Origin of the sequence: Mucilaginibacter kameinonensis (assembly GCF_003675385.1) — a bacterium.
GTDB classification, from domain to species: Bacteria; Bacteroidota; Bacteroidia; order Sphingobacteriales; family Sphingobacteriaceae; genus Mucilaginibacter; species Mucilaginibacter kameinonensis.
In genome coordinates this window covers 461,373-519,043 of the sequence record NZ_RCWZ01000005.1, presented here as the reverse complement: position 1 = coordinate 519,043, position 57,671 = coordinate 461,373, and the positions used below count along the sequence as shown (strand labels likewise).

42 protein-coding genes and 1 tRNA gene (2 of these 43 cut by a window edge) are annotated in these 57,671 nt (G+C 42.2%); 26 read left to right on the top strand and 17 right to left on the bottom strand.

Going from position 1 to position 57,671, the window contains the following annotated elements:
* Together EAH55_RS25255 and EAH55_RS25250 are read right to left on the bottom strand one after the other, a co-directional pair.
* Nucleotides 1-1,588 carry the 5' portion of an SLBB domain-containing protein gene (locus tag EAH55_RS25255; protein ID WP_121812096.1) on the bottom strand. The gene continues 893 nt to the left of window position 1, outside the view, so only the first 1,588 of its 2,481 coding nucleotides appear in the window; it begins with the start codon at nt 1,586-1,588; the stop codon falls past the left edge of the window.
* Nucleotides 1,589-1,749: 161 nt separating this feature from the next.
* Complete coding sequence (locus EAH55_RS25250) at nt 1,750-3,237, bottom strand: capsule assembly Wzi family protein (protein ID WP_162997034.1); 1,488 nt, start codon at nt 3,235-3,237, stop codon at nt 1,750-1,752.
* A 687-nt stretch (nt 3,238-3,924) separates the two neighbouring features.
* Between EAH55_RS25250 and EAH55_RS31315 the strand changes: the two genes are divergently transcribed.
* From EAH55_RS31315 to EAH55_RS25215, 8 genes are all read left to right on the top strand, one after another.
* Complete coding sequence (locus EAH55_RS31315; protein ID WP_244228353.1) at nt 3,925-4,659, top strand: DUF4964 domain-containing protein; 735 nt, start codon at nt 3,925-3,927, stop codon at nt 4,657-4,659.
* Nucleotides 4,605-6,389 (top strand): glutaminase domain-containing protein, encoded by a 1,785-nt coding sequence (locus tag EAH55_RS25245; RefSeq protein WP_317127612.1) that lies wholly within the window; start codon nt 4,605-4,607, stop codon nt 6,387-6,389. Before EAH55_RS31315 ends, EAH55_RS25245 begins: the two co-directional genes overlap by 55 nt.
* Before the next feature lie 1,028 nt (nt 6,390-7,417).
* The gene (locus EAH55_RS25240; RefSeq protein ID WP_121812094.1) at nt 7,418-8,269 is read left to right on the top strand and encodes a DNA methyltransferase; all 852 of its coding nucleotides are present in this window, start codon (nt 7,418-7,420) and stop codon (nt 8,267-8,269) included.
* A 67-nt stretch (nt 8,270-8,336) separates the two neighbouring features.
* On the top strand, nt 8,337-9,377 hold the full coding sequence (locus tag EAH55_RS25235) for a hypothetical protein (RefSeq protein ID WP_121812093.1): 1,041 nt from the start codon (nt 8,337-8,339) through the stop codon (nt 9,375-9,377).
* Nucleotides 9,378-9,474: 97 nt separating this feature from the next.
* On the top strand, nt 9,475-9,822 hold the full coding sequence (locus EAH55_RS25230) for a helix-turn-helix domain-containing protein (RefSeq protein ID WP_121812092.1): 348 nt from the start codon (nt 9,475-9,477) through the stop codon (nt 9,820-9,822).
* Between the two features lie 223 nt (nt 9,823-10,045).
* Entirely contained in the window at nt 10,046-10,423 is a 378-nt protein-coding gene (locus EAH55_RS25225; RefSeq protein ID WP_162997033.1) for a plasmid mobilization protein, read from the top strand.
* Entirely contained in the window at nt 10,413-11,384 is a 972-nt protein-coding gene (locus EAH55_RS25220; protein WP_121812090.1) for a relaxase/mobilization nuclease domain-containing protein, read from the top strand. Before EAH55_RS25225 ends, EAH55_RS25220 begins: the two co-directional genes overlap by 11 nt.
* Before the next feature lie 49 nt (nt 11,385-11,433).
* The gene (locus EAH55_RS25215) at nt 11,434-12,036 is read left to right on the top strand and encodes a hypothetical protein (protein ID WP_121812089.1); all 603 of its coding nucleotides are present in this window, start codon (nt 11,434-11,436) and stop codon (nt 12,034-12,036) included.
* 34 nt (nt 12,037-12,070) lie between these two features.
* Here the strand turns inward: EAH55_RS25215 and EAH55_RS25210 are convergent, their stop codons facing one another.
* Nucleotides 12,071-12,445, bottom strand: a complete 375-nt coding sequence (locus tag EAH55_RS25210) for a winged helix-turn-helix transcriptional regulator (RefSeq protein ID WP_121812088.1) — start codon at nt 12,443-12,445, stop codon at nt 12,071-12,073.
* Nucleotides 12,446-12,563: 118 nt separating this feature from the next.
* Between EAH55_RS25210 and EAH55_RS25205 the strand changes: the two genes are divergently transcribed.
* From EAH55_RS25205 to EAH55_RS25195, 3 genes are all read left to right on the top strand, one after another.
* Entirely contained in the window at nt 12,564-13,517 is a 954-nt protein-coding gene (locus tag EAH55_RS25205; RefSeq protein WP_121812087.1) for an NADP-dependent oxidoreductase, read from the top strand.
* Nucleotides 13,518-13,535: 18 nt separating this feature from the next.
* Nucleotides 13,536-13,931, top strand: a complete 396-nt coding sequence (locus EAH55_RS25200) for a RidA family protein (RefSeq protein WP_208644930.1) — start codon at nt 13,536-13,538, stop codon at nt 13,929-13,931.
* Nucleotides 13,932-14,048: 117 nt separating this feature from the next.
* The gene (locus EAH55_RS25195) at nt 14,049-14,930 is read left to right on the top strand and encodes a helix-turn-helix domain-containing protein (protein WP_121812086.1); all 882 of its coding nucleotides are present in this window, start codon (nt 14,049-14,051) and stop codon (nt 14,928-14,930) included.
* Between the two features lie 74 nt (nt 14,931-15,004).
* Here EAH55_RS25195 and EAH55_RS25190 read toward each other — a convergent pair whose 3' ends face one another.
* Both EAH55_RS25190 and EAH55_RS25185 read right to left on the bottom strand, forming a co-directional pair.
* Nucleotides 15,005-16,375 carry an aldehyde dehydrogenase family protein gene (locus EAH55_RS25190; protein ID WP_121812085.1) on the bottom strand — a complete coding sequence of 457 codons (1,371 nt, stop codon included), beginning with the start codon at nt 16,373-16,375 and terminating at the stop codon, nt 15,005-15,007.
* Nucleotides 16,376-16,421: 46 nt separating this feature from the next.
* Nucleotides 16,422-17,243, bottom strand: a complete 822-nt coding sequence (locus EAH55_RS25185) for an SDR family NAD(P)-dependent oxidoreductase (RefSeq protein ID WP_121812084.1) — start codon at nt 17,241-17,243, stop codon at nt 16,422-16,424.
* Between the two features lie 404 nt (nt 17,244-17,647).
* Between EAH55_RS25185 and EAH55_RS31055 the strand changes: the two genes are divergently transcribed.
* From EAH55_RS31055 to EAH55_RS25140, 9 genes are all read left to right on the top strand, one after another.
* Nucleotides 17,648-17,785, top strand: coding sequence for a hypothetical protein (locus EAH55_RS31055; RefSeq protein ID WP_162997032.1), 138 nt, complete (start codon nt 17,648-17,650; stop codon nt 17,783-17,785).
* A 210-nt stretch (nt 17,786-17,995) separates the two neighbouring features.
* On the top strand, nt 17,996-18,730 hold the full coding sequence (locus EAH55_RS25175; protein WP_121812082.1) for an HsdM family class I SAM-dependent methyltransferase: 735 nt from the start codon (nt 17,996-17,998) through the stop codon (nt 18,728-18,730).
* Between the two features lie 243 nt (nt 18,731-18,973).
* Entirely contained in the window at nt 18,974-19,921 is a 948-nt protein-coding gene (locus EAH55_RS25170) for a DUF1566 domain-containing protein (protein WP_162997031.1), read from the top strand.
* Nucleotides 19,922-20,417: 496 nt separating this feature from the next.
* A complete protein-coding gene (locus tag EAH55_RS25165; RefSeq protein WP_121812080.1) occupies nt 20,418-23,645 on the top strand; it encodes an RHS repeat domain-containing protein in 3,228 nt (1,075 codons plus the stop codon).
* A gap of 20 nt (nt 23,646-23,665) precedes the next feature.
* Nucleotides 23,666-24,370 carry a hypothetical protein gene (locus EAH55_RS25160; RefSeq protein WP_121812079.1) on the top strand — a complete coding sequence of 235 codons (705 nt, stop codon included), beginning with the start codon at nt 23,666-23,668 and terminating at the stop codon, nt 24,368-24,370.
* Between the two features lie 4 nt (nt 24,371-24,374).
* Nucleotides 24,375-25,424, top strand: a complete 1,050-nt coding sequence (locus tag EAH55_RS25155) for a hypothetical protein (RefSeq protein WP_121812078.1) — start codon at nt 24,375-24,377, stop codon at nt 25,422-25,424.
* Nucleotides 25,421-26,305: an AAA family ATPase gene (locus tag EAH55_RS25150; RefSeq protein WP_121811968.1), complete on the top strand. Its 885-nt coding sequence runs from the start codon at nt 25,421-25,423 to the stop codon at nt 26,303-26,305. The genes EAH55_RS25155 and EAH55_RS25150 overlap by 4 nt, the downstream gene beginning before the upstream one ends.
* A 31-nt stretch (nt 26,306-26,336) precedes the next feature.
* Nucleotides 26,337-30,140: a DUF6443 domain-containing protein gene (locus EAH55_RS25145; RefSeq protein WP_121812077.1), complete on the top strand. Its 3,804-nt coding sequence runs from the start codon at nt 26,337-26,339 to the stop codon at nt 30,138-30,140.
* A gap of 28 nt (nt 30,141-30,168) precedes the next feature.
* On the top strand, nt 30,169-30,594 hold the full coding sequence (locus EAH55_RS25140) for a DUF4265 domain-containing protein (RefSeq protein WP_121812076.1): 426 nt from the start codon (nt 30,169-30,171) through the stop codon (nt 30,592-30,594).
* A gap of 67 nt (nt 30,595-30,661) precedes the next feature.
* Here EAH55_RS25140 and EAH55_RS25135 read toward each other — a convergent pair whose 3' ends face one another.
* The 3 genes from EAH55_RS25135 to EAH55_RS25125 form a co-directional block, all read right to left on the bottom strand.
* Complete coding sequence (locus tag EAH55_RS25135) at nt 30,662-30,982, bottom strand: helix-turn-helix domain-containing protein (protein ID WP_262707315.1); 321 nt, start codon at nt 30,980-30,982, stop codon at nt 30,662-30,664.
* A gap of 197 nt (nt 30,983-31,179) precedes the next feature.
* A tRNA-Ser gene (locus EAH55_RS25130) sits at nt 31,180-31,266 on the bottom strand.
* Nucleotides 31,267-31,440: 174 nt separating this feature from the next.
* Nucleotides 31,441-31,776, bottom strand: coding sequence for a hypothetical protein (locus EAH55_RS25125; protein WP_121812074.1), 336 nt, complete (start codon nt 31,774-31,776; stop codon nt 31,441-31,443).
* Nucleotides 31,777-32,444: 668 nt separating this feature from the next.
* On the opposite strand from EAH55_RS25125, the gene EAH55_RS25120 reads away from it, so the two are divergent.
* On the top strand, nt 32,445-33,611 hold the full coding sequence (locus tag EAH55_RS25120; protein ID WP_121812073.1) for a hypothetical protein: 1,167 nt from the start codon (nt 32,445-32,447) through the stop codon (nt 33,609-33,611).
* A 15-nt stretch (nt 33,612-33,626) separates the two neighbouring features.
* On the opposite strand, the gene EAH55_RS25115 is transcribed toward EAH55_RS25120, so the two are convergent.
* Nucleotides 33,627-33,959: an ArsR/SmtB family transcription factor gene (locus EAH55_RS25115; protein WP_112566484.1), complete on the bottom strand. Its 333-nt coding sequence runs from the start codon at nt 33,957-33,959 to the stop codon at nt 33,627-33,629.
* 200 nt (nt 33,960-34,159) lie between these two features.
* Between EAH55_RS25115 and EAH55_RS25110 the strand changes: the two genes are divergently transcribed.
* The 4 genes from EAH55_RS25110 to EAH55_RS25095 all read left to right on the top strand — a co-directional run bounded on the left by EAH55_RS25110 (nt 34,160) and on the right by EAH55_RS25095 (nt 39,838).
* Nucleotides 34,160-36,949: a TonB-dependent receptor gene (locus EAH55_RS25110; protein WP_121812072.1), complete on the top strand. Its 2,790-nt coding sequence runs from the start codon at nt 34,160-34,162 to the stop codon at nt 36,947-36,949.
* A 45-nt stretch (nt 36,950-36,994) separates the two neighbouring features.
* A complete protein-coding gene (locus EAH55_RS25105; protein WP_121812071.1) occupies nt 36,995-38,437 on the top strand; it encodes a hypothetical protein in 1,443 nt (480 codons plus the stop codon).
* Between the two features lie 91 nt (nt 38,438-38,528).
* Entirely contained in the window at nt 38,529-39,209 is a 681-nt protein-coding gene (locus EAH55_RS25100; RefSeq protein WP_121812070.1) for a helix-turn-helix domain-containing protein, read from the top strand.
* 89 nt (nt 39,210-39,298) lie between these two features.
* The gene (locus EAH55_RS25095) at nt 39,299-39,838 is read left to right on the top strand and encodes a hypothetical protein (RefSeq protein ID WP_121812069.1); all 540 of its coding nucleotides are present in this window, start codon (nt 39,299-39,301) and stop codon (nt 39,836-39,838) included.
* Between the two features lie 75 nt (nt 39,839-39,913).
* Here EAH55_RS25095 and EAH55_RS25090 read toward each other — a convergent pair whose 3' ends face one another.
* The 6 genes from EAH55_RS25090 to proB all read right to left on the bottom strand — a co-directional run bounded on the left by EAH55_RS25090 (nt 39,914) and on the right by proB (nt 52,923).
* Entirely contained in the window at nt 39,914-45,523 is a 5,610-nt protein-coding gene (locus tag EAH55_RS25090) for an alpha-2-macroglobulin family protein (RefSeq protein WP_121812068.1), read from the bottom strand.
* A gap of 66 nt (nt 45,524-45,589) precedes the next feature.
* Nucleotides 45,590-45,994 (bottom strand): hypothetical protein, encoded by a 405-nt coding sequence (locus EAH55_RS25085; RefSeq protein ID WP_112566969.1) that lies wholly within the window; start codon nt 45,992-45,994, stop codon nt 45,590-45,592.
* Nucleotides 45,995-46,087: 93 nt separating this feature from the next.
* Complete coding sequence (topA, locus tag EAH55_RS25080) at nt 46,088-48,481, bottom strand: type I DNA topoisomerase (protein WP_121812067.1); 2,394 nt, start codon at nt 48,479-48,481, stop codon at nt 46,088-46,090.
* 233 nt (nt 48,482-48,714) lie between these two features.
* On the bottom strand, nt 48,715-49,803 hold the full coding sequence (mnmA, locus tag EAH55_RS25075; protein ID WP_121812066.1) for a tRNA 2-thiouridine(34) synthase MnmA: 1,089 nt from the start codon (nt 49,801-49,803) through the stop codon (nt 48,715-48,717).
* 787 nt (nt 49,804-50,590) lie between these two features.
* Entirely contained in the window at nt 50,591-51,838 is a 1,248-nt protein-coding gene (locus tag EAH55_RS25070; protein ID WP_121812065.1) for a glutamate-5-semialdehyde dehydrogenase, read from the bottom strand.
* Nucleotides 51,839-51,843: 5 nt separating this feature from the next.
* Entirely contained in the window at nt 51,844-52,923 is a 1,080-nt protein-coding gene (gene proB / locus EAH55_RS25065) for a glutamate 5-kinase (RefSeq protein ID WP_121812064.1), read from the bottom strand.
* Between the two features lie 338 nt (nt 52,924-53,261).
* Here proB and EAH55_RS25060 point away from each other — a divergent pair, with 338 nt between their 5' ends.
* Nucleotides 53,262-56,210, top strand: a complete 2,949-nt coding sequence (locus tag EAH55_RS25060) for a TonB-dependent receptor (RefSeq protein ID WP_121812063.1) — start codon at nt 53,262-53,264, stop codon at nt 56,208-56,210.
* Between the two features lie 323 nt (nt 56,211-56,533).
* Here EAH55_RS25060 and EAH55_RS25055 read toward each other — a convergent pair whose 3' ends face one another.
* Both EAH55_RS25055 and EAH55_RS25050 read right to left on the bottom strand, forming a co-directional pair.
* Entirely contained in the window at nt 56,534-57,244 is a 711-nt protein-coding gene (locus EAH55_RS25055; RefSeq protein WP_121812062.1) for a phosphoadenylyl-sulfate reductase, read from the bottom strand.
* Nucleotides 57,241-57,671 carry the 3' end of a TSUP family transporter gene (locus EAH55_RS25050; RefSeq protein ID WP_121812061.1) on the bottom strand. It continues 1,078 nt past the right edge of the window, so 431 of the gene's 1,509 nt are visible here — the last part of the coding sequence; its start codon lies beyond the right edge, outside the window; its stop codon occupies nt 57,241-57,243. Before EAH55_RS25050 ends, EAH55_RS25055 begins: the two co-directional genes overlap by 4 nt.

Below are 57,671 nucleotides of genomic sequence, written 5' to 3'. Positions count from 1 at the left end.
GGTTTGTACTTGCGCCTTCTGCGAACCCACCTGCTTTTAAAATAAGGTCTTCTACTTTCATGTTTTCTGAGAAAGCAAATTTCCCCGGTTTTCTCACGTTGCCGTTAATGACAACAGTATATTTATCCCTTAAATCAAATATGGATGAAATATTGATGATGTCTTCGCGCTGTAGCTGGATATTCGTTGTCTTGTTAATAACATCCTTAACATTAAAACCTATTATTTCAGTACTGTTATCTGGTTTTAAACGGGTAATTGTACCGCGTTCGGTAAAGGCGTCCTCTTTCAAGCCCGCAGCTTTTTCAATTAACTGCAGTAAGGTTAAACCATTTTGTAACTCATAATCGCCTGGCCTGAAAACGGCTCCTTTTATAACTATACGGTTCTCAAATCTGTATATAATAGGCTCAATCGTATACTTATCGCCTCGTAAGGGGATATAGTTTTTATAATCGGCTTCCAACACGTCGGTTATTTTACGTTGCTGATCGCTTACCTGGGATACTTTAATCCTTGCGGTGTAGGCGCTGTCGGTAAAGCCGCCTGCATAAGTTATAACGTTATCGAGGCTTTCTCCCGGTAATACTTCAAATAGTGCCGGTATTTTAATCTCGCCAACAAGTTGCACCCTGGTACGGTATGTTGGTACACGTACTATATCCTGATCCTGCAATGTAATATTATTTTTCTGATCTCCTTTTAGCAGAAAATCATAAACGTCCAGGTGCCTGACAATGCGGTTGTTCCTGATAATTTCTATCTGTCTTAAACTTCCGTTGTCATTAGGGCCACCTGCAGTATATAACGCATTAAAAACAGTGGCGAGTGAGGGTAGGGTATAGGTACCGGGTTTAGCTACCTGACCAATAATTATAACCTGGATACTTCGAATATTACCAAGTGTAACCTGCACGCTTGTTCCGCGGCCAATAGCGTAGTTATTTGCGGCAAGCTTACTTTTTATCAAGGCCGTAGCTTGTTCAATGGTTTTACTGCCCACATTCAAAATACCAACTCCCGGAATGTTTATAATCCCTTCCGGCGATACATCAAGTTTCCAGTTTACCAATGAGCTACCATAAACATTAATGTTAAGCTGATCGTTAGGGCCAACAATATAATTTAGCGGAGTAGCCAACTTAAGATTGGGTTCAAACGAGCTGTTTTTGTTTTTGAAAATATCGGCCCCGAAAATTTTCGGTTTTAAGCTTTCAAATAAATCCTTATTAGTAAAAACAGTATCAGTATCGGGTTTATAGTTAAGCTGTCGTCCCTGCTGATTGAGCGTTGTATCAGATTTATTATTGGATGATTCGTTGCTTTTGGTTCTTAATTTTTTTATCCGGATCTCTAATTTTTGAACTTGAGCTACCGACATTCCGCGGTTTTGAGCCTGTTGTAGTAATTCAGTATCAGTTAAGCTGGCCTTTTGGGCTTGCTGCAGCAACTGAATTATTTGCTGATCTGATAGATCATCAACATTGATAGAAGAAATGTTTTGTAAACTGGTTTGGGCTGTGATATTAGTAACCGCTCCGAAGCTAAGCAAAGCAATTAATAATATGAAAAAACGAAATTTGTTCATACGTAAAGGTTATCAGAGTATAAAAATAACACTCCAATAAGTGATATTATTTTCTGCAAAAGTAAACAATTTCCCATTTTAAGGGCAGAGGGTGATTTTTTTATTTGTAATATAAGTAAGGTGTTGGTCAATAAACTTAAAATGAGCTCAAAAATTGTCCGTCAATTAAAAAAATAAGTGAAATTAATTCTTGCATGTAAATTAAAGGTCGAGCCATTTTTGTATTCATAATTGAGCGTGTAAACCGGGGTAGCCTCGGCAGAAACCAGGTAGTTTTTAAATTTCAGATTGGTATAGAACGTACCGGCAATATCTACCCAATGTAAGTTGTAGGAGTTAGTACCAGCGAAGGCTTGATAATATAAATCATTGTTGTGAAGTTGCCTTTCTAACATTAAACCATAAGAATTGTAATTTTTAAGGTAACTTATATCAAAGATAAAGCTGTTACCTCCCGGACCAATCCCTGCACCTAAATACCTGCCGTAATTGGTGTATCCGTCTCTGGGGCTTATTGAATGAACATACCAAAAAGGCTCATCTCTCAATAAATAGGTTGGCGCCCTTTGAAGCTGTGTTATTTCTGATTTGATTTGTATAAATCCACCGCGGCTTAGTTCAAACAGCTTTCGGCCGCCAAACGTATATGCTGCTGAATGCTCAGGCTCTTCTATAAGATCTGAAAGGCTTCCACTGCGGTCATTACGCCCCCATTCAAAGTAAATTTCGGCTTTGTATAGTGGTAAAAGTTGCCTGATATTTAGTGTATATGCAAAATCCTGCTGGTCTCCGTTTTGTCCATTGTTAACATTATTAGCTTTTTCAGATGATCCGATAATAACCGGAATCAGCTTATGAATAATGTTTTTGTTATGATAAACAGAATCTTTATCAAGATAATCATATGCGGATGCACCGAGGTATAAACCCTTTAACCATTTTGGTTGCCAGTTTACGCTATACGCTGAAATATAACGTGTAACCTTAGGTTTAGGGGTATATAAATTGCTGCCGTAAACAAGCTTACTGACATCGTCAGGAGCAAAGCCAGATTGTTTTAGGTTTCCCCCAATGATTTGCCATTCAAATGAACCTACAGCCGTTTTGACGGGTTTTGTAGAATTGAATGTCCAGTGAAGAAAACCTGGAGCCGAATTACTCATTGTAATAGAGTTTCTTACGCTTGGGCCCCACCACAAATTTTCTGTAGATACTCCGGCTTCCACACTTTTATATGATAATGTGATTTTTGATTGCCCCGGATAAAGGTGCTTTAAAGATGACGTGCCAAATCGTTCGGGGGCATCAATGCCATTTATGGTTCCAAAGTATGCACCCAGAAGCGCAGTGGAGTTATTGTTGGCCTGTACATCGGCAAACGTTGAAAAGTTTTTGTTCTGCGCATAAACAAATTCAGGCTTTACCTGCACGGTTAATATACCGGCCTTTAATAAAAAACCGCCGCTAAGCATACTTTGGTAGCCTGCATTAGGATATAATGATGAATTGTTATAGCCGTAAGGGCGATTTACATTATATTCATTTAGCCAATTGAATGGAAGGATACGCAAACCTGACGGCATACCCATAAAATTGAATTTTAGGTACTCCGGGCTTGCAATTAATGATTGGAGGTTTGAATTAGCCATACTTGAAGCAACAGGCCTTATAACAAAAGATGAATGATTATTGCTATCTCCAGCCACCTGCTGTCTGCGTAGCAGTTCCTCTGCGTAGCTTCCAACGGGTATTGTTTGGCTATAACCCTCTATTGAAGTAAAAAAGCACAGTACGAGAACAATATAAAAGGATCGGATAGTTATATTAGGGTTCATCTAAAAGAAAGGTTTAGGAATTAACAAATTAACCAAATGGTAATATAAAAATATCTTTCTGTTATGTTGATTAAAGCTTAGGTGTACATTTACTAATCTTAAATCAATATTTTACTATTGATTGATATTTCTATTAACAATTATCGGCTTTTTTTTAAAATTCTAAAACGTTTTTTAAAGTTTAATAAAAAAACTACAATTTGGTTACTTATACGGCATGCTTTATCAAATCATTACAATTGCCTTAAATTAAATTTTTGATAGAAAGGTTAGATGTTTTCTTGTAGCTACAAAATTTAGGATGTAGAAGTATGGCTGATAACAATATTTCTGATTTTGTTACAATCTCTTTTTACCCGGATCCTAAAGTCACATTAAACTAATAACGAAAACATGCTAAATTGAGACGATATGCAGGGATTTTGACACAATACGAAGATATCCCGGTAAAGCTTTTCCTTACTTTTACCGTCTGAATAAAACATCAATTATATACTTTTCATGAATTCATCTAACCGATTTAAATTGTTGATGCTACTGGCCTGTATCTATATTACCGGCATTGTGCACGCGCAGGACAGAAAAGCACCTGCTTATCCGCTTATTACGCATAATACTTATTTCAGCATCTGGTCTAACACAGATAAGTTGAACTCCTCTACCACCATGCATTGGACAGGTGCCGAACAATCATTGCTGGGACTCATTAATGTAGATGGTAAGATTTACCGTTTTTTAGGAAAAGAACAAACCAACTACAAGACCTTAATAAGCGCATCAGACGAGGCATCGTACAGTGTAAATTACACCGAAAATAAACCGTCGGGTGACTGGACTTCCTTAAAATATAATGCAGCAGGCTGGAAATTTGGTCAGGCCCCGATTGGTGATGATGAAAAAAATGTAAAAACGTTATGGAAATCGGGCGACATCTGGGTAAGGCGTACGTTTAACTTAAGCGCTGTTGCAGATATTAACGAGCTTTTCCTGAAACTAAACCACGATGACAATGTGGAGGTGTTTCTAAATGGCAGCAAGGTTTATGAAAAAAACGGGTGGACAAGCAGTTTTCAATACTTCCCTATCAGCAAAAAGCTTTTAAAGGCGGTGGGCAACGTGATCGCTATTCACCTGGCCAACTCGGCAGGTGGCCGCTTTTTGGATTTCGGGCTGGTAGATAAATTGAAAAACAGCACGGGATCAATACTACTGGCCGACCAAAAAATGTTGATGTAAACGCCACACAGACCGTTTACAATTTTACTGCCGGTAAGATCAGCCTGCAGCTAACTTTCACATCGCCATTGCTGTTGGACGTTATGAAACTGTTATCGCGCCCGGTATCGTACATTACTTATAAGGTGAATGCAAACGACGGTAAAAATCATGCGGTAAAAATTTTCCTGGGTGCGTCATCAGATATAGCCGTTTATCAACCTACGCAAGTTGTTACCGCGCAAAAATATGCCACCGCAAAACTCTCCATATTAAAAACCGGTACGGTTGAGCAACCAGTTTTGCAAAAAGGCGGCGATGATATGCGGATTGACTGGGGTTACTTTTACGTAGCTGCACCAAAAGCAACGGGAGCGGTTCAGTTTATTACAAAAGGTACTGAAGCAGCTAACGCGTTTGCAAAGGGCGTTGTTTTATCAACTGCATCCCAAGGCCGTTCGCTTTCGTTAAATACAGTAGTCCCTTTCGGCAAGGTGGGTAAAACCGCTGTTGAGCGTTTTATTGAGTTAGGCTATGACGAACGTTTTTCTGTTCAATATTTCAATACTGATCTGAGGCCCTGGTGGAATAACTCGGGTAAAGCTACCATAGAAGGTGAACTAACAGACGCCAATAATGAATATCAGGCTGTTATGCAAAAATGTACAGCCTTTGATAAACAGGTTTATGCAGATGCCTTACGTTCGGGTGGCAAAGAATATGCTTGTATATGCGTATTGGCCTATCGTCAAAGCATAGCGGCCCATGCGCTGGTTAAAAGTCCGGCAGGCGAAACTTTATGGCTATCAAAAGAAAACAACAGTGGAGGCTTTATAAACACGGTTGATGTAACCTATCCATCGGCTCCGCTTTACCTGATCTACAACCCCGAGCTGGTACAAGGCATGCTGAACGGTATTTTCCACTTCAGCGAAACCGGTAAATACCCGCATCCATGGGCCGCGCATGACCTGGGTACTTATCCAAAAGCTAACGGACAAACCTACGGCGAGCCTATGCCAATTGAGGAATCGGGTAACGTGATTATACTTTGCGCCGCCATAGCTAAAGTTGAAGGTAATGCCGACTATGCAAAAAAGCACTGGAAAACCTTAACGAGATGGGTTGATTACCTGGCTAAGGAAGGATTAGATCCTAAAACCCAATTGTGTACTGATGACTTTGCCGGGCACCTGGCCCGCAATGCCAACTTATCGGTAAAAGCTATTGTAGCAATTGCTTGTTACGCTCAAATGGCAGAAACACTGGGCGAAGCTGAAACCGCTAAAAAATACCGCACCATAGCAGAAGGCATGGTACCCGAGTGGATAAAGATGGCTGATGCTGGCGATCATTACGCGCTTACCTTTGATAGTAAAGATACCTGGAGCCAAAAGTATAACCTGGTTTGGGATAGGGTATTAGCTTTGCACCTGTTTCCGCAAAAGGTATATGACACCGAAACCAAATACTATCTCACAAAAGGCAACAAATTTGGTATCCCGCTGGATAGCCGTAAAACATATACCAAAAACGATTGGATAACCTGGACCGCAACGTTTGCGCCTCAAAAAGACCAGTTTGAAGCGCTTATACATCCGCTTTACGTACACGTCCTGGAAACCCCTTCGCGCGTGCCGCTAAATGATTTTTACGATTCAAAAACCGGAATAAGGGAAAACTTTAAAGCACGGAGTGTGGTTGGAGGTTTTTATATGAAAATGCTGGCCGATAAATTAAAAGCAGAATAATTCCTTAATAAACCTATAAGAGCCCTGTCCCTTGTCTTGATAGGAGCAGGGTTCTTTTATTCACCTTGTTCAATTAACAAACGCCTATTATCAAAACGCCGTACCTCATACTATATGATTTACGCGGATAGGGAGTTCTTTCTTTATCCCGCATAGCTCTGCAATATTCTTAAGATAGCCATTTACTTTCTTGTTTCACGATAGCAGCAATTCTCTGTCTTTTCGGCTTGTCTGTAAACGAGAAACGCCCCAAATCATAGGATTTGAGGCGTTTTACAAAAACTTTGTTTTGATGCGGAGAGTTAGGGATTTGTACTTGAGTACTTTTTCGGCCTTACAATCCTTAATATATCGTTATTGTAAAATAGGTCTCTCGTGAGAACCTCTCAAATCAACGTAAATATCACAAACTGATATGCAAATATACATATATTTATTTATAGGAAATTGTCTATAACCAATGCTCAGCTAATTTAATCTTTGGTCGGGGCCAAGGTAGAGGGAGATAGATATAAACACAAACAATTTTGGTTTACCAGCACTCACATTATCGTAGCGATTTGCATAATTGACACAGAACTTACATCTTTTTTTTTGAGATTAAGATCCAACTCGATATAAACAAAAGTAGCACTCACAAAAATCTGCAAAGGATACACTAAACTAGTAACAAATAAGTAACAGTACATCTCCACACTATTAAAGGAGTTAGCTCTTATCGGCTTCTGTTAATAGTAAAAAGAGATTTTTTCCTGTCTCAAGGAGATAAAACTGAAAATTTATGATTTCTTGCTTTCTGGTTCGAGCCCAGATAGGGGAGCCTGAAAATCAATGATTTAACCCCACTCGCCAGAGTGGGGTTTTTTGTTTCTCACACAATTTTGAAAAATTTGAATATTCTTTAGTTATAATAATTTAAGGATTATACCTTTAAATGTTTTTTAAGGTACCGTAATCAAGTCCAATAGTCATATTGATTGTAACATGAATTCTTAAATACTATATTTAATCTTAATTTCGACGTTAACATGTATGGTATAAAAGAGGATTTAGATGTCGCCTACCGAACGGACTTAGGTATTTATTATAAGTGTAGCATAGAAAATGCTTTACAATCAAAGAGCTTTGAAAAATATAAGGGTAAAATTAATCTGATCATTACTTCACCACCTTTTCCGCTGAATCGAAAAAAGAAATATGGAAATTTTAATGGTCAAACTTATATAGATTGGCTCACTTCTATAACCTCACAATTCGCAGAATTACTTACCGATGATGGTTCTTTTGTTATTGAAATAGGCAACGCTTGGGAAGAAAATGAGCCAACGATGTCTACCCTGCCATTGGAAACACTGTTAGAAATAAAAAGAAAAGGGGACTTCAAGTTATGTGAACAATTTGTGTGGTTTAATACTGCTAAATTACCCAGCCCTGTTCAATGGGTAAATATCGAAAGAAGTAGGGTTAAAGATTCATTTACTAACATATGGTGGCTATCTAAAACTGCTAAACCGAAGGCGAATAATAAAAATGTTTTGGAAGCGTACAGCGCATCCATGGAAAAGCTTCTAAAAAACAAGAAATATAATTCTGGCGCCCGCCCTTCGGAACATCACATAGGAGATAAGTCATTCTTATCTAATCATGGTGGATCAATACCGTCTAATGTATTAATTGGTTCAAACACCGTTTCTAACTCCGCATATTTAAAGTATTGTCAAAATAATGACCTGACACCGCACCCTGCTAGGATGCCGAATTTTATACCTGAATTTTTCACTAAGTTTCTCACAGAGGAATACCTGGCAATACTTTTTACCTATGAATTAGGCAAATCTGAATTAAAATTAGAGCTGTTAGCAAAGTTGCGAGAAGAATAGATAATTAGAAACAACAACCACCGGAATCCCGTTTTGCTGTCAATAGTGTCATATCGGTTTAACAATTATGCAGCATCTAAAAGAATTTCTAACTCGCATCCAAACTTTTGATCTTCGTATCGTCGAGGACGATATGCAAATGGAATCAGGCACAAATGACAAAGAGCATGTTGGAGCCTATGATTTAACCTACCAAACCCAATATTATGATTCCTTTTCCTACAGGAGCGAACTAAGGGTGTTAAAGGATATGGCTTTTATTGATCTGATTACTTTAGATAAAGAGCGCATTAAGCTTCAGTTGGCTGAATTGTCTAAAGTTCGAAGCCGGTTTAAAGAGTTTTGGGAGAATTATAACCAGCACTATTCGGAAATGAAGTTGGTTTATGATCGCTCTTTCATTTTTTCTATCCGTTTGGAGTATTTATTCATTGTTAATAATCTTCAGTCTGACAGCGCTGATATTGAAGTGACTTCCAAATTTGCGGAAGATCTGGGTGATTCTGTTAAGTTACGCGAGAAGTTTCTGATGGAGCTAATCTATGATGCTGAAAATTCGATCAAAGAACATCTGTCATTTGAAGATTTTCAAAAATCACTTCATGGCAAAAAGGAAGCTATTCAGGCTGACGCGCCGGCAGAACCAGAAATAAGTAAAGAACCGGTAACGGTGTTTGAAAATGAACCACCCACTAAATCAATAGATCGCTACCCGACTTTTAAACCGGGTATTGCCTCGCAACTGCTCGACTTATTAAGAGAGTATTTTGTTTCCGCAGATCACTTCAAACTTGAAAGGCTGTTATTATCAGATGAGGCACCGGAGAGACCGTTGGTTTTCCGTGGTTTTGGCAATCAGTTGGCCGATGCATTTAAACAATTATTTGATGCCCGGCTTATCGTAGGTTGCCAGATGGTAGACTTGGAGCGATGGATCGCTCCTAAATTTAACTATCTTTCTAATCAAGCCGAAGCAAGGGAATTAACAGAGGGCTATCTCAACGGTCTAATGTCTACCAAGACCCGTCCCTGCAAATCCCCTATCCTTAAAATTGAACAAAAGGAGGATAAATTTTATATCCTACCTACGCCTCGTAACAAAAGATAACAAAGAAATGAGTGGGTTGCAGTGAGGTTACAGCTTACCCTCTTGTAACCCAGCAAAACAAGCCGCTACAATTGCAGCATTAAACAAATAATGCGCAATGGAAACACTAACATTTGACCAATTACCTCAAGCGGTAAGCAAACTTCAGGATAAGCTTGAAAGCATCGAACAGCTTTTACTTCATCAACATGAGCATCCACCCAGACACGAAGAACTCCTGACCATTTCTAACGCTGCCAAATTTCTAAATCTCTCCGTACCTACAATTTACAGCAAAGTATGCCGTAAAGAAATCCCCGTGAATAAGCGCGGCAAGCGGCTGTATTTCTATCGATCCGAATTGACGGAATGGATTAAGTCTGGCCGGAAGAAGACAGCAGACGAGATCAGAGAAGAGGCGGTACAGCAGTTGACCGCCTCTCGAAAAAATCCCAAAACTTTTTAAGCAAATGAGCATTTCGGGCTTTAGCCCGAAATATAAAATCAAACCAAATGGTAAAGTCGCGAGAAGCAGATACGAAGTATCCGGCTACCACAAGGAGCATTAGCGACATAGTGGAGCGAGTTAATGTTTTTGCTATACAAAAACCCGGATACACCCTAAAGGGATGATCCGGAACTCGCTCCCGTTGGTCGGTTTTTTCAAGAATCAGGAGGGAAATGAACACATGGAAGCAACTGCGGAAAATAACAAATTACCAAAGCGGCGCACGCCGGGAAGGCCAAAGAAAACGATCCGTCGGAGCGACCTTTTGATGGTGAGGCTAACTCCTACCGAAAGGACTTTGATTGAAGGCCGGGCAAAAAACGCAGGGCTGAAGCCTAGTGAATGGTTCCGTAGGGCGGCTAAAAGCGCCAAGGTTTTTCCACGCTTCACGACGGAAGAAAGTGGCTGGTTCAGGATGCTGGCAGGGCTGGCAAACAACCTTAACCAATTGACACATCTGGCAAACGTGGCAGGATTATTTTCACTGGCTTTAAAATGCCGATCGATGCTAAGACAGATAGAAGAACTATTAACTAAAATCAGTAGCCATGATGGGTAAGCCAATTACAGGAAGAAGCTTCGGTGGCTGTATCCGCTATGTGGTGGATAAGCAGCAAGCTAAGATACTGGCAGCCGAAGGCGTACGAATGCAGAACGCCAGTACCCTGGCGCACGACTTTAACTTGCAACGCAAGATGCGGCCGGAACTGGGTAAAGCAGTTGGCCACCTGGTGCTAAGTTGGAGCAAGGAAGATTTAGCCAAACTGAGTGATGACATCATGGTAGAACGGGCAAAGGAATACATGGAAAAAGTAGGCATCCGAGATACGCAATTTGTAGTGGTGCGGCACAGCGACCGGGAACACCCGCATCTGCATTTGATTTATAACCGTGTGGATAATAACGGCAAGACAATTTCCGATAAAAACAATTTCGCTAAAAATGTCAAAGCCTGTAAGGAAATCACCCTGAAATATGGCTACCATTTGGGCGAAGGTAAGGAACAGGTAAACCGCCAAGCCTTAAAAGGCAAAGAGAAGATCAGGTATGAACTTTATGATGTAATTAAAGCCGCAATGAAAACAGCAACCACCTGGAAAGAATTGGAAGCGGCACTGGCAAAACAGGGCATTAAGATCGCTTATAAATTTCGTAGCGGTACCAGCGAGGTACAAGGGGTTTCTTTTGAAAAGGACGACGTTAAAATGAAAGGCTCTGCCATTGACCGCAGTTTAAGCTATGCCCAAATAGATGCGACTTTAACCCGTAACCAACAGGTACAACAATACCACGCAGCAAGACAAGCCAATGAGCCGTCACTGGCCAGCCAGTTACGAGAGGCTATCCGGCAAAGCGTACGGGCGGAGTACCGCCATAGTCCTGATAGCGGTAAAGGCTTGCTACAAATTCTATTGGAGCCGCAATTTGTCGCAGCGGCCCCAGACCCAATGGGTGATGCGGATATAGCCCGCAGAAAACGAAAGAAGCATGAAGCGGAACATTCGCAATCACAGGGGTAAGCAGGTAGAGATAAATTAAACTATTGAATAAAATTTAAAATGAAGTGTTATGCAAAATGAGGAATTAGAAGAAAAGATAACGATGCTGGAAGAGTTAATACAAGGTTTCGTTGCCAGGATGACCATTGTAGAAACCGAAATGCCGGAGTTTCTGAAAATTTTTTTACAGCAATACAAGGAGACATTAGACAGGATAGCATCCCGGATTGAAACGGCTAATAAACGGTATGACGATGCGAAGATCCAGCAACAGATCGACGAGGTAAAAAAACTGGTCGCAACAGTGCCTAAAGTTATAGGGGTAAAAACGAGTCACCATTTCGGAGCCTGGTCAACAAGCCTGATTATCGGTGTAGTAGTTTGCTTTGTGGCAACATCCTTGTCGGTTGGTACGGCTTTGTACCTGAATCACCAGAATGACAGGCTAAACGATGAAGCCTATAATTTCTGGCTGGTTAAGGCGTTGTATCCTGAAGTATCTAAAACCATCAAAAAAAAGTTAACAACCGACCCGAATGCCTTAAACCAACAGGCAGAAAAAGAAATGGAAAAGCGGGAGGCGATTATTGCAGCTCAAGCCCAGTTAGAGCAGGCGGATAAAGAAGAGAAAGCGGCAAAAGATAACTTGGAAAAAGCGAGGTCAGATAAATAAGTTACTTTCTTACATTGGTGTAGAAAAGGGAGTGTTACAGTAAAGCATCTGCGGATATAAGATCTTTATGTTGTCTACCCCAATTATCCAGCTGATCCCATACTGCTGTCAAAGCTTTTCCAATTGGCGTCAATTCGTAAACTACCCTTGCGGGAACCTCTGCAAATACTATTCTGGTCAGGATCTTATCCTTTTCCATTTCAGCAAGATTGAGCGCGAGCATCCGTTCTGTGATGCCATTGAGTGAGTACTTGAGTTCTGAAAAACGCATGGGCCTGTCCTTAAGATTAAAAAAAATAGAAAGTTTCCAACGGCTTCCAATAATGCCAAGTGCGTAAGCTCCCATACAAATATCCTCCAAATAATTTTTGTTGACCTGATTCGTTGAACTAACCTTTGTTTTTTTCATGATTACAATTTTGTAAGCTCCTTACAATTCGTTGCAGATTTGGGTTAATATCCCAAGCCAGATAATTTTGTGGCATAAAAATAATAAGTAACCGTATAATAATAAACAGGAAATAGTCATGAAAGCATTTTTATTGAGACAAACGGGAGGGATTGAAAAGTTGCGCCCGGAAGAAATAACCAAACCCCGCATAGAAGCCAATGAGGTCCTGATAAAAGTACAGGCTATCAGCATCAATCCGGTTGATATATATGTAAGGAAAGACATCAATGCCCTTAAAACCTTTATACTGCCCGAAGCTGGCCAGGATATATTCATTCTGGGATGGGATGTGGCGGGTATAGTAGAAGAGATAGGGGAGGATGTAAAGGATTTTAAAATAGGGGATGCCGTATTTGGCTTGATTAACTTTAGAGGTGCCGGAAATGCCTATGCCGAATACGTTGCAGCACCTGAGTCCCAGGTGGCGCTTAAGCCCAATAATATATCCTTTGAGCAAGCTGCCGCGGCTTGTCTTGCGGCGCTTACTGCCTGGCAAGCCCTGGCGATCCATGCTAAATTAAAGCCCGGTGAGAAAGTACTAATCCATGCGGCTGCCGGCGGCGTGGGGCATTACGCGGTACCAATAGCCAAACACCTGGGCGCATATGTTGTAGGCACAGCTTCGGCTGATAACAAAGAATTTGTGCTATCGCTTGGTGCGGATGAATTTGTCGATTACCAGAATCAAAAGGTTGAGGAGCTTGTAACTGATGCTGATGTTGTACTTGATCCAATGTACGGGGATCATTTATTGCGTTCTATTAAAGCTGCCAAAAAAGGAGGAAGGATAATAAGTCTCTTAACCGATTTTGAAGGTGCTATTGCTGAAGCGGCAAGTATGAAGGAAGTTCATGGCTATCATATGGCCGTGGCTTCCAATGGGCATGACATGAAGGAGATAGCCTCGTTATTGGAGCGGGGAATAATTAGTTCTCATATAAGCGCAAGTTACGATTTTGAAGAGTTACCTAAGGCGCATCAGCATCAGGAAGTTGGAAATAGCCGGGGTAAAATTGTAGTGAAAATTTAGAACTAATCATCCAAATAAATGAATATGATAAGCTTCAATGATATTACACGTGCAGGATATACTCAATATGTAGAAATTGATCTCGGTTCTGCAACGATGATTATTATGTCAGGCCAGGTCGCGATTGATGCGGAAGGGAATACGGTTGGGAAAGGCAATTTTGAGCAACAAGCCGAATTTATTTTTTCTTCTATCAAAAAAATAGTGGAAAAGGCTGGAGGAAGTATTAATAACGTTATTAAATTGAATAATTATTTAACAGATATCTCTAATCTGACTTTATTCAAAAATGTAAGAGACAGGTATGTGAATACTTCTCAACCGCCAGCTTCCACAACGGTTGAGATAAGCCGGTTCATTAGAGAAGATTTGTTGTTAGAAATTGAAGTCATTGCAATGATCAATAAAAGTTAGGTTTACATAACAGGTACAAGCCTGTACAATCTATCGGGCAAAGCGTGCGTTGGCTTACCTGGTAGATTGTACGTTTGGGGAAAACTGTTTACCTTGGCACCATATTCGTGTCATCGTATGAAAGCCACCACAGTACCCCAGGAACTCATTGGTGCTCCGTTTTACAGAAAACATCTGTCCATCGATTCGATGGATGTAGTTGAATCCTGCGCGCATAATGAGGCGGATCAGCGGGGAGGGATGTTTCTTAGAGACCACATGCTGCTTTTTGTGCTGGAGGGGGTTAACCGCATTACACACGGCAAACGAATTTATACTGTTTTCAAAAATGAAATGGTGCTATTGAAAAAGAATACCAGCATAACCTATGATAAAACTGGTTCGGCGGATACCGGCGATATGTATGACAGCGTCATGTTTTTCCTAAAGGATGAATTTTTATCAGACTTTATGAAGACATCAGGGATCAAAACAATAAAAACGGAGGAGTTAGCCAGCGTAAATGTTATGCCGGTAACAGAACCCTTGCTGTCTTTTATTACTTCTATTAAAGCTTACTTCAACGGGACTGCGAAAATTGATAAGGGGCTGGTGCGGATCAAAATAACGGAATTGCTTTATGATCTTGCGCAGACCGATCATAATCTGCTCCTACAGCTTATCCAGCTCAAAAAACAGATCGTGGGCGATATTGCACATGTAATTGAAGAGAATTACATGAATCCATTAAAACTCGTGGATCTTGCCTATTTATCCGGAAGGAGTCTGGCCAGTTTCAAGAGAGATTTTAATACGATTTATAAAACATCACCGGCACAGTTTCTGAAAGAAAAGCGACTCAATAAAGCGAAAGAATTGCTCACTACAACTGATTGGCCAGTTACCGAAATAGGTTTATCAGTAGGCTTTGAGAATGTTTCGCACTTTGTAAGGGTATACAAGGAATTTTCGGGTACAACGCCAACAGAATTTCGCAAAACCCTTGCCTATAAAGATTAAAGAAATGGCCTATCAATTTTGCATCGATAGACCACTTCTTTAAAGCCAATTCTCAAAGATACCAATTGACCGGATTAGTGAGCGACACGGATCATTTTACGATTCAAAAATTCACCAATACCGAGTTCTGATAACTCCCGGCCAAAGCCTGAGTTTTTAATCCCTCCAAAAGGCAAATGCGGTGCGTCGTTAAAGCAAGAGTTAATATAAACCATTCCCGAATCTATACGGGCCGCAACCTCCAGCGCATGTTTGGTATCCATATCAAATATATATGCTCCCAGGCCGTAGTCTATGTCGTTTGCAATATGTATCGCCTCCTCTTCAGTATCTACGACATAGAAAGACAATACAGGGCCAAATGCCTCCTGTTTATACAGCGGGTTATCTCCGGTGATGTTTGTAATAATGGTTGGTTCAAGATAAAAACCCGGACGGTCAACCCGTTTGCCACCTGCAATAATCTCTCCGCCTGCTAATCTTGCGTCTTCGATCTGGCCCAATAATCCCTGGAGTGCTTTTTCACTAACTAGCGGACCTAATGTGGTGGCCTCGTCGGTTGGGGCGCCAACTTTAATGTTGTTGAACTGTTCCTTGAGCAAACTGAGCATTTTCTCACCGCGCTGTTTCCCCACCACAATTACACGCTTAATGTTTACACAACCCTGGCCAGAGTTGTAGGTCCGCCCCATGAGTACCTGTTCTGCTGCAAACTCAAGTGAAGCGCCTTCCAAAATCAATGCAGGATCACTTCCCCCCAGTTCCAGGATTACTTTTTTCAAGTTCCGGCCGGCTCGTTCCCCAACGGAGATTCCGGCACGTTCACTGCCGGTGAGCGCCACACCCCTTACCCTGAAATCATCGATCAACAATCCTATTTGTTTTACGCTACAGAATAAATTGGTATAAGCACCTGCAGGTGCGCCAGCTTCTTCAAATAGCCTGGCGAAGGCAAGAGCGCATTGCGGTACATTCTCGGCATGTTTCATGAGTACCACATTGCCCGCTATTAATTGGGGTACAGCTACGCGGGCTAATTGGTAATACGGGAAGTTCCAAGGTTCGATCGCCAGGATCACACCTAAGGGTTCTGATATGATGCTCGCCTCTTTTTCTTCCACGATAGCATGTGGAGCAAGCATCTTTTCCGCGTTTTTTATATAGTATTCAAAAATGCCGATCACCAAATCAACCTCTAGATAGCTATATCGCAAAATTTTTCCCATTTCTAAAGTAGCTAAATGGGCAAACTCTTCTCTTTTTTCCTTTAAAATCTTCCCTGCCCGCGCAACAACTGCAATGCGGTCGGCAACGGTTCTTAATTTCCAGTCTTCATGAAAACGTTTGTTGGCTGTTTCCAGTGCAGCAATAACTTGTTCATCTGTCTGAAGAGGAAATTCTTTTAGCAAATCCCCTGTTGCGGGATTGATAGTTTGAAAACTCATACAGTTATTTTTTAATTATTATTTAATAGTGGTGATGTATACAGGATCAGCCTTGTGCCGCTTCTGATACATGATTCCATGTCTTCCAGGTCTGCATTTTTTCCGCATAAACCTTTTGTGCTTTTTTAAATCCGATCTTTCCAAAAAACAGGCGTAACGGAGGCTGTGGGTTATCTATAAGGTCCAAGATTACCGGAACGGTGGCCTCCGGGTTACCGTAATCTTCAGGTGATACGCCTTCTATTTCACCCAATTTTGACTTCACCTGATCATAGGCAGGTATTCCATTTCCATAAATTGCAGAAGAACCCCCAAACTCCGTAGTATACCCGTTGGGTTCAATCATCGTCACGTGGATGCCCAGGTCCTTAACTTCGCCGGCCAATGCTTCGCTCAACCCTTCCACAGCAAACTTGGTTGCGTTATAGATTCCCAGCGTAGGTATGCTGTAAATTCCGAGAACGCTTGAAAGCTGTATGATGTGACCGCGTCCCTGTTCTCTGAAAATTGGCAATGCGGCTTGCGTTACCCAGAGCGTGCCAAATACGTTGGCTTCAAAAACGTCTTTTATTTCTTTTTCTCCAACTTCTTCGATCGCGCCAAAAACGCCGTAGCCCGCGTTATTAATAACCACATCGAGATTCCCAAAGTGGTTTTTTGCTTGCTGCACGGCCTTTATTACAGCGCCTCTGTTTGTAACATCCAATGTGATTGGCAAAAGTTGCTCCTTATACTGTTCGGCCATGTCGGCAAGTGCCTCCGCGTTTCTGGATGTAGCAGCCACGTTATCGCCTCGCTTCAAGAGAGCTTCGGTCCAAAGTTTCCCAAATCCTGTGGATACACCCGTGATAAAAACTGTTTTTTTCATTATAAATCAGATTAAATTGTTAATTATGGTCACAGGGTCGATTCAATTCACTGAGTGAAGGCTTCGCTGCCATTGTTTTTTGGGATCAGCTTCTATAAAAGAATCATAGCTTTAAAGCCCACATAAGAACCCGGTCAATAGGTGAATCCGGGTTGGGATTTACGTTTAGTATGGTATCCCGTCAGCAGACTGTTAGTCCCGATTTTACCAGAGAAGACTCAATAATTAAAATAAGTACTGTAACGATGTCAATGAGAGGGCCGCAATTGGTTAATTCCACTACTGGCCCTTTCACCATTGCAAAGGTACCAAGGGCACCGAATCGGAGTTTTTCTAATCGGCTCAACTATTTTGATAAAATGGTTCAAAGAATGGACGATTGGATAAATTTTAAATCAATTATTATGCAAAAAGAAGAATTAGAAGAAAAGATAACGATGTTGGAACAGTTGACACAATGCTTCGTTGTCAAAATGACCTTCGTAGAAACTGAAATACCGGAGTTTCTAAAACCCTTTTATAGCAATACAGGGAAACAATAGACAGAATAGCAGTCCGTATTGAAATAGCTAATAAACGCTATGATGATGCGAAGATCCAGCAGTGGATCGACAAGGTAAAAAGACTGATGGCAACCATATCTAAAGTAATAGGGGTAAAAACCAGCCACCATTTTGGGCTCCGGTCAAAAAGCCTGGTTATCGGTAGGATAGCATGTTTTATTTTTTACATCCCTATCCATTGGTACCGATATGAATAATATCAACAAACTTCTGATCCTCTTTGAACAGTTCGCGTACACGCAAAACGAAGCTGCTGCCCTTAATGACTTTCTTGATTATTTTCTCTTAGCGTTTCGATATCACGAAACAGCCGAAGAGCAGAAACCGGCACTTGAAACACTCATCAACCATCCAAAGCGGGAACTGCTCTCGAAGATGCTGATCGAAGTAGGGGAACTTTCCGAAAACTTCAATGACCCTTTAGGAGAACTGTGTGAAACCCTAATATCAAAAGGCAGAAACGGGCAGTTCTTCACTCCTGGCCCAATAAAGGATTTGCTAACTGCTCTTGTTTACGACAGCAATGCAAAACAAGGAGACATGGTACTTGACCCAGCCTGTGGATCAGGAAGAATGCTGTTGTCGGCGGCAAAGCGCAACCGGCACCGACTCTTTTACGGCGCAGACATTGATCCGCTGTGTTGCAAAATGGCCTTGATGAACATGCTATTGCACTCGTTGACGGGTGAGATTGCGCACATGGATTCGCTTTCCAACAAATTCTTCCACGGGTACGTTATCGGTACCGTTCTTTTAAATGGTCACCATCATCCCTACTACAAACCCTTTACTGATCCTGAGCAAAGCAGAATCTGGCTGCGCTCGAAGGAAAACCCTTCACAGGAAGCAGTTACCGATCCCTCCGAGTCAATGCGACAGCCGTCAGAAAGAGGAGTACAAGGAAATTTGTTTGATGAACTCTAAACATACACGCCGGTAATTCCGGCGTTTTTCTAATACCTTAACATTATTAATTTATAAAGTTCTTCTGCAATCCACACATGCTTGCAAAAATCTGCAAACATACATGCTAGAGGAAACCAATAATGTTTCCTCTAATCAAAAGATAATACTTTATGCAAATCTTGCATAAAGTATGCACAAAGTGAATTGGATGGGGCAATAGAGCGCACGAACTTAGAGCTGTACTAAACCCCAACACTCAATTTGAAAAAAGTACTATTTCTGCTTCAACACACCGTTCTGCTGACGGGTGCAATGATCCTATTCCTTTCCTGCGGCAAAGGCTCCGGCAATTTAGACAACATGAACAATGGCGGACATGTCGACCCGCCGCCAACGAACAATGGCGAAGTAGTAACTACTGCCGTTTCGGGCGTCACCTCTGGACACGCAACGATTGAAGGAGAATTGACCAAAGAACTGCCGTTGGGAGCAAACGGAGAGATCGGGTTTGCCTGGGATACGAAATCACACACCAATATCGCTGATTATCCTAATAAGTTTTACGGCCAACCAAGTGCGCCATTCAGCGGCAAGTTTAAATTCATTCGAGCGGGACTTACCGGCGGGACAACCTACTACGTCCGTGCCATTGCCTCAAGAACGGTTACCGGGGATCCGCTCATTTATGGCAAAGAACTCTCTTTTACCACCAAAGCCCCCAGCATGGAATATGGCGAGTTTGTACAGGGCGGCATCCTTTTTTATGTTGATAAGACCGGCAAGCATGGCCTTGTTGCCGACCTTGACGCGCTTGTTTATAACTTCGGTGGTGGCCCGAAATGGAAAGGCGATGGCAACGCAGGCGTTCTGTTTACTACCAGCAAAGCTATCGGTACTGGTAATGCAAATACTACTACAATCGTTTCCACCTACGGCACGAATCAAACTATCGGCTATGCAGCATTGTACAGTTACAGCCTTGACAAAAACGGCTATAGCGATTGGTATTTACCATCAATTGACGAATTATCACAAATAAAAAAAAATCTCTATGAGAATCCTCTTGGCCTCGCATCAGGACATTTTTGGAGTTCGACTACAACAACTGCCGGGTATGCATGGTGTTTGGGGACTGATGCAGTAACCGATACGCCCGATCAGTTTCTCATCTCTAATTATGCAGCAGTTTGCTCGGTGCGAAGCTTTTAGACATTTGTTGGTGATTTTGGTAAGTCTCTTTACACCTTTTGAGATCGGCGAGTATCGTCAATTTATTGTTAAAACTTAGACTATTTGATTTTACTAGGTGTTTATACGGTATTATTTTCCGTCAAAACACCTATTAGCTTTCTTATTTTTTATAAGTATTTTCGCCAAAACATTAAAATAATATTTTACAAATGGAGTGTTAACTCACACTCTAATCTAAACAGCCTATCACAATGAAAAAAAGAAACCCCTCGCTAAGCTTTTGTTCATGTCTCTAAGCCCTTGTTTTAGACAGAACGCTCACCAACTGGACTCTGACGCAGATAAAATAAGTAATTCTCTATCTATATGAAATATTCATTTAGCGGATTCTACATAAACTAATTTCTCGACAAGCAGATTTCAACAAACCACTGTATTAAGAATACCATAGTAAATAATACGGTATTCGACTGACTTACTTCTTTTAAATCACTTAAATCATATTAATTTCTCAATGAAAAATAATAGTTTCAAAAAGACCATTATCTTTCTTGCGTTTTGTGCCATCACCGGAGCCGCAAAATCGCAGGAGAATAATGTTGTAAATCTACTCCCACCAGCGCCCAATGCAGCATCATTGGGCAAATATGTTGGGGCAAATACTGGATTGTCATCCGGCTCAGCAAATTTTTCCATTTCGCTAGTAAATTATTCATCTAAGCACATTTCTTTGCCAATTTCTATCAATTATGCCACCAGTGGATTCAAGGTTGATGAGATTGCCTCCCGTGTTGGAAATCAATGGGCGTTAAATGCAGGTGGTGTGATAACGAGGACTGTCTTTGGCAGTGTCGATGAGAAATCAACAAGAATTCGGCCGATCCCTGAACTGGGAGACAATAATGATTTTCCTTTGTTTTCCTTTGAATCAGCACTCGCTAACCCCGACCCCTTGCAAGGGGTTGGTCCATCCGGATCAATAGATGCTCAACCCGATATGTTTAGCTTTAACTTTGACAATTTTAGCGGTCGATTCATTTTGGATACATTGGGACCGAACCGCAAACTTGTTCCTGTCATGCTTTCTAACATGGCTTTAAAGGTAGAGATCACACAGGGAGGAAATCAAGCGCCAATTACAGGATTCAAAATCACCGCACCGGACGGCAAACAATATTTCTTTGGCGAGGACGCAACTGAATACACACAAAATACCGGAAGTTGCGGTGCTGCCTACGCTAATAACTCTACCGCCTGGTATCTCAAGCGAATCGTTCATCCCAATGGCGATGTTGTTACCTTTTATTATTCTGCACTATCTTATGATTATCAATTAGGGAGAAGTGAAACAATCTATGTTTTTACCGGCTCAAATCCGACAGTCTATTGCGGTGGTACTGTCAGTCGGCCCCAGCCTACAAATAACAGCTGCATCAATGCGCTTCACACTACTGGTGTAGTGCTTGATAGTATCGCTTCGACTTTCGGAGATAAAATAGTCTTCAGCTATACGGGCAGGCAAGATGATAATGACAAGTTAGTGTCATCAATAAGTGTTTATAGCCCGGATTATACTACGCTATTCAAAACATTTGATTTTCAATACCAATATGCCGGGTCAAGGCCGTTTCTGATGTCATTGTCAGAAAAAAATGGCATCGGCGCACTCCTCCACCAGCATAAATTTCAGTACAACGACCTTTCATCCATCCCTGCTGCATTATCGTATGCACAGGACTATTGGGGCTTTTTCAATGGGCAATTTTCTAACACCACCGGTATTCCAAAGCCGAAGGACCCCGATTTTGCTCAAGCATTACCACTAGCTACGGCAAACCGCGACCCCGACCCTTTATATGCCTCTAAAGGGCTCCTTAACTTAATAACATACCCGACAGGTGGCAAGGATAGTATTGTGTATGAGGGCAATCAGGCATATCAAATGACGACCATTTACCCAGTCGAACAGACTCTAAAACATACAGCAGATAACCCTACTGGTAACAGTGCTGAAATTGTCACTGTGTCTACGGGGACAGCGGAAATAGCATACCAACAACAAGTTAACATTAGTGCAACATGCTCTACAACCGCCTCATTGCCGAGCAGTACTCGCTATACTTCATTAGAGATTAGAGACGCAAGTGGAAATATGGTTACGAATTTTTTAGTAAACCCAGGATCAAGTCTCAACAATAATTTCATTCTTAATCCTGGGACCTATCGAATAGCAATACACTTGTTTGGCGATCATATTTCAACAAAAGCTACCTTAACTTATAGAGCAGGCACGGTATCAAATCAAATGCTTAATAGAGCAATTGGAGGCGTGCGTGTGGCAAAGATTCTGACTTACGATGGCATTTCGACTACCCCTACAATTAAAAAATACTACTATAATAAATTTTTGAACCCCGACCAATCTTCGGCATCGACTATAAATCTCCCCCCTTACGAAAGAAATATCAATATGTACTTGCCCTGCCCGGGATATGGCTCATGCTCGCCTTCTGTGGAGTTTCCATTTAAAACTAGTAGCTCAAGCGCTCCATTGACATTATCTAAAACGCCGACTCCTGCGACCTATAAAGAAGTAACGGAAGGCTTTGGAGAAAACTTCGAGAATGGAGGAATAGAACATACATTCACCGTGTCACCAAACAGAGATGCAGCTATATTTCGCGGTACAGCCATTGTGGGCGCTCCAACTGGGGACGAAATTTACAGAAACGGCAAGGAGACATATCAGGGGACATTTAAAATACAAGCTGGACAACGACAATACGTTCACAAAACCTTTACGCATTACGTCGAAGACACAAGTTTTGCCGGGCAATATACCGGCTACATTGCCACTGAAAAAATACGTCTCTATTGTGGTCAAACAACTGACAATACACAACTTTCATGGGAGCGATCGAACTACAACACCAGTTATTACTTCATTCATAAGGCGTGGATGTACGTAGATACGGTAAAGGACCAATCTTTTGACACCAATGGGTTGCTGTTGTCAGAATCACTCACCAATTATCAATACAATATTATCAGTGCGCAACCGTCAAGCATTACAACATACAACAGTACAGGAAACACATTAAAAACTGTATTATCTTATCCTTCAGACTTTAGCACGACCGCACCGTACAATGCGATGATCAGCAACAATATCGTTGCACCGGTTATTGTAAAAGCCGAATTTAACAACTCAAACCCAATGGTGTCCACCAGAACCAATTATAAAAACTGGATGAATACCATTTTCGCTCCAGAAACAGTAGAAACGCAGACGCGCAATAATCCTTATGAAATACGACTTCGGTATTATGCCTATGACGACCAAGGAAATGTCTTGAGTACTTCTAAAGAAAATGGACCCAAAACTAATTATATATGGGGATATAATGGTGTATATCCGATCGCCAAGATTGATAATGCCGATTACAGCGTTGTTCAAACTGCGCTGGGAGGAAACACGGCGGTTACTTCCTTTAGAAACATCCGCAACCCCAGCGATGCTCAAGTCAATTCATTTTTGGCTACATTACGAACTAACACTGCATTAAAGAATGCATTTGTAATATCAAACCTCTTTGATCTCGTTAATGGACTAAAAAGCACTGTAGATCCCAAAGGCATGCCTACTTATTACGAATATGACAACTTTCAACGATTGCAGAACATCAAGGATAAAGACGGCAACATCATTAAACATTACGATTACCACTACCAAGGACAATAACCGTTTTAAAGACCAATCACATGAAAAAACTATTTATATCTGCCATTCTGTTGGTGGCCTGTTACTCACATTTACGTGCTCAAAATACGTTCCCGTCTACCGGAAATGTCGGAGTAGGAACGACGGGGCCTGCCGCCGTTTTAACGGTAACCAATGCGACCCCGGTAATCCAGCTATTGGATAAAGACGTCAATCCTCGTGATGGAAGTAGCTTGGGAAAATTGGCTTTTGGTTCCGGGGCCAACGAACTGGCATCCATTGATGCAATGCGGTTTTCAACCAATTACGATGATGTCACTAATATCTTATTTAGAACAAGCTGGGCGACTGGTGCCGGAGGCGACGGCGCAAATATCGAGCGAATGAGAATCAGTTATACCGGCAATGTAGGAATCGGTATAACCAATCCTCAAAACAAACTGGACGTTAACGACACTATTCATTCCAAGGCTGTCTTGATAGACCTAAATGGATGGCAAGATCGTGTGTTTAACAAAGAGTATCAGTTGTTGCCGTTAACAGAAGTCAAAGCGTATATCGACCAACATCAGCATTTACCAGAAATCCCTTCAGAACAGGAAATGGTCAAAAATGGGCTTGATGTGGGAGAGATGAACAAGCTACTGATGAAGAAAGTAGAAGAACTGACGCTATATCTTATTGAGTTAAAAACTGAAGTAAGCCAACTCCAAAAACAAATCAAAACACCAGTTAAATCTAATTAATCCTATGAAAATATTTTCACTTTTATTGCTGGCAGGAAGTTTATTCATGGTATGCTCAGCCAATGCGCAAACCAAGACGGTGACAGTCGATGCGAATGACGTGCTAAATAACAATACAAAGATTGTCGCGCAGACCTCTTCTGGACAGGTTTTCTTTACGGGCCACCAAATTGGGACAGGCTATTATTATCCCGCGGGCATCTTTCGTGCTATTACTGACAATAATAACAATGCAGCCAATTACTATTTTGACGGTATAACGAACGGTACAACCAATTTTAGTGTGAGGGCTGATGGACAGGGTTATTTTGCGGGAAATTTAGGGGTTGGCAATTCCAATCCTGATGCCAAACTAACAGTATACTCGCCTATACCATTGGGCGGTGTCGCTAAAAACGCAGTACTAGTAAGTTCAATTGGCGGCACCTCGGGTACCAACTACTTCAAAAATAACTTGTGGCTGGTAAGAAATTCCGCAGGGAGCGATTGGGTTACTGCCCGGCTACACGATGGCATTTCTATTGATGTGTCATTTTTAAACCCGCAAACAAATACCAGAACATGGTGGGAAAGAGATCCGAATCAGGATGTTCAATCATGGGGAACATCAGCCAATACGTATATGACGATTGTTCAAGGCAATGTAGGCATTGGTATAACTAACCCAGCGAATAAACTGGATGTTAACGGCACAATACATTCTAAATCGGTATTGATTGACCTGAATGGCTGGGCGGATTATGTATTTAAGCCGACGTATCAACTCCGTCCGTTAACAGAAGTAAAAACTTTTATCGATCAACATAAGCATTTACCAGAAATTCCTTCCGAACAAGAGATTGTTAAGGATGGATTGAACCTTGGGGAAATGAATAAGCTGTTAATGAAAAAGATAGAGGAACTAACGCTGTACCTGATAGAGAAAGACAAGGTGGAAAAGGAGCAAAAGAAAATCAATCAAAATTACGCTACTCAAATAGAAACGCTTACCCACCATCTCGAATTACTGACTAATCAACTTAATGCCTTCAAATCACAAACTTCAAACAAATGAAAAAGCTATATCTGGCCTTATCCGCATTGCTGTTTTCGGTAAGCGCCTTCGCGCAAAATACATTTCCCGCCGGTGGAAACGTTGGAATTGGAACCTCAAGCCCAACAAGTGGATTGGAAGTACATACAGAAGGTTCGAATGTGAATGATGGGGCGCTATTTCTGGTCGGTGGAGTCAATGCCGGGTTTGGCGGGGGCGCTACTTTGGCCGGAATCAAGACCATTGCGGGCGACGGCGGACAATACAACCTGTTCAAAGTTCAAAATGCCGCGGGTCTTAAATTCCTGATCAATGGGTTGGGCAATGTTGGCATAGGTACGGGATCACCGCAAACCAAATTAGATGTTGTAGGCGGCATTACTGCATCTGGCGAGTCCCATTATTATTTGGGCAGCTATGTTGATCCGCTTGTTGGTGCTGGGTTTGCAATAAAGGTGGGATCAAGCGGCATCGCAGTAAACGGAAACTCCGTTTTTAACGACGGTATCAGTATCGGTACGAGTACTTTACCTACAGGTTACAAGTTTGCAGTAAATGGTGGTGTAATCGCGAGTACCGTAACTATTAAACTCTATTCCCAATGGCCTGATTATGTTTTTAAACTAAACTATCAACTTCCATCTTTAACAGAAGTTAAAACCTATATCGACAAGAACCAGCATTTGCCTGAAATTCCCTCAGAGCAGGAGATCGCCAAAGCCGGCCTGAATCTTGGCGAGATGAATAAGCTCCTGATGAAGAAAGTGGAAGAGCTGACGTTGTACGCGATAGAGAACGAGCAAAAGGATAAGGAAAAAGACAAACTGCTTACGACACTCCAGAAACAGATCGACGCGCTAAAAGAGCAACTGACGGCTGTTCAAAAGGAAATAAAAAAATAACCCAACCTGATCACACTTTAATACCAAAGGCATGAAAAGAAATGCTTACCACAAAAGCTATTTTGCGGTTTGTTTGCTGCTATTGCTGCTCATAGGCAGCATGCGCGCATCGGCACAAACCTACCTGGCACCGCCGGTAACGTTAACTACCGCACCGGCACCAGGTTCTTATTATAACAACACGGGCATCACGCTGACCCCAAACTTCAGTTTCACAGCAGCATCTGGTAGCAGCTTGAATTTTTACATTACAGCTCAAGATTGCGTTCCTCAAACAATAGCGCTGAGCAATACCCAGAACTATATCCTAACCTCGGTGCCACGGACAAAGGGTTTGACAAGCAATACCATGCTTGCCGGCCGGATGACCTGCGAGCTGATGCAGACGGTACAATATATAGACGGGCTGGGCAGGCCGCTGCAAACCATACAGATCAAAGGCTCGCCGTTGAAAAAAGATCTTGTGCAGGCATTTGCGTATGACCCGTACGGGCGGGAAGCGATGAAATACCTGCCGTATGCGGCCACCACTACCGACGGCAGTTATAAAAGCGACGCTCTGACCGGGGCGCTCACCACTTTTTATAACCCTGGCAATACCGGAGCTACCCAGCAAACCAATGGTATACCCAATACCTCGTATCCATTCGCGCAAACAGGCTTTGAGCCCTCGCCGCTGAACCGGGTGATTGAGCAGGGAGCGCCGGGGGTGGCCTGGCAGCTGGGCACAACACCCGATGCCGGCAGCAGCAGCCACTCGGTAAGGATGGTATTTACTACCAATGACCAGAGCAGCACTTTTAATACGGCAGTAACAGGAAACAACGGTAGCCGGATAGCAGCGTTGTATACAGCTGGCATCAACACCAATCAAAGCCGTACCTTAAGCCGGGCAGGCAACAATGCCACCTACAGCCCCAACCAATTATCGGTTACCATTACGCGTAATGAAAACTGGCAACCGGCAAATGGTTGTTTTAACACCACCGAAGAGTATAAGGACAAGGAAGGGCACGTGGTACTGAAACGTACTTATAACATCAAGGGCACGACAGCCGAAGAGCTCTCGACCTATTATGTGTATGACGATCTGGGCAACCTGAGCTTTGTATTGCCACCGGGAGCCAATCCGGATGCCCCGGCAGTTATTTCCCAAACAACGCTTGATAACCGCTGCTACCAGTACCGTTATGATGCCAGGAACAGGCTGGTGCAAAAGAAGGTGCCGGGCAAAGGCTGGGAGTATACAATCTACAATAAACTCGATCAGCCGGTTGCAACCCAGGATTCGGTGCAGCGGATGAAATCACCGCAGGAATGGATGATCACTAAATATGACGCGATAGGCAGAACGGTGCTCACCGGCATTTATCAGCATACAGGCAGTACAGCGGGAACGGATATCCATGCCACGATCCAGGGGCTTGTTGATGGCCAGGCGGCGCAATGGGAAACGCCTGTAAACACCGGCAACGGTTATACCACCAACAGCTGGCCGGGTACCAACCTGGCAACCACGCTAAGTGTGAACTATTATGACAGCTATACCGGTATCCCAAGCTTTCCCGGGGCCTATGACCAAACGGCTAATCCCGCGTTCAGCAAACAAACCACAGGGCTGCTTACCGCTTCCAAAACATTGGTGCTGAATACTACCGGAGACTATTTGTGGAGCGTGCCGTACTATGATAACGAAGGGCAAGTGGTCAAATCATTCACACAGCATTATGTGGGCGGAGGCTCATCGCTGAGCATGTATAACTATGATGCCGACAGCACGGTATATAACTTTGTTAAACAGCCCACGCTGGTACAACGGAAGCATTACCTGAAAAACACCAATGGCACTGCCGGTGTGCTTACCCTGACCGAACGGAGCAGTTATACCTATGACCACATGGGGCGTAAGCTAAATACGATTCACCAGCTACAGGATGGCAGTAATGCTGCGCAGGATTCGGTGATCCTGACCCGGAGTGATTATAACGAAGTTGCCCAGCTAAAAACAAAAGGGCTGCATTCAAAGAACGGTGGAACAACCTACCTGCAAACCATCGACTACCGTTATAACCCGAGGGGCTGGCTGAGCAGTATCAACAATGCCAACCTGAACAGCGATGGCGGCCTGACCAACAACGACAGCAATGATAAGTTTGGCGAGGAGCTGAGCTATGACGGTGCTACCACGGCAGCCAAACAATACGGCGGCAATATTGCCACCGCGGTTTGGAAATCGGCACCAATTGTTATCGGCGGAACAACCATAACACCGGTTAAACAAACCTATGATTACGGCTACGATAACCTGAACCGGCTTCGCTCGGCGGTATCCACCAGCAGCACGGCTAAAGATAACCTGTACGGGGAGAACGTGACCTATGACAATATGGGTAACATTACTAACCTGGGCAGGTATGATAACATTCCTGGTCAGGGCAGAAAGCAGATCGATACGCTGACCTATACGTATAACCATTACCAGGTAAATCAGGTAGATGATGCTTCAACCTATTCCGGGCTGTTCGGTTTCCAGGACCCGGTGAAGGTAGCGAATGAATATACCTATGATGGTAACGGCAATGAGCTGAAAGACCAGAACAAAGGGATCAGCAGTATTACCTACAATATGCTCAACCTGCCGCAAACCATCAACAAGACGGATGGCAGCACAGTGACCTACGTGTACAGCGCGGCAGGCAACAAGCTAAGAAAGATATTGGTAGCAGGCGGTAACACCACAACCACCGAATACGAGAACGGTATAGAGTATGACAACAGCACCAATACCATCGCGTTTATCCAGACCGAGGAGGGCCGGGCAAGAAAAAGCGGCAGCAATTATGTGTACGAGTACGACCTGAAAGACCATTTGGGCAACACCAGGGTAACGCTGACACCTGATCCGAATGACGCTACCCAGCAAACAGCAAAACTGTTACAGATGAATGATTACTATGCCTTTGGGTATGGAATCCAGTCGACACAGCAGACCATTTCTCCTAAAAATGAATATCTTTATAACCATAAGGAGTTACAGGAAGAGACGGGGTTGTATGATTACGGTGCACGTTTCTACGACCCTGTAATTGCACGTTGGACAACGATTGATCCTAAAGCAGAATTAGATAGGCGCTGGAGTCCATATAGTTACGCATTTAGTGACCCGATGCGTTTTACTGATCCTGATGGAATGTGGCCAGATTGTACTTCTTGTGATGTTTTCATAGGATTTGCAGCTGCTGTTATAGATAATAATACTGGTGGACTTCTTCCTGTTCGACAAGTAGCAGGTCACTTAGTAAGTAATGCAAAAGCATTTAATAGAGGGCAAGACGCAGGAGATGTAGCAAGTATTGCTCAAGGTGCTGGTGAGGTTAGCGGAGGCCAAGGAACGGTCACAGGAGCAGCTGTTGCAACCGTAGGCTCAGGTGGATTAGCTGTTGAAGTAACTGCACCTGCTGCTGCACTTGGTGGACTTGCAATTGTACATGGAGCAGTAGTTGGTACACATGGAGCTTATGCACTGGCCTCACAGAAAGGGAGATTACAAGAACCTGGCAGTAGACCAGGAAAGGGTTTTACACAAAAAGGTAAGAAAACCGTTATAGAGAATAACAAAGCTCAAAATGGAGGTAATACGGTTTGTGAAAATTGCGGAGTGCAAACAACACCTGGCCAACAATCACAAAAGGGAGTTACTCCTTCTGGCACAGAAACTAATGTGGATCATATTGATCCAAAATCGAATGGAGGAAGTGGAACACCTGAAAACGGTCAAGTCCTTTGTCGAGGTTGCAACTTAAAGAAAGGTGCAACGCCACCACAACAGCAATAAATATTGACAATCAATTAAACCAATATGCATGGAAAAGATAACGTTTGAATACAATGACCTTGAAGAACAATATGCATTAGAGAGTGCTTGGGCAGAGAAGGTTGGCGACAATTATAAACTTGATAATATATTATTCTATGCCCCTGGTTATTCACTGGGCGACATTGTAAAGGTAGAGGATAGAAATGGTGAGCTTTTCGTTACGGGACTTGTAGAAGAATCTGGGCACACAACGGTTAGAATTATCTTTTACGAAGATGAAATTATCAATACAACTATGATTCAGCTCGAAGGCATGGGTTGTCGTTGGGAAGGTAGTAACATTCCAACATTGATGTCTGTCGACATTGCGCCAGAGATTGACTATGCATTGATTAGAAGGTTTTTGGATGAAGGGGAAGAAAAGGATTTGTGGAGTTATGAGGAATCTTGCTTAGCGCATGATATCGATTAATAATCACTATTGCCCATTCAAAACGACCATGAAAAGCCCCTGCACAGGGGCTTTTCTCATTAAGCATTTACTTAGCTAATTCCTGGATATGCCTTTTCGTGATAAAGGCATCAATGAAAATCTTTACAACCTGCTTATCTTCAGCGCTAAACTGCTCTACCTCCTTAAATTGTTTAAGCAGTTCCCGGTCAGTTAGCTGCGCCGTTACAGATGCATCGTTAAAATCATCATTCACCAGGTAATCAGTAGTCGTATCTAACGCTTTTGCCAGCTTGGATAGCATATCTGCTGCTGGCTTGGCTTTACCTGTTTCATAGCGGCCAATCTGCACATAAGAGTTCAGGCCGACGATCTCAGCCAGCTCTGCCTGCTTCAGTCTTTTTTGGATGCGTAAGTTAACAATTAAAGGTTAATAAATAAACATTTAGCGGTTTAGCGAGACCTAAAATTAGGAGCCTGAAACAGGTCCCGCAAGAGGTCTCGATCAGATTGAGAAGTATTGAGTTTGGATGCGTTGCCTACAAATAAGAAACGCCCCAAATTCTATGATTTGAGGCGTTTTACAAAAACTTTGTTCACTTGATGCGGAGAGTTAGGGATTCGAACCCCAGGAACCTTTAACAGTTCAACAGTTTTCAAGACTGCCGCAATCGACCACTCTGCCAACTCTCCGGGGACAAAAGTACAAATCTGAAGCGAATTGCCAAATCTGGAAAGGTACTTTAAGCCTAAGTTAAGCCAATGTTACAACACACAGTCTGTTTATCAGATTATTAGAATTTAATTTTTTTTATAAAAAATCATTTTTGCCTCAGAAAATAGCTAAAAACAGCCCGTTTTTCATCATTAGCAACTCTGCAGATCGGGCTCAAACGTTCGCATACTATCAAACAGCATGGCAAAACCATCGGCCATTTGCTGAAATAACTGCTCATCGAGACTATATTTAAGTGAGCTACGTAAACCGTGGGCTTTGATAATCCCCAACCGTCTTAATTCGGCAAGGTGCTTGGTTATCGTTTCGTGGTTAAAGGGAATAGTATATAAACTTTCTTTGCTTACAGAATTGCCATTAGCTATGATAATACGCACAATGGCAATCCTTACAGGTAAGGCAAGAGCTTTCGCAAAATTGGCCAGTTCATTGTCGGTAGTTGAAAATTTCAGATCGAAATAAGGCATAATTTATCCATACGTTTTTAATTGCATTGTGCGGTGTTAACAGCATGTAATGCAGGTAATAAATAATTAAGGAAACATTGTAACAGGTATCAGCAGGAGAGGAGCCCTGATAACTCAAATTTTCCAGGTACGGATAATAGAAAGGATATTAGCTGTATAAAAGATTTTGTGAGCCCGGAACCTGTTCGGATCGTCAATTTTTGACAGGCACCTGAATGGACATAATTCACAAACGCGTATTAACCTGAATTGGTTACTTAAGGCGACTAAGTTTTTGCCGAAGATAACACGGGGGCGTGATAGAAATAGAACCGGGATCGATTTGCTGTTAGTTGCACTTGAAATAACAGGGGTATTGTGCTTTACCTGACTGTTAGCAGTAAAGTGTTGCCCGGTTTTAGTATGACCGGCAACTTTAGGGCAACGTGTAACATATAAGCACGAAAAAAAGAAGTACCCTATTGCTATAAATAAACAAAGTATTCTTTTTCCTAATGATATTGACCTCATGAACCGGTTTTTCAAACATCAAAAATAGGATTGCAATGTTATGATTGTGTTCCTAAATGATTAAAATAACATTAACCAATTCGGCGTTAATTTGTAACTTGTATATAAATTATGAACCGGGTACTCGACTGATGACCAGATGCGTTAAAATATTATTCATGTGCTTGTTGCTTTTGAGTACAGTTAACCTGCGCGCGCAAAGTAGCAGAAGGATTTGTTTTGCCTTTTATGACGGAACCTTTAATGCCGAAGTTGATACACAGACTATCGTGACTACTGGCTCCGTGTTATCCGAACAGATTATAAAAGACTTTTACCATGCTGGTAGTACAGGAGGTTATAGATCTTTGCTTACAGAATTGCAAAGCTACAAGGAAAAGCATCAACTTAACGACTGGCTTTATTACCAGCTTGTACGTAAAACTGCGCAGCAAATAGCCCCAAAAGAAAAAAACTATAACAACTATACCTTATATAAATGGTTCCTGATGGTTGAATCGGGGTATGATGCCCGGTTGGCCCTGTCCGGTAAAAAGATCATTTTTTACGTTTACAATAATGAAGATATATCTGATATACCTTCATATACAGTTAATAATAAAAAGTACATGTGCCTCAATATCCATGACTATCCAGGCACCGATCTTACAACACAGGCTGCTACTCCTGTTGATATCGATGTTCCCGGGGCTATAAATTCGTTTTCATATAAAGTTACCCGGATGCCTGATTTTACGCAGGCAAATTATATCGAAAAAGATTTGCAGTTTACTTATCAGCATAGGGCATACTATTTCAAAATTAAGCTCAATCCGCTGGTTGATTCTATCTTCAGAAATTACCCCGTTGTCGATTTTGAATCCTATTTCAATATCCCATTAAGTAAGGAAACCTATGGTTCGCTGATTCCTTTACTTAAGCAAAATGTGAGTAGGATGGATACAAAAAAAGGGGTTGACTACCTGATGCGTTTTACCCGTTATGCCTTTTTATATGAAAACGACGAAATGAATTTTGGCCGCGAAAAGCGCCTAAGCCCCGAAGAAACCCTGTTTGCCCAATACAGTGATTGTGATGATCGGGCGGGCTTGTTCTTTTATTTGGTGAAGGAAATATACAATTTGCCTATGATTGCTGTTTTATATCCAACTCATATAACTATGGCAGTTCAGTTTGATAAACCAGTTGGGAAACCTTTGCTTTATAACGGAAAAGCATACTCATTTTGCGAACCTACCCCACAGTTACATGATCTTAAGATAGGGCAGGTATCAGCATCGCTAAAGCAGGTACCTTATAAAATTGTGTACGAATATAACCCATAAGAATAGGAGGGTTGCCTATCCAACCTTTTGTTCAGCGTTATTAATGGCGCTTAACATATTCTCAAATTGGGCAGTATACCGGTTCCAGGTAGGCCAGTTAACATCATACAACGATTTCTTACCGTCAATAGCAACGGTGATCAACCGGGCATCCATTAATTCCTTTAAGTGGTGGGATACTGTAGGTTGTGCCAATGGAAGTATCTCAACTATTTCGCCGCAGGTAAAATGCTTATGCTGGGCTAAAATACGCATAATAGCAATCCTTGCGGGATGCGACAGCGCTTTTGCTACCATTGATAAATCCTGATCTGTTGCGGCAAACTCAGCCTTTTTATGATTAGCCATGTTTAAATGTGAGTTACAAATATATAACCCATATTTAAAAATGAATAATTGAACCTCTAATACTTCATTTAATCTTCATGATATTGGATAAAATCTAAAACTTTAGATTTAATTTAACATTTAAGATATTCGATTTGATAATTTTGAGTTAACATGAATTTAATTTAACGGGGATACTTTTGACCCGTCATTAAAAATTTATGAAGTCGACAAAATCTTTACTCCTGCTAATCTTATCCGTATTTTTCTTTACACTGAAAGTATCCGCACAAGGCAATGGCAAGATCATTGGCAAGATCATCGATCAAAAAACCAGTGAAACGCTTATTGGTGCTACTGTGGGTATTGATGGCACAACTAAAGGCGCCGCTGCCAACGTAGATGGCCGTTACGTGCTTACCGATGTAAAGCCGGGTAAATACACCTTAGTTATTAAATATATAGGCTATCAAACTAAATCAATTTCGGATGTTGAAGTTAAGGCCGGTCAGGTTACTACGCTTGACATTGCGATGGCTTCCGGAGCGACAACTGCACTTAAGGAGGTTGTGGTTAAATCAACCTACCGTCAGGCTTCAGTTGCTTCGTTATATGCAACTCAAAAAAATAGCGCATCTATTTCTGACGGTATCTCTTCTGAGCTTATTCGCCGCGCGCCTGACCGCAATACCAGCGATGTGTTAAAAAGGGTAAGTGGAACTACTATCCAGGATAATAAATTTGTAATTGTAAGGGGCTTGAGCGACAGGTATAACAGTGCGTCACTTGATGGAGCTCCGCTACCAAGTACCGAGCCTAACCGTAAGGCATTTTCATTTGATATTGTTCCGTCAAACCTTGTTGAGAATATTGTGATCAGCAAAACCGCAACTCCTGATCTTCAGGGTGATTTTGCCGGTGGTAGCGTTCAAATACAAACCAAAGATATTCCTGATCAAAACTTTGTAAGTCTTAATGTCGGCGTGGGCTATAATTCTCAGAGCACATTTAAGGATTTCCAAAACGGGTACCGCAACGCCAGCGACTACTTTGGCTTTGACAATGGGACACGCAAACTGGTTAGCAATTTCCCTACAACAAACCAGATCGTTAACCGCCAGCTCAGCCAAACCCAAACCATCCAGTCAATCAACAGTCTTAACAACGATTTTAGTATCTACAGAAGTAATGCTCTACCTACTCAAAACTATCAGCTAACCGTAGGTAATGTGCAGGAGATTGGCGCCAGCAAAAACAGGTTTGGTACAACGGTATCGTTAACTTACCGTAACTCGCAAACTACTGTTCCCGATTTGATACAGCAGTTTGATAACTATGATTATCACAGTGCCCAATACAAATTCTCAACAAATATAGGTGCGTTGGCCAACTTTGCTTACAGTTTTGGTAAAAACAAAATCACGTTCAAAAACCTCTACAACCGTACGTTTGATGACCAGTTTACTTACCGCACAGGTTCAAATACCAGTGATGGCAGCTATGATTCGCGTTTCTATGCCAACGATTTGTTAGAGAAATCATTGCTAAAAAGCACGCTTGAAGGCGAGCACGGTTTAGGCGCTAAAAACTCAAAAATTAAATGGAACCTGGGCTTTAGCAATATCATTAACGATCAGCCTGATCAGCGTAAAACCAACTACAGACAAGGTGCTGCCGGCGAACCGTTTTACGCTCAGGTTACTGGTTTAGCTAAACAAAATGCCCGTGTATTTTCTCATCTGAACGAAAACATTTACTCAGGTAAGGTAGATTATTCGGTCCCTGTTGATCTGTTTAAACAAAGTACATTGAAGCTGGGTGTTTACTCGCAATATCGTAAGCGCGATTTTAACGCGCGTTTCCTTGGCCTGGTTATCAATACAAGTAATACTCAATACGATATTAACACTATCCTTCAGCGACCAATTCAAACCATATTTGGCCCTAACCTGATCAATAACGGTTTGTACTCGCTTGACGAAATTTCAAACCCTACCGACAGGTATGATGCGAACAGCTGGACTAACGCCGGTTACGCCATGCTCGATAGCAAATTCAGCGAAAAGATACGCGTTGTTTATGGTTTAAGGGTCGAGAAATTTGATCTTAAACTGCATACCGAAGAAACAGATATGCAGCAGCCGCGTGCGCAACTAAATAACACGGATTTCCTTCCTTCGGTAAACTTTACATATGCTTTAACGCAGCGGGCTAATTTCAGGGCATCGTATTACCGTACGCTGGCAAGGCCTGAATTTAGGGAATTGGCGCCGTTTGCATTTTATGATTACGAATTACTGGCTACTTTACAGGGTGAACCAAACCTGAAACGTACATTGGTTGATAACGCCGATTTAAGGTATGAGTTTTATCCTTCGGCCGGGCAGATCTTTTCGATATCTGCTTTCTACAAAAAATTCCAAAATGCTATCGAGCCTAAAATAGAAGACTCTAACTCGTCAACTACCATCAGCTATTTTAACTCAAAATCGGCTTATGTATATGGTTTTGAATTAGAGGCGCGTAAAACACTTGATTTCATTAACGGTGGCAACTTCTTTAAAAACACAACAGCTTACGCCAACTTCTCGCTTAACCGCTCAAAAGTAACTAACCCTAATGATGGTATTGTTCGCCTTGAAAAAAGCCGTCCGCTGGTAGGGCAGTCTCCTTATGTTATCAACGCGGGTTTACAGCACAATGAGTTTAATAACAAGCTATCTATTAATGTACTGTACAACAGGCTTGGCAAACGTATTTTTTATGCCGGTGGCGAAAGATTTTCAAGCGTTTACGAGCAACCACGTAATGTGCTCGACTTCCAGATCGGTTATAAAGTACTGAAAAGCAAAGGCGAAGTTAAATTCAGTGCAAGCGACGTGTTAAACCAAAAATACAATTTCATCTACGAGCTTGATGGCAAGCCATACATTCCGTCAGGAACTGGCTATACTTTCAAAAGCTACCTGCCAGGTGCAAACTATGCCCTGTCATTTAACTACACATTTTAAGAAAAGAACATAATAAAAACAACTGATTCCAAAAAAGCAAAAATTATGAAAAAACAGGGATTATTTTTAACACTTGTTGTCGGCCTTTTTATCGCGGCTTGCGGTAAGAAAGATGCTGTGATCGATCCAAACCCACCAACCGGTGGCGGTTCAGACAACAATGTTGTTACTGTAACCGGCGACATCGCAGCCAACACTACCTGGAAAGCTGACAAAATCTATTTAATTAAGGGCTTCGTTTATGTAACCGACGGCGCTACTTTGACTATCGAACCAGGTACCCTGATAAAAGGTGATAAAGCAAGTAAAGGTACTTTAACTATCACCCGCGGTTCAAAAATCATGGCCGTTGGTACTGCTGATAAACCAATTGTATTTACTTCTGCATTTGAAGCCGGTGCCCGTTCAAACGGCGACTGGGGTGGTTTGATCCTTTTGGGTAAAGCTCCGGTTAATCAAGGTGACAACGTAGGTATCGAAGGTGGTTTAGATGCTAAAGGTAACGCTGCTAAATACATCCAATACGGTGGTACCGACGTAAATGACAACTCAGGTACGCTTAAATATGTACGTGTTGAGTACGCCGGTATTCCATTTTCACCAGATAACGAAATTAACGGTATTACTTTTGGTGGTGTAGGTAAAGGTACAACTATCGATTATGTTCAGGTTTACCGTTCTGGTGATGACGCTTTTGAGTGGTTTGGTGGTACTGTAAATTGTAAACACCTAATTGCTATGGGTAGCTTAGACGACGATTTTGATACCGACTTTGGTTTTGCAGGTAAAATTCAGTTTGGTTTAAGCCAACGTTTCAAAACTATTGCAGATATCTCTGGTTCAAACGGTTTTGAAAGTGATAATGATGGTTCTGGTTCCGACAAAACACCACAGACTTCTGTAGTGTTCTCAAACATGACTATGTTAGGCCCAATCACTAAAGATGGCGAAACTAACGTTAACGCTAACTATCAGCATGGTGCACAAATCCGTCGTAACTCTGCTTTAAGCTGCTTTAACTCAATTTTTTCAGGTTATGTTGAAGGTATTTATATCGATGATACCAAAGAAACTACACCTAATTCAACTTTAACTAACTATACCGCCGGCCGTTTAGTTTTCAAAAACAACTTGATTTTAGGTAGCAACAAAAAAGGCAACGAGGTTAAAGGCGAAAACAAAGATAAATTTGAAACTCAACTTAGGGCTGAGAACGTATTTAATGCCGCTATTTATGCAGACGCGGTAATTAACTCACCATTCAAATTCTCATCTGATTTCGCAAACGCAGGTACTCCTGACTTCACCGTTAAAACCGGTTCAATTGCTGCTTCAGGTGCTGCATTTACAGATGCTAAACTGAATGATACATTCTTTGATAAAGTTGACTATAAAGGTGCTTTCGGTTCAACCGACTGGACTGCTGGCTGGGCTAACTTTGACCCTCAAACAATGCCATATACTACAGCAGGTGCTGTGAAAAAATAATTTGGTACACCCTCAAAAAAAGGTTCCCCGGTAATTGGGGAGCCTTTTTTGTTATTGTTACATCCTGCAATTTTCTGCCCGAAAACATACCATGCCGTCTCCCAAATATACCGAAACAGATAGCGAACTTGCCTGGTTTGCCCGTTTACTGGCTTTGCCCGTGCGGGTTTATATTGTTCGGAAAATTATTGAAAACAATAATGCGATAAGTAAAAAGGACATTTGCAATGTGCCATTTGAGATGGAGAACATCCTGAAACATATAACTGAGCTTAAGGCACTCGGGTTGGTAAAAACCAACGGGTCTAAACTCGATACCGTCTACAGTGTTGACATCGCCTTGTTTAACCGCGTAGCAGGCAAGTTTGTATCACTTTTTGGCAGTTTGAATTCGGTTATCGATTTGCCGGTTGTTGCAGAATTATCCGAAGCCGTACACGAGAAAAAGGAGGCGGTTGCAAACACCTCTTACTCTGCAAGCTTTGGCGAGTTAATAAAAAGATACAGGCGCTCGCTCAAGATGTCGCAGGAAGAGTTGGGGCGACTTGTTGGTATCGACCGCTCGGAGCTTAGCCGTATTGAATGCGGGAAGAAAAGTCCCGGGGCTGAAAAACTGCCTTTATTCTCGCGAGCCCTCAAAACAGATATAGATACACTTAGTAAAGAGTATTATAGTTTCAGAATAGTGACCCTTATTGAAGAAAGTGGCTTTAGTGGTATTGTACTTGAAAGCGCGTTGGCTAAAATGAATTATTTGTTTGCGGCCGGCTGACAGACAGTTTGTTAACGTAAACTTAATGCGCTTTTTTGTAGCATAACGCTTAGGGTAAACGTAAGGGTTTATACAAATTAACCTTAAGCATGAAATCAAAACTTATCCTGCCATTATTACTGCTTAGTAGTACTTCGTTGTTTTATTCCTGTAGTAAACAAAAGAGCGAAAAAAATCAGCCTGCCATAGATGGTAAAAACTTAACGACCTGTGGCGAAGGATCTAACTGTAGTTTTTTATTTACCGAACAAGCTGATTTTGAAGGGTACACCACCCTTAAACCAGGTGTATTTCGCGTATTTTGGAGTAGCCAGCGTACATCAGGTATTACGACTACTTTATACATCAAAGCGCCTATGCAGGGCAAAAGCTTTTCACTAACTAAAACTGATATAATTGGCGGCAAGATCCAGTTTAATCGGTCATGTCCGGCATGCCTTATGTACGAGGCGCCGTTTAAACCTGTAGATGGTTACGTTAAAGGTATCAATACCACTCCAAATAACCGGGCCGATCAAACAAAATGGCTGTTAGAAGCAAAGATTTTTTTACAGGCCGATGGGATCCCACAATTAAAAGACACCGTTTTTGTCAAACAATATTTTGACCCTAATTTTGTGATTGACTAAGAGTTTGTCATTATCCTGTAGTAAATTCCTAAAGCCTTACGAAGTTTCCAAAACCTCGTAAGGCTTTTTTGGGGACTACTTTACAACCTCAACCCATTGACCTTTTAATAAACTGCTGATCTGGTTGTTATACATCGCCTCGCAATAAACTGCCGGTAGATAGTATTTGCCGGTATAAGCCGCATTCAGCATCACATAATAGGTTGATTCCTGGCCTTCATATAAGCTGAAATAAGTATTTACCCTGTCATCGCGGATATCACGATAATCGGAAGGGGACGATTTAAAAGCTTCATCTCCAAGCAGGCGGGTGTTTAATATTTCCCAACCCGAAGGGAAGATCTGGGTAAGCGCCAGATTATCGTATCTGCCGCGTTTGCCCGGATTTTTGATATTTACCTGGGCTACAAAATCTGTTCCCTGTTTTAAGGATGATGGATCTATCGGTTTTCCTTTAAGCGAGAAATAGCCAACGCGCATCTGTAAAATATCGGGATTGATAATTGATTGGCTATCCTGTCCTGATGATGGCTGTCCTCTTTGTATTAACCTAATGTACAGCTTGTTATTGCTATTATTTTTAAGGTAAACTTTACCGCCATTAGCTGTTAAAATACCTTGCCACAGATAAGAAGTTGTACTTATGGTGGTTTTAGTACTGCCATTAGTGTAGTTAAATTCGAGCTTACCGGCTGGTTTATTTTGTCCGTAAAATTGTGCCAGCGCTATCAGCGAGTAGGCCGTAGTTTGGGTGCTATACCAATCATCCTGCGATAGGCGGGCGGCTACGGTATGCACCAGTCCGGCGGCTTTTTGTTTTTGATCCAGCAGGGTAAGGGTTTCCAATATCATAGCCTCATCGCGTAAATCGGAGCCATAAGTACCAAACAGGCTGTTGTATGGCTTAATCGTGGTCGATAGTTTCGATATCATCTTTAAACCAACTTCAGGTTGTCCTGCAAGTTTATAGGCAGCAGCAAGTCGCCATGCAGCGGCATCGTTCAACAAGGCAAATTCACGTAACCGGTTCATCGCACCCATTTCCGGCGAGCGGGCAAGGGCAAGCAGGTATAAACGATAAGCTTGCGTCAGATCATCTTCATAATAATACGGCTGCTTCCTGGGCGCCCAGGTCAGGGCTTTTTCCCTCTGGTATTTCTTCCAGCGGTCAATAAAACCTATAGGCATGCTATATCCTTTGGCTTGAGCGGCTAACATAAAATGTCCGGCATAGTTAGTACCCCATTCGTTAGCTTCGCCACCGTCCGGCCAGTAGCTTAAGCCACCGCCTTGCACCTGGAAGCCGTTAATCCTATCAATGGTGGCCTTAATATTTCGGTCGGTTTCGGCGCGTTGTTTAGGAGAAAGATCAAGCAATTGGTTCAGATACAATTGCGGGAATGCCGATGACGTGGTTTGCTCCACACAACCATGTGGGTATTCTATCAGGTAATCCAAACGTTTTGAAAGGTTTAATGGCGGGATATAAGCCACCTCAAGTGTAGCTTTATTGGTTCCGTTGATGCCAACCGGTTGATAGTCGGTATTCCAAGCCTCACCAGGCGCAAGTTCTTTCTGTATAATTCTTGTAATAGGAGGGTTAGGGTTCCGGACGTTAAGATCAACGTCATACACCGCTGTTTCTGAGCCGCTTTTGGCAATTACTTTTACTTTGCCAACACCAACAAAATCTTTAACATTTAAATCAAAGGTTACCAGTTGGTCGCCCGGTTTATCAAAAGTTAGTGTTTTTTGATTGTTACCGCCTAAATTACTGAAAGCATTGCTCTGTACCTGCAGGCTTACGGTTTTGATATTGTTTTCCATCGCGAACACGGTAACCGGCAGTTGAATACTTTCTGACGGACCAAGCACACGGGGCAAGGTAGCCAGGATCATCAACGGCTTTTTAACCGCTACGGCTTTTTCGGCAATACCATAAGCGCCGTTATGACCTGCTACTATCATGGCCTTAACGGAGCCTACATACTGAGGCAATGTAAAGCGCTGTGTTTGCTTTTCACCGGTATTGAGGTGGAAAGGGCCAAGAAATTTCACAACAGGCTTAAAGCGGTTTACAGACACATTTTTGTTGTTACCCAGGTTTCCGTCACCACCTATACTTAAAATTCGCTCCAAACCGCCGCCAAACGCGCCTATCACATAATCAAACAAGTCCCAGGTTTTTACGCCCAAAGCTTCGTGGGCATAAAAAGTATCATGCGGGTCGGGTGTTTTGTAATTGGTGATATCCAGTAAGCCTTCGTCTACAATAGCGATGGTGTAGGTCATTTCCTTGCCCGATGCTTCTGAAACGGTAATGGCCGATTGTGTTTCGGGTCTGATCTTGTCAGGCATGCTGATAATTGGTTTCAGTATGGTCTCCGGGTTTTCTATCTGTAAAGGAATAGCACCATACATCCGGATAGGCAGGTCATTAACCGTTTGTGAATGTTTTTGCAGCAGCGTAACGTTTACAAAAACGTTTGGCGCCATGGTTTCGTCAACTTTGAATGAATAGCGGGTTTGCCCTTTTTTTGTATCTATCCAGGTGGTTTTTAAAACCTTGCTGCCGTTCTCAAAACTGATCAGCGCGCGGCCGGCCTCACCTGTTGGAATAGTCAGTGTAGCTTCTTCTCCAACCTTATACGTTTGTTTATCTGAAGTGAAAGATAACATTGCGGCTTCTGTAGGATTGGTGGATTGCAACCTTTCCGACCAGTTTGGCCAGTCAACATAAATGATCTTGCCTGTTGAATGCCCGGTTTGTTCATCTTTTACTTTGATAAGGTACCGGCCCCAATCGGCTTTGTTGATATGAAGAGTCCATTGGCCCGAGCCATTGGTTAACCGCACACTTTCGGTTATGATGAGCTTATTATACTTATCCTGGGTAAAGTTGCTCATTTCATTGCCGGTTTGATCCCACCACCAGCGCCATTGCACTTTATACAATTCAACCTGTACGTCGCGGCTTCCCGGAAGGGCATTGCCGTTTACATCCACATCGGCAATGTCTATAACGTGGTCTTTATCAGTAACCAACATACCTGACAAATCGCTTCCCGAAGGTGTTTTAACGCCTACATAGCCTTGATAAACATTATAAGGCATACTTACCTGGTTTATGCTGAAATTACCACCTGGCTCAAATACCTTAACCAGGAAATTCGCGCGCAATTGCCCCGGAGCCTGTTTTTCGACGTTTACATTAGCATCAACATCGGCTGTGCCTGTTTCGCTTAACTTGCCATCAAAAACGATTTGTACCTGTGTATTAAAGGCAAGTGTAGGGTCATCAAAAACATAATCTTTATATTTTTTGAAGCTTGTATTTTGTGCCGATAAGTAAGCATCTACCTTAGCCTTTAAATTTTGTGCCGCGCCGCCGAAAAGCCACTGCGCACTTAACTTGCCATTGGCATTATTGCCTTTGGTTAATTCCGAAGCGCCGCCGAAGGAGAGGCTAAGCTTAAGCCTGTTCGGCATTATCGTTTCAACCTTTATCTTTTTCTCAAATACAGCACCGCCCACTTTAACCTTGGCTGTCCAGTTACCGGTAGGGGACGAGGTTTCAGTCGCGGTATGAAAACTGTAAAATCCATCTACGCTTTTAGTTTGGGTAATCCGCCTATATAATTTATCGCTTGGGTCATAAAGCTCAAATTCAACCGGATGATCGGCCGGTAGCGTTTTTAATTTATCTTCCAGGATAAAAGATGTATAAATGGAATCACCCGGACGCCAAACACCACGCTCGCCGTAAATAAATCCCTTAAGGCCGTTCTGTACTTCTTCGCCACCAACATTAAACCTCGACAGAGGGAGTGAACTACCGTCATCAAGCTTTAAATAACCACGTTGTGAACCTTTCTTAGCTACCAATAAATAAGGCTTACGCTTCAGGTCGAACTTAGCCAGACCGTCGCCATCAGTAGTACCTTTGTAAATCACCTGTTTTTGGTAATCAAGCAATTCCAGCTCTACATTATTCATTGGTTCTGCCGTTAAGATATCGGTAACCGCTATCAACATGCTGTTATTATTGCCCCGTTTGGCTATAAGGCCGATATTAGATGCTATGACGTTGCGGGTAGCCCAGCGCTGTTTGCTGTAATAGGAATCTGTACAGGCATCATTGCGTTCCTGCCAGTTATAGCCTTCGGGATAGTAATTGTCATATCGCTTCCAGAAATCATCGTCCTCGTCATTTACTTTTGATGTATTGTCGCTGTATTCGCCGCCATAATAACCTTCATCTTCGCCATCGTCACCATTATCTTTTTGTACTTTGCCACTGTGGATCTTGCAATTGAACAAGGAGTATGACCGTCTGAAACCGATCACTACCCGATAGATGGCGCCTGGTTCGGTACGGATCATCTGATCAAGATCGAGCATGAAGCGGTTCTTCTTGTTCAGGCTAAGGCCTTTATCAGTATCCAAACGGATTGTTTTTTGGATTATTGGTTTACCAACCTGCCTTAACTCGGCACTGCCGTCGAAGCCGTTACTTTGGAAGTATTGGGGAACGTTGTTTTCGTAAATCTTGATGATCGTAACGTCTACAGCGTTCAGGTTCACTGCTTCAAAAGGCATCATGATCCGGCCGGAGTCGGGCAGGATAACACCTTTGCCCGGTATGCTAACGGCTGGTAGGCGGTTTTCAAAAAACAAGTTAGCGGTATAGCCTTTGGTGATCCTTTTCAAAAGGGTATTTTTGATGCCCTCATTCACCGTTACGGTGTAATCGCCCTGTAGGCGGTCGGGAGCGTAAACTTTCACGAGGCTGCCGTCAATGCTGTAGGCAGGATCGGAAATATTGTTGATGCTGATGAGCCCGTTGAGTTCCTGTCCAACCAAAATATTGTCTGAAAATTGCACTTCAACATATTGGTCATTGTCCTGCACCGCGCGAATGTTCAATACTTTGAAATCGCCGATAGCGGGAACCTCGAAATTCTGGCTGCCCTTTTTATCTATGCCAATGCTGCTGCCATCCCAGTTAATAACAAGCGGACTACCTTTTCCTGCAACACGGGTTAAGCCGGTTATGGTAAAATGATGGTTTTTATGAGCCGCATCATGCTCCCAGTTTATTTTAACCGGCGAATCATAATTGGGCACCAGGAGTTTATCAACGGCAGATGGATCTTCAGCATCGGCTGTCTGGATGTCGCCGGTCAGTTTCATTTCGGTGTTTGAGGTACTGCTGGCCGTTTGCATACCGATGAATGATACCGTAAAATCAGGCTGAATGACTTGGAAGCTAAATTTGAAATGTTCGAAATTGCCCGGCACTTCGATTAGCTTGCTCAATTTGAAATCGGCAGTATAGTTTTTTCCTGGATCAAGCTTTTCGTCAGGCCTAAACTCAATAGTACGCGCATCTGTCCAGATGGCTTTCCCTTTTATGGATGGAGAGAAGTTAAAAAGATCGTCGGTTATTTCCTCATTTTGCTGATGGGTTACCTGCACATCACTGGCTAACCGGATGCGTATGGGGCTTTGTTTGGACACAACACCGGTGGTGTACGACTCGATATACTTGCTGAAAGCAGGGTCGACAACTGTTTTTTTATGGCCAATGGCTACCAGGTATACAATGAGTAAAACAAGGGTAACAGTGGTGATAACAGTGATTAAGGTTCGGCGTCTGCGGAATTGACTGTATCCGTTTTCCATGAAATAGGTTTATTTATTATCAGGTAAATTATAAAATTTATGACAATAAATAATTTAAAGCAAAAATTATTTTATCATAACTCCGGGCTTATTTAAAACCGGGATCTTGATAAAATTCATCTCTACAATGCTTTCAGGAAGGAAAATAAACTTCTTGTCAAAAATGTCTTTGCCGATATAATAGCTCAGCCAGTACTCGTTATTGAGGCCAAATGTTTGCTCATCAATAGGTTCAATAAGTTTATATGCCTGGCTGTCAACAACAGGGATCATGTGCCGCAGGGTGGAGGTTTTTACCTGCTCGCCATCTTTTTCACCATAACCTCTTGAGGTAATAAGTACATTTTCAATCGGCTCATTTTTAAGGTTAATGAGATATACATACCATACCTTACTTTCCACACTCTCGCTCTCCAATGCTACCGCGATAGCAATATCCTTTACATTATTTTCGGGCAGGTCTTTTTTCATATTTTGGTCGATTAAGTTAATTGGGTTGATCAGGTGAGAGGTTCTAAGCATACTCGCTAAACCATTCACCTGATCAACCCAATCAACCATTCACTATTTCTTTTTTGTTGCCGCTTTTTTCTTGGCAGGGGCTTTTGTTGCGGTTGGCTTGGCAGCCGCAGCAGCTTTACCAAAGCGTCCCTTTTTAGCATCCTTCGGCGTGGCATCGGCGAGGGCCTTGCATTCTTCGTAGGTAAGGGTCAAAGGGTCTTTATCTTTAGGGATCTTAACATTCAGCTTGCCAAATTCAATGTAAGGCCCCCAGCGACCATTCAATACTTTTACATCCGGATCTTCATCAAAAGCCTTGATCAGCTTTTCGGCATCCTTTTTACGCTTTAGGTTGATGAGTTCAATTGCTTGCTCTTCAGTAACATCATGCGGATCGATTTCTTTAGGTAAGGATACAAACGCGCTGTTATGGCTAATATAAGGCCCGAAACGACCAATTGCCACTTTCATCACCTTGCCTTCATATTCGCCTACTACCTTGGGAAGTTTAAACAGCTCAAGCGCTTCCTCAAGGCTGATGGTTTCGATGCTTTGGCCACTTCGCAAACTTGCGTAAAGCGGTTTTTCTTCAGTATCATCAGTAGCTGTTTCGCCAATCTGCACGAAAGGCCCGAAACGACCAATACGTACCGAAACTTTCTTGCCGTTTTCAGGGTGATTGCCTAATTCACGCTCACCGGTAGCTTTGTCAGCTTTTTCGATAGTGCTTTCCACTTCTTTGTGGAAGGGGTTATAAAAATCGTGGAGCATGTCTGTCCACTCTTTGAGCCCCTGGGCTATCTCGTCAAATTGCTTTTCAACGCTGGCTGTAAAGTTAAAATCAACGATATCTTTAAAATATTGTACCAGGAAATCATTTACAACAGCGCCAATATCGGTAGGGAATAGCTTACCACGTTCTGCGCCGGTATTCTCCGTTTTTTCTTCCTTAATGATGCTGCCTGCTTTCAGTGTTAAGACCCTGAAGTTACGTTGCTTGCCTTCGCGCTCTTCCTTAACTACATAACCACGGTTTTGAATGGTTGAAATAGTAGGGGCGTAGGTTGACGGACGGCCGATACCAAGCTCTTCCAGTTTTTTTACAAGGCTGGCCTCTGTATAACGGGCTGCCGGGCGCGAGAAACGCTCTGTTGCCGACATTTCCTGCAAAGCCAATCGTTGACCTTTGGTTAAAGGTGGCAGCATTGTATTGTCGCCATCCTGTTGTGCATCATCCTCATCATCGTTTGATTCAAGGTACACCTTCAGAAACCCGTCGAATTTCATTACTTCGCCATTGGCTACCAAATCTTCACTGCGGGTTGATATACTGATTTTTGCAGTAGTTTTCTCAAACTGTGCTTCGCTCATTTGCGAGGCGATGGCGCGCTTCCAGATCAGTTCATATAAACGCTTTTCTGAAGATTCGCCATCAATAGTATGGTTATTGAAATATGTAGGCCTGATAGCTTCGTGAGCTTCCTGGGCGCTGGCATTTTTTGTTTTATATCTTCTTTGCTGATGGTATTTTTCACCGTAAGCAGATACGATTTCGCTCGCGGCGGAGTTCAAAGCAAGTTCCGACAAGTTTACCGAGTCGGTACGCATATAGGTGATATATCCCGATTCGTAAAGCCTCTGAGCAACCTGCATGGTACGCGCAACCGAATAGCCAAGCTTACGGCTGGCTTCCTGTTGCAGTGTTGATGTTGTAAATGGTGCGGCAGGAGAACGCTTTGTTGGGCGTGTATCTAATGATTTTACATCAAAATCAGCAGCAATGCAATCCTGTAAAAACTTTTCAGCTTCTTCCTGTTTTGCAAAACGCTCAGGCAGTTCGGCTTTGAAAGCCTCTTTGCCTTTACCAAATATGGCTACTACTTTAAATGCAGCCTCCGATTTAAATCTATTAATCTCGCGTTCACGATCAACAATAAGCCTTACCGCAACTGATTGTACACGGCCTGCAGAAAGTGAAGGTTTTACCTTTTTCCACAGAACAGGGGAGAGTTCAAAACCCACCAGCCTGTCTAAAACACGGCGTGCCTGCTGGGCATTAACCAGGTTATAGTCAATTTTACGCGGTGTATCAATTGCTTTTAAAATAGCCGGTTTGGTGATCTCATGAAAAACAATACGCTTGGTATGAGTATCTTTCAAATCCAGCGTTTCAAACAAGTGCCAGGAAATGGCCTCACCCTCGCGGTCCTCGTCCGATGCAAGCCAAACCATTTCGGCTTCCTTAGCTAACTTCTTTAATTCGGTGACTACCTGCTTTTTATCCGCAGGTACCTCGTATTTTTGTTTAAAGTTATTAGCAATGTCAATTGCATCTTCCGACTTAACCAGATCACGGATATGCCCGTAGCTGGACTTTACTGTAAAGTCCTTGCCAAGGTAACCCTCAATGGTCTTAGCTTTTGCAGGTGATTCAACTATCAGTAAGTTTTTGGCCATTTAATCAGTTTTAGTTTTTGCAAATAAAACATAAAGTAAGCGAAACACCAATTAGTTTTTAGTAAAAGGTGCAAAAAATGAACGCTTATTGGGCTTTGAGTTGAAGAAATAATGTTAAAATGCCATTGAAAATAGCATTATGATAAAACAATTGCTTTTATCTTAATAAATTGATAACAAGCAATTGTTCAATTCATATTTTCAACTTAAAATATGAAGGAAAAAAAGGATGTTTACATCAGGAAACCGCCACCAAGCAGGTCATCACCTTCATAAAATACTGCAGACTGGCCTGGAGCTATGCCTGATACATTATGATGGAAATCAACCTTCATATGCTCGTTCATTTGAAGAATGGTACTTTGGGTGCCGGTATCTTTATAGCGTATTTTAGTGATAGCTTCAAGCGGCTCACTTATGGTTTCGTATTTAATGAGGTTGAGGTTCCTTACCCATGCCTGTTTGCGTTCCAGTTCATCGGCTGTACCTAAAGCAACAGTATTGGTTTCAGGGTCGATGCGCATCACAAACATTGGATGACCTAAAGCCACACCCAAGCCTTTCCGCTGGCCGATGGTATAAAAAGGATAGCCCTGGTGTTTACCGACAACGGTGCCATTTGAAAGCACAAAATTGCCCGGGCCAACCCTTTCATCCAAATCTTCAACTTTATGGCGAAGGAATGAACGATAATCGTTATCGGGAACAAAACAGATCTCATAGCTCTCGCTTTTACCGGCAAGTTCAATCTGTCCCATATCAAGCGCCATCTGCCTGATCTCAGGCTTTGAAAAACTGCCCAAAGGGAATTTAGTACGTGCAAGATTTTTCTGCGATACTCCCCACAATACGTATGACTGGTCTTTATTAGTGTCTTTGCCTTTTGAAATTACGTAACGGCCGTTATCCTGCAAACGGATGTTTGCATAGTGTCCTGTGGCTATAAATTCACAATCAAGCTTATCGGCACGTTTTAATAGTGCTTCCCATTTAATGTGGGTGTTACATAATACACATGGGTTAGGGGTGCGGCCCGCCAAATACTCGTCAACAAAGTTATCGATTACAAAATCGCCAAACTCGTTACGGATATCTAATATATAATGCGGAAAGCCGTAGCCAACAGCAAGGGCGCGCGCATCATTAATACTATCCAGGCTGCAGCAGCCGGTTTCTTTTGAACTACCGCCCGATGAGGCGTAGTCCCAGGTTTTCATGGTTAAACCAATTACCTCATAGCCCTGCTCATGCAACATCACTGCCGCTACCGAACTATCAACTCCGCCGCTCATTGCCACTAATATCCTACCGTGCTTACTCATAATTTTGCAAAGATACCTATTTGGTTTTTATGTTAATATACCCTTAGTCAGTATAGGGTAAAATGTGTTGCAATCGAACTCTTTCCGAGTTAATTAATAGTTAATTATTGTTTATTTTCAGTGCTTTATAATTCGTATATAAAGTAAAACTCAAGTGTGATTAAGCCCCTTGGCGTAATACATCTTTCCAAGAAAGCTATATGATGTTTATTATTTCCTTAGTATAAGTTAAATGTTTCAACGGCAATAACCTTAACACTGGCTTAATACAGGTGGCATTTAAACATATAAGGAGTATGAATCTCAATGGCTTAGTGTAACCAGCGTACAGATGCATTCGTAAAACCCCAACAAATAAAAACCAATTAAACATTGCATTCAAACCAGCATTTATGCTAAAAATGTTACATAAAAACGGGGTGTAAATGGTACACCGAATTCAATATTCAGGCGTTTTTGTTGCTAAAATTTTAAATAATAAATGTCGGTTTAACTATTATAAAAACAGGTGGTATTATTTATTAAAAATAATGTAAAAATGATACCGCCTATTGTAACAGACCTATTACATTATAAATTTGCTATATCCTAATTAATAAAAATATGTTAACTCAATTGACTTTAGAACAAAAATTACAGGGCGTGATTTTAGTGATTATCTGCTTTATTGCCGCAGCCAACTACTTAATAAAGTAAACGCAAAACAATAGGGAATAACACTTTTAAGGTGCTTACTACACGTAGTAAGCACCTTTTTTATGTAATAAAGATTTTCGGAGTAATAAGTTTACGGGTTACGGGTTTGTCCGTTTCCTTTAACCAGCCATTTGTAACTGGTGAGTTCTTCAAGCCCCATAGGGCCGCGAGCGTGAAGTTTTTGGGTGCTGATACCAATTTCGGCACCAAGTCCGAATTGAGCGCCATCGGTAAAGGCAGTTGATACGTTTGCGTACACGGCGGCGGCATCAACATCATTTAAAAATTGGGCGATATTTTCGGCGTTCTCCGAGATAATGGCTTCGCTGTGTTTGGAACTGTTTATGGCAATATATTCCAGTGCTTCGTTAAATGAGTCTACGGTTTTAATAGCCATCTTCATTGAAAGAAATTCAGTACCAAAGTGTTCCGGGCTGGCTTTATGCAACAGGTAGGCGGGGTAGTCATTTTTAAGCGCATCAAAAGCACGCTCATCAGCAAAGAGTTCTACCTCTTTTTCTTTTAATATGTGTGATAATCGGGGCAGGTCACTCAACCTTGCCGAGTGGATGATCAAGCAATCCAAAGCATTACAAACGCTTACACGACGAGTTTTAGCGTTGGCAATAATCTCAGCGCCTTTTTCCAAATCGCCTGATTCATCAAAATAGGTATGCACTATACCGGCACCAGTTTCAATGACAGGAACCTTGCTATTATCGCGTACAAAATCAATCAGTGACTGGCTTCCTCTCGGGATAAGTACATCAATATAGCCAATAGCATTCAACAGGGCAGTAGTAGCCTCCCGTTCAGCTGGAAGTAAAGTGGCGACATTTATATCAACACTATGTTTCTCCAATACTTTATGGATAACCGAGATGATAGCCCTGTTTGAGAAATCGGCATCGCTGCCACCTTTTAGTACACTGATGTTACCTGTTTTAAAGCAAAGTGCGAAAACATCAAAAGTTACGTTTGGTCTCGCTTCATATATAACCCCCACAACGCCGAGTGGCACACGTATTTTTGATATGGATAAACCATTGGGCATTTCTGTGGCCGAAAGCTGTTTGCCAAGCGGACTATCTAATTTGGCCACACTTAGCATATCCCCGGCAATTCCCGTAATGCGATCAGCTGTTAGCTTAAGACGGTCATATTTTGGATCGGCCGGATCCATGCGGTCAAGGTCTTTTTGGTTCTCGGCCAGGATATATCCGGTTTGGGCAATTGCTTCAGCAGCTACATCCTCCAAAACCTTGTTGATCAGGGCAGGGGCAAGGGTTGCTTTGCGACTTGCTTCACGTGCTTTATCAAAATAGCTGTTATAGTTCATGTTATTTAGCCTTGTAAGTAAAGATAATCGTAATGTACCAACGCTTTCTGGTTTTTTTGGCCGATGCGTTCACGGGCCTTGTCGGCACCGTATTCGGCAATACCTAAACCTATCAATTTATCGGTATCGTCAATCAGTTTAATAATATCCCCTTTTTTAAAGTCGGTTATCACGCCAACAATACCAACAGGTAATAAACTGGTTGCTTTGTTTGAGATCAGGGCGGCTTTGGCTCCGGCGTTGATCAACACGCTGCCCGTTGCAGATTTTTCGGAATGGGCAATCCATTTCTTTTTACCCGATGCTGTTTTATTAGGAATGAAACGGGTATGTGTAACCTGATTCTCCAACACATCGGTTAATATACTGTCCCGTTTACCATTTGCAATATGCACCGAAATCCCTAACTGGGCTGTTTTTTGTGCCATAGTAGATTTGGTGATCATTCCACCACGACCAAATTGCGAACGGCCTGACGACACGAAACTTGAAAAATCAAGCCCGTTACCGCTTACTTCATCTATCACTGCTGAACCGGCTGCTTTAGGGTCGCCGTTATAAATACCATCGACATTAGTAAGGATGATCAGGGCGTTAGCATTAAGCATAGAGGCTATCAGACCTGCCAGCTCATCATTGTCGGTAAACATCAGTTCGGTTACCGATACCACGTCATTTTCGTTCACAACAGGGATCACCTCGTATTGCAACAAGGCCTCAAGGCAGTTTTTCATATTGAGGTAGTGCATCCTGTCCCTGAAATCTTCGCGGGTAACCAAAACCTGCGAACACAGGATCTGAAACTGCTCAAATAAATGCGAGTAGGTATTGATGAGTTTTACCTGGCCTATAGAAGCAAGTACCTGGCGGGCAGCTACCGCATCTGATTTTTCAGATACGGTGATCAAACTACGGCCTGATGCTACGGCACCTGACGATACCAGGATAACTTCAATATTTTGCTTTTTTATCGCGGCTATCTGTTCAACCAAATGTTTTATTCGTGACTGGTCGGGAAGGCCATTTTCCTGGGTAATAACATTTGAGCCGATTTTAATAACGATGCGTTGATAATTGAAAGCCATTAGCTGAGTACAGAGGTTGAGGCTTCAATATTACAAATTTGAGCGTAATTAGGCCTTGTTTATTTTAAAATATCCACTAAAGTGATGGATTTTATAGTGAAATGATGCCAAAATCATCAAAAACTCAAAAAAAATGAATAATTGCCTTGACAGCAAGCTTTTAATTTATATTTTTGTCGACTAATTCTATAGACAATGTATCATTTTAATGCAATTGCCAATCACTCCATGTTAAAAATGCAGCTCCTAACTGCAGGGTGTTGTTGTTGAATTTAACCTCATCAACAATAACACAAAACCCAAAATCACAATTTTAATAACCACCACACCATTACTTCATGAAAATTTTTACAAACTCAATTAAAATAATTGTGCTCTTCCTGGTACTGTTACCGGGCATAAGCCGCGCGCAATTAAATGGCTCATACATATTGAGCGGAAAAGTAGACGATGACCAGGGAAAACCGCTGGTAGGGGCTACCGTATCCATAAAAGGTACAACAAATAAAACATCAACAGATACAACCGGTAAATTTTCGTTAACTACCAGCGCAAAATTACCATATACACTTGTTTTTACAGCAGTAGGTTATCAGCCACAGGAATTTTATATAAAAAATGCTAACAGCGCCGTAAACATCACACTTACCACGCAATCGCTGTTGGTTAACGAAGTTGTAGTGACGGCATCCCGTAAGGAAGAAAAGCTGCTCCGGTCGCCTGTTGCTATTGAAAAGCTGAGTATTACGGCATTAAAGCAATCGCCTGGGCCGAGTTTTTACGATGCGCTTGAGAACGTTAAAGGTGTACAAATGACCACCACCAGTATCACCCTAAAAGTACCAAACACCCGCGGTTTCAATAGTCCTAACAACTTTAGGTTTATGCAACTGGTTGACGGTGTTGATATGCAGTCGGCTACGTTAGGCGTACCACTGGGTAATGCCATTGGCCCAACCGAGCTGGATATTGCCAGTGTGGAAATTACTCCGGGCGCGGCTGCGGCCCTTTATGGCACCAATGCAATTAACGGCTTATCAAACCTGTTCACTAAAGATCCTTTTAAATACCAGGGCTTGAGCTTTTATCACCGTCAGGCGGTTAACCATGTGGGTAACGACCGTTTAGGCGCCAGTTCAATTACCGAAGATGCTTTACGTTATGCCAAAGCCTTTAACGATAAGTTTGCCGTTAAAGTGAACTTTAGCTACATGCAAGGCCAGGATTGGCAGTCGGATACCCGTTTAGATCAGAACCCGACTAACCTGAAATCTGCAAACCCAGCTTATCCTGAATTAACAGGCACAAGCAATGCGGCTTATGATGGTTGGAACAAATATGGTGATGACGCGCTCGCGGGCAGTAACACGGTGTCGATAAAAGGTATTACTGTTGATGGCAAGGCTCGTCCTAATCTAACCGTTGCACGTACAGGTTACAATGAAGTTGACCTGGTTGACCCGCATGTGAAAAACTTAAAATTAGATGGTACACTGTCTTATAAATTAACGCCAAGCACCATCTTATCGTACACCTACCGCTACGGCAGGTTGGACGGCGTGTTTCAACGTGGTAATAAGATCTCGTTGCAAGGAGCTACCGTTCAAAATCATAAAATTGAGTTAAAAGGAAAAGACTTCCTGATACGTGGTTACGAATCTATCGAGAATACAGGTAATTCATTCAACGTAAAACCATTGGCAGATAACCTTGACCTTAACCACGCCAGCAACTCGGCCTGGGCAACTTTATACGGTAACGCTCTAAAAGCTTATAACGGCGGTGTACTTACCTCTGCAAATCTTGCAGCGGCTGAACAAGCTGCCCGTGCAGCTGCCGATAAAGGCCGTGTTGAGCCGGGGACACCTGAGTTTGACGCCCTGCGTAAAACCATCATTGGTATTAATAACTGGGATATCAAATCGAGCCTGATTCCTAATGCACCTGTTACTGGTGGTGCCGCATTGGTTCAAAAAAGCCATATGTACAACGGCGAGGCTCAATGGGATTTAACTGACAAGGTGAAATTTGTTGACCTGTTGGTTGGTGCCGATGTACGTGTGTACAGCATTACGCCCGATGGAAATAACTTCGTGGATTTTAGCCGCCCGATTGCCGACAGGAACACTCCGCTTGCCGATGGTACTTTCGGTAAAGATGTGATTTACAAAAAATATGGCGCTTTTACCCAGGTTACTAAAACATTCTTTGATGAAAAGTTGAAATTATTCGGCTCTATCCGTTGGGACCGCAATCCATACTTTGATCCTAAATTTACCCCGCGCTTAGCCGCTGTTTATACAGTTAACCAAAACCATAACTTTAGGTTCACTTTCCAGAACGGCTATCGCTTCCCATCGCTATTTGAAGCATTATCATACGTAAATAACGGGCGCGTAAAACGTGTAGGCAGCTTACCATTCATTAACGAAGGTTTAGGTTACCTTGGTAACAGTTACACGCAAACATCGGTAGTGGCATTCAATGCCGCTGTAAATGCTGCAGGTGGTTCAGACCAGGCGGCTTTGGCTAATCGCAACTTGTTAAAAGTGGCGGATCTGCCTCCGGCCCGCCCTGAACAGATCACTTCATTTGAGGTTGGTTATAAAGGCATTGTAGCAGATAACAAAGTATTTATCGATATAGATGCTTATACTAACCGTTATGACGGTTTCCTTGGCCAAGTACAAGTGTTTGTGCCTAATGGAGCAACTGTAGGTTCAGATGCTGCTGTTCTATCGATGCTTGATATTAACCGCGACCCTACAACCGGCACATCAAGCAATGCTGCCAGTCAGGGCCAAAGCAGGTACCGCGTTTATACTAATGCTAAGAATATCTACCATAACTATGGCTCATCGGCAGGTATTACCTATAATTTCTACCAGCATTATACAGTATCAGGTAACGTAAGCTTCAATAAGCTAAAGGCTCAAACCGCATCTGATATATTTGTTACCGGTTTTAATACGCCTGAGTGGTCTGGAAACGTATCGTTTGGCAACCGCGAAGTAGTTAAAAACTTAGGCTTTAACGTAGTTTACAAATGGCAACAATCGTACCTATGGGAGAGTCCGCTGGTTACCGGTACTGTACCATCAATCAAAACTGTTGATGCCCAGGTTACTTACCGTGTTCCTGCTTACTATGCAACATTTAAGTTAGGTGCTACAGACATCTTTAACAAAAGGTACTACCAATACGCAGGTGGCCCAACCATTGGCGGCTTGTACTATGTATCGGTAACGCTTGATGGTTTATTAGCAGGTAATGCCAACAATAAATAACAAATAAGAACTTTTATTACGTTTTATATAGTTTGTAAGGGGATGGTCGCGATTAGTGACCATCCCTTTTTTTGAACCTTGATTTTTAGGATTTGAGGATTACCTTGAGTTTTATGCAGATTATTCTCAGTTTATCGTTGTATGTGACTTGTAAGAAAAATCGATGCGATCAAAATGAATGGAATAAAAAAGGCCAACCGATCTTGCGACCAAGTTGACCTACGTATAAAAAAAAGCGTCTTTATTCCGGAAACGTTATTTTAGGATTCGGGGAACGTAATAGTACCGACTCGCAAAATCAGGTAATCCTTGAATCCTGTTCATCAAGGTTTTGCTACCTCATGCAACCCGCATTCTTTTTTAGATTGATCTTCCCACCACCAGCGGCCGGCACGAAAATCTTCGCCTTCGGCTACTGCACGGGTACATGGCATACAGCCAATACTCGGGAAACCTTTATCATGCAATGAATTGTACGGGATATTGTATTGTTTAACGTAAGCTTTCACTTCATCAAGCGTCCAGCTAAAAATAGGATGGAACTTTACCAATTGATTTTGCTCGTCCCATTCCAGGTCATGCATATCATGTCGGTTAACAGATTGCTCGGCACGGATACCGGTTATCCAGATCTTGTTTCCTTTCAAAGCGCGTTTAAGCGGCTCAATTTTACGGATCCCGCAGCACTCCTTACGGTTTTCTACAGATTCGTAAAAGCTGTTAGGGCCTTTTTTGCTTACCATTTCTTCCAGCAACTCATTATTGGGATAGTAGGCATGAATAGGTTTTTGATATCTGTTCATGGTAGCCGCCCAAACCGAGTATGTTTCGCGGAACAGCCTGCCTGTTTCAAGTGTAAATACTTTTATAGGCAAATTATTGCTGAAAATCATGTGACTGATCACCTGATCTTCCCAGCCAAAGCTGGTAGAAAAGATCACTTCACCCGGAAAAAGCTCAGCCAGTTTGGTGAGCGCTTCAACAGGGCCAAGGCCATTGATATATTGTTGTACATTTTCTAAAGCTGAGCTCATGGTATCTTAACAAAGAATTTAAGAATAGAACGGACGCTGATCAGGATAACGATAACTGATACGGCAACCATAATGGTTTTTGCTGAAATTTTGTTGGAAATCTTGGCGGCGATTGGTGAAGCAAGGGCGCTACCTAAAATAAGACCAGCTACAGCCTGCCAATGATCGCTGCTTACCATGGCAATAAAGGTTATTGATCCCATTATGGCCACAAAAAAGCGAGAAAGTTTAACAGTACCTAATGAAAACCGGGGACTACGGCCGCCTGCGATCAGTGTAGATAACACGATTGATCCCCAGCCGCCGCCACCAACAGCATCAATAAAACCACCGCCCAAACCAAGCAGTGAAATGCGTTTTACTTTATCAGCAGATTTTTTCTTTTGTGTATTGAACGCTTTCCTGAATATCACTATACCTAATATCA

Bases quoted from the DNA above. Each gene is read 5' to 3' on its own strand.
- EAH55_RS25110 (WP_121812072.1), top strand. From the start codon at position 34,160: ATGAAGTCGACAAAATCTTTACTCCTGCTAATCTTATCCGTATTTTTC.
- EAH55_RS25120 (WP_121812073.1), top strand. From the start codon at position 32,445: ATGTGCTTGTTGCTTTTGAGTACAGTTAACCTGCGCGCGCAAAGTAGC.
- EAH55_RS25095 (WP_121812069.1), top strand. From the start codon at position 39,299: ATGAAATCAAAACTTATCCTGCCATTATTACTGCTTAGTAGTACTTCG.
- EAH55_RS25240 (WP_121812094.1), top strand. From the start codon at position 7,418: ATGTATGGTATAAAAGAGGATTTAGATGTCGCCTACCGAACGGACTTA.
- EAH55_RS25195 (WP_121812086.1), top strand. From the start codon at position 14,049: ATGAAAGCCACCACAGTACCCCAGGAACTCATTGGTGCTCCGTTTTAC.
- topA (WP_121812067.1), bottom strand. From the start codon at position 48,481: ATGGCCAAAAACTTACTGATAGTTGAATCACCTGCAAAAGCTAAGACC.
- EAH55_RS25165 (WP_121812080.1), top strand. From the start codon at position 20,418: ATGAAAAATAATAGTTTCAAAAAGACCATTATCTTTCTTGCGTTTTGT.
- EAH55_RS25105 (WP_121812071.1), top strand. From the start codon at position 36,995: ATGAAAAAACAGGGATTATTTTTAACACTTGTTGTCGGCCTTTTTATC.
- EAH55_RS31315 (WP_244228353.1), top strand. From the start codon at position 3,925: ATGAATTCATCTAACCGATTTAAATTGTTGATGCTACTGGCCTGTATC.
- EAH55_RS25140 (WP_121812076.1), top strand. From the start codon at position 30,169: ATGGAAAAGATAACGTTTGAATACAATGACCTTGAAGAACAATATGCA.
- EAH55_RS25220 (WP_121812090.1), top strand. From the start codon at position 10,413: ATGATGGGTAAGCCAATTACAGGAAGAAGCTTCGGTGGCTGTATCCGC.
- EAH55_RS25145 (WP_121812077.1), top strand. From the start codon at position 26,337: ATGAAAAGAAATGCTTACCACAAAAGCTATTTTGCGGTTTGTTTGCTG.
- EAH55_RS25250 (WP_162997034.1), bottom strand. From the start codon at position 3,237: ATGGCTAATTCAAACCTCCAATCATTAATTGCAAGCCCGGAGTACCTA.
- EAH55_RS25200 (WP_208644930.1), top strand. From the start codon at position 13,536: ATGAATATGATAAGCTTCAATGATATTACACGTGCAGGATATACTCAA.
- EAH55_RS31055 (WP_162997032.1), top strand. From the start codon at position 17,648: ATGCAAAAAGAAGAATTAGAAGAAAAGATAACGATGTTGGAACAGTTG.
- EAH55_RS25085 (WP_112566969.1), bottom strand. From the start codon at position 45,994: ATGAAAAAAGACCTGCCCGAAAATAATGTAAAGGATATTGCTATCGCG.
- EAH55_RS25190 (WP_121812085.1), bottom strand. From the start codon at position 16,375: ATGAGTTTTCAAACTATCAATCCCGCAACAGGGGATTTGCTAAAAGAA.
- mnmA (WP_121812066.1), bottom strand. From the start codon at position 49,803: ATGAGTAAGCACGGTAGGATATTAGTGGCAATGAGCGGCGGAGTTGAT.
- EAH55_RS25175 (WP_121812082.1), top strand. From the start codon at position 17,996: ATGAATAATATCAACAAACTTCTGATCCTCTTTGAACAGTTCGCGTAC.
- EAH55_RS25070 (WP_121812065.1), bottom strand. From the start codon at position 51,838: ATGAACTATAACAGCTATTTTGATAAAGCACGTGAAGCAAGTCGCAAA.
- EAH55_RS25215 (WP_121812089.1), top strand. From the start codon at position 11,434: ATGCAAAATGAGGAATTAGAAGAAAAGATAACGATGCTGGAAGAGTTA.
- EAH55_RS25125 (WP_121812074.1), bottom strand. From the start codon at position 31,776: ATGCCTTATTTCGATCTGAAATTTTCAACTACCGACAATGAACTGGCC.
- EAH55_RS25090 (WP_121812068.1), bottom strand. From the start codon at position 45,523: ATGGAAAACGGATACAGTCAATTCCGCAGACGCCGAACCTTAATCACT.
- EAH55_RS25225 (WP_162997033.1), top strand. From the start codon at position 10,046: ATGGAAGCAACTGCGGAAAATAACAAATTACCAAAGCGGCGCACGCCG.
- EAH55_RS25185 (WP_121812084.1), bottom strand. From the start codon at position 17,243: ATGAAAAAAACAGTTTTTATCACGGGTGTATCCACAGGATTTGGGAAA.
- EAH55_RS25055 (WP_121812062.1), bottom strand. From the start codon at position 57,244: ATGAGCTCAGCTTTAGAAAATGTACAACAATATATCAATGGCCTTGGC.
- EAH55_RS25060 (WP_121812063.1), top strand. From the start codon at position 53,262: ATGAAAATTTTTACAAACTCAATTAAAATAATTGTGCTCTTCCTGGTA.
- EAH55_RS25150 (WP_121811968.1), top strand. From the start codon at position 25,421: ATGAAAAAGCTATATCTGGCCTTATCCGCATTGCTGTTTTCGGTAAGC.
- EAH55_RS25155 (WP_121812078.1), top strand. From the start codon at position 24,375: ATGAAAATATTTTCACTTTTATTGCTGGCAGGAAGTTTATTCATGGTA.
- EAH55_RS25115 (WP_112566484.1), bottom strand. From the start codon at position 33,959: ATGGCTAATCATAAAAAGGCTGAGTTTGCCGCAACAGATCAGGATTTA.
- EAH55_RS25210 (WP_121812088.1), bottom strand. From the start codon at position 12,445: ATGAAAAAAACAAAGGTTAGTTCAACGAATCAGGTCAACAAAAATTAT.
- EAH55_RS25160 (WP_121812079.1), top strand. From the start codon at position 23,666: ATGAAAAAACTATTTATATCTGCCATTCTGTTGGTGGCCTGTTACTCA.
- EAH55_RS25230 (WP_121812092.1), top strand. From the start codon at position 9,475: ATGGAAACACTAACATTTGACCAATTACCTCAAGCGGTAAGCAAACTT.
- EAH55_RS25235 (WP_121812093.1), top strand. From the start codon at position 8,337: ATGCAGCATCTAAAAGAATTTCTAACTCGCATCCAAACTTTTGATCTT.
- proB (WP_121812064.1), bottom strand. From the start codon at position 52,923: ATGGCTTTCAATTATCAACGCATCGTTATTAAAATCGGCTCAAATGTT.
- EAH55_RS25100 (WP_121812070.1), top strand. From the start codon at position 38,529: ATGCCGTCTCCCAAATATACCGAAACAGATAGCGAACTTGCCTGGTTT.
- EAH55_RS25205 (WP_121812087.1), top strand. From the start codon at position 12,564: ATGAAAGCATTTTTATTGAGACAAACGGGAGGGATTGAAAAGTTGCGC.